This window comes from Aminobacterium sp. UBA4834 (assembly GCF_002400205.1).
Taxonomy (GTDB): Bacteria; Synergistota; Synergistia; order Synergistales; family Aminobacteriaceae; genus Aminobacterium; species Aminobacterium mobile.
In genome coordinates, this window is sequence record NZ_DHFC01000007.1 from 157,355 (window position 1) to 199,583 (window position 42,229).

Below are 42,229 nucleotides of genomic sequence, written 5' to 3' on the forward strand. Positions count from 1 at the left end.
CAGCTACAACAGGAGTCCCAGCAAGAAGCCCCGTAAGAGCAGCTCCTTCTGGAGAGAGCTTTCCCACTATATCTGACGAAGCTACTAAACGTTCAGGCTGCTTGGATACAGGAACCCCTAAGATAGAACACATTTCGTCAGACCAACCTCTTTTCCCGAGGTCGAAAATACCACCGATATTTCCAGCTGATGAATAATCGATAGCTACTTCCCCAGTGAGTTTATATATAACCCAAGCGTTGGGAGGCAAAAAAACAGCCGTTTTTTGCCATACATCTGACCAATTGTCACGTACCCACATCATCTTAGTAAAACCGTAATAGGAATCCACTGTATTGCCCGTGATCTCGTAGAGGCGCTCCAAATGTACGTGTTCTTTAACCCATTCCACCTGACGAGAGGCGCGTCGGTCCATCCAAATAAGGCAAGGCGCCAGAGGATTCATTTGACTATCGACAGGGATACCGGAACCACCATAAAGCCCACTAATAGCCATACCTACAATGTCTGCAAGAGGAACCCTTCCTACAAAGAGAAGATCACGAAGAACTTTACATGTGGCATCAAGCCAAATTTCCCCGTCCTGCTGCGCCCATAAAGGCTTCGGTTGGTCCACTCCATACTCGGCATGACTGGAAGCCACTATTTGCCCCTTTTCGCTTAGAAGAATGGCTTTCGTCCCTGACGTCCCTATATCAAGACCTATTAAATACCCCATGGAAATGCCCCCTTCTTCTCTACGCTTTAGCTTGTGGTTTTGAAAATTTATCTTTTAAAACGCTTAAAGAGATAACAAATATAAGGATTCCTCCCCACAAAGCTATAGCTAAGTGAGCACTCATGCCCAACAAATTTAATCCGCTGGATATAACCTGTAAAACCACGAGAGCTATCACAAGCCCCGCAACTTTCCCAAAACCTCCATCTGGATTGATACCTCCAAGGACAGAAGCCAATACTGTTACAAGGAGATAGGAGCTACCGTATCCCGCTCGAGCCGAATTAAAACGGGAAATCATTATAAGAGCTGCAATGCCACACAATATACCTGAAAGGATATAAACCTTTACAAGGACTTTTTTTACTTCTATTCCAGAAAAATCTGTAGCTTTAATATTTGAACCTATCATATACACACCCACGCCAAAAGGTGTTTTCTCGAGAAATATAGACACGACTATCGCACAAAAGGCAAAGATAAAAAGAGGAACAGGAATACCTGCGATAGTTCCATTTCCAATGAAAAGAATCGGAGCGGGGAACCCAGAAATAACAGATCCTTTGGTGATCAAAACGCTTAGTCCCTCTACGACAGTCATGGTCCCTAATGTGGCCAAAATAGCAGATACCCCTATATAAGAGACAACAAATCCATTAATAGCTCCTACTATAAAGGACACGAAAAGAGCCGCACTAAAAGCAAGCAAAATAACGAAGACCATACCACTGGCAGATATACCTTCATGGAGCATAGAGGTGAGTATATACGCTGCCGATATTCCCGCTACATTCGCCGTAGCAATAATAGATAAGTTAATACCGCCACTCACCATAGTTATCATCATGGCTATAGCAAGAATGCCTAATTCCGGGAGCTGAAAGGCCATAGACTGAAGATTTGCCATACTAAAAAATTGGCCATGAAGAACTAGAGAAAAGCCACTTACCAGCACGATGAGAAGCAAAAGTAAATTACGAAGTAAAGGATCACGCTTCCACATCAATATCCGCTCCCTTCCGCTCCTTGTTTTTGCTGTTCCAAGCGGTAACACTAACACTGATTAGAATCACAAAACCGATGACAATTTGATGCCAATAGGATGAAACCCCCAGGAGCGTCAATCCATTGGAAAGCACCGCAATTAAAGCTACACCCAGAAAGGTCCCTAGCAAAGACCCTGCACCACCTGCTAAATTAGCTCCCCCCAGAACAACAGCTGCCAGAACTTCCAGCTCTCGCCCCACAATAGAGTTCGGTGCTACTGTTTGAACTACCTGAGCCTGGATAATAGCAGCCCAGGCCGCTACCAAACCCATATAACAATAAACAAAAACATGGATACCTAATATATTGAACCCCATGCGTTTGGCAGCCTCCTGATGACCGCCCATAGCGTAAATTCCACGTCCTAAAACAGTTTTATTTAATAGAAATGCAGTAAAAGCAAAGGCTACTATAAGAGCCACTATTGGCATGGAAAGGCTATAAATATTCCCCGAACTACTTTGAAATCTGAAGAGTTCCCACCCATTCACAAACCACTCAGGAAAATCATACAGCCATTTACCCTTAGTAATAAAAATAAGCAATCCATAAAAAATATTAAGGGTAGAAATAGTGATAATAATGGCCGAAACCTTTAAATAGTGAACAAGCAGACCGTTAATCGCTCCCAAAGTTATACCAATGGCTCCAGCCATGGCAAAAGCAGTAAACCAGCTTCCACCATGTTTGATAATATACATAGCCACCACATATTGGGCCACTGTAGCTGTCGCCGTAAAAGAGATATCGATACCACCCGATATAAGGACAACAAGCAGACCGGTAGCCATAATGCCTACAAAAGAATAGCTCACGAGCAAATCAAACAGATTCTCGAGAGAAAAGAAATCTTCAGTAGCTACAGAAAGGAATGCCCCCATAAGAAACAACACTACGAGCAAATAAAATTCTCCACGTTTCATAAAGTTCAGTAGTTTAGTATTCATTGATCTTCTGGGTCAACTCCTTTTCTGTAATTTGAGCGGGAAAGCATTCTCCAACAATATGTCCTTTTCTCATGACCAAAACACGATGGCAATTATAAAGAACCTCCGGAACTTCATCTGATATTATAATGATCCCCATTCCCTGCAAGGCTAAATCTTTCACAACCTGATACAACCCATTCTTAGCAGCTATATCCACACCTACGGTAGGAGAGTCAAGAATTAGAATTCTGGGAGACGTAGCCAGCCACTTTGATAAAACTACCTTCTGCTGGTTGCCGCCAGACAAGGTTTTCACAGCTATGTCAGGAGTCGAGACCTTAATATTCAATTCGTTAACCCATTTTTTAAAACACGATGCTTTTTTCTCCCGGTCAATGAGATTTCCCTTCCCGAGAATCTGATCCATAATCGTTAAAATCATATTATTATCTGCCGGCTGATCAAGAATAAGCCCCAAAGAAAGCCTATCTTCCGACACATACCCTATGCCAGCTGCAATAGCATCTCTTTTATTAGATAGAGAAACCGGCCTCCCATCAAGACGAATCTCTCCGCTATCTGGAGGATTAGCCCCAAAAAGCGAGAGAGCCAATTCGGTGCGCCCGGATCCTAAAAGACCTGTAATCCCCAGAATCTCCCCTTCATGAAGAGAAAAAGAGATATCTTTATAGTTCTTTTCCTTGCAGAGGTTTTCTACCTCTAAAATAACCTCTTCCTTATTATATGGAGAGCAATTCACCTCATATTTAAACTGCTGACCTGTCATTAAAAACGCCAGTTTATGATCATCTAATTCTGAGGCTTCATAGACCCCGACTTTCTCTCCATCTCGAAGAACTGTCACTCGTTGGGCTATCTCCATAATTTCGTCGAGCCGGTGGCTTACAAATAATATCGTGATTTTTCGAGATTGAAGATCCCGAACTACCCGAAAGAGAGCATCAACTTCATTCCGCGTAAGGGAAGCTGTCGGTTCATCCATAATGACAAGCCTCGCCTCATTGGCTATAGCCCGACAAATAGCCACTAACTGTCGATCTGCTATGGAGAGCTCTCCTACCGTTTTCTCTAATGGAAGAGAGATTCCTATTTTATTCATCGCCGCTTCAGAACGCTGTATCAAATTCTTCCGGTCTACAAACATGCGGCCTTTCTCTAAATATTGGCCAATACCAATATTCTCCGCTACAGATAAATTAGGAAAAAGAGACAGGTCTTGATAAATAACCTGGATCCCCTTATTTATAGACTCCAAAGGAGTTAAATGGGAAAGAATCTCCCCATTAATATGAATTTCCGCTCCTTCTTCCGCCTGATATACCCCAGATATAATTTTAATAAGAGTGCTCTTACCTGACCCATTCCCTCCCACAAGGCAATGGATCTCCCCCTTACATAAATCGAAATCCACACCTTTTAAGGCCTGAACTCCGCCAAAATTTTTACGAATATTTTTCAGCTCAAGGAATTTTTCTAGCTCCATCAACACCCATCAGTCCCCACTTACAAGATAAAGGTGCGGGTCGAACAAAGGCCCGCACCTTGTCTTTTATTATTCAGGCTAAAAACCGAGAGATTCGGCGTTCTCTGCCGTAATATCGAGAATTTTATCGAACTTAAGTACTTTGCCCTTCGTCTCTGGATCTTCAAAAAGCTGGATAGCTCCAAGATCTTTTATTTCCATGCCATCGGTAATGGTCTTACCCTGAAGAATTTCTCGAGCTACTGCCACCATAGCATATCCTGCATCTGCTGGATCCCAAAGGTAGCCGTGGGTAATATATCCTTCCTTAAGATATGGAGCAGCATGGCTCGGAATAACTGTTCCAACCACAGCAATCTGGCCTTTCATATCTTTCTTTTTAAGAGCCTGGGCGGCGCCGATGGGGCCAAGGCTTCCAAAACCAACGATACCCTTCAGGTTCGGATAGGTTTTTGTAAGCTCCATGGTCTTTTTGAAAGATTCCTCAACGCTCTCTCCACAAGGGATACGATCGGTAACGAGTTTCATTTCCGGATATTTAGCTTTTACATATTCAAGACCTACATTAGCCCAATAGTTGTGAAGAGGCACAGTCAAGCCACCTACAAAAAGAGCAAATTCTCCTTTGCCTCCCATAGCCTGGGCAAGAGTCTCGAAGTTTTCTTCTCCGAACTTTTTGCTGTCGATAAGCTCGATATCATAGTCGGCACCCTTCTGTTTGTCCGACTCGTGAGTTAAAACAATGATGCCTTTGGATCTGGCTTTCTCGAAGACAGGTTCAAGAGCCTTCGCATCATTGGGCACCACACAAATAGCGTCTACACCCTTGGCGATAAGGTCTTCTATAATTTTTACCTGCTGTGCCGGATCTGCATCGGAAGGTCCCTGCTGATAGGCCTTTACATCATCAAACTCTGCGTCAGCTTTTTTCACGCCTTCTTCCAAGCGGTTGAACCAAGGAATTCCATTAATTTTAACCACTACTGCAATTTCGTGCTCTTTAGCCAAAGCACAGCCTGTAAATACTAGAGCTAGGGCTAGGGCTAGGGCTAAAGCCATGATTCGTGTTACTCTTTTCATGCTATCCACACTCCTTTAGATTTTATGTAATTACTTGTTAAAGGGGGAAGTTCCCTTCCACCTCACAGCCTTTCCATAAAAACATTCAAAGCTTCTACCCAAAAAGACATGTTCCGAGGTTTATAAACTTTTAGATTCAAAGAATTTCGGACTATACGCCGTCCCTCTTCTAGACCGGATATTAGCCCTTGTGCCTTCAGCTGAGCTAGCATATTTCCCAGCGCAGTCGCTTCTATTGGTCCAGCTACAACAGTTTTACCAGAAGCATTCGCCGTAAATTGGCAAAGGAGTTCTGCCTGAGACCCTCCCCCCACAATATGCACTACATCTATAGCTGTCCCTAACGTTTTTTCTATGCCTTGGAGCACATAAGCATGGTTTAAAGCAAGACTTTCATATATGGAACGCGCCATTTCGGCCACGCCCTCTGGAGCATCCTCTCCCCTATCTAGAAAGAACCCCCTAATTTCATCTGGCATATTAAGTGGATTCATAAAGCGGGGATCGTCAGGATAAAAAATATGCTGTAACGGCTCCGCCATCTCCGCTGCTTCATGGATTTCACTATAGGAAAGCTCCTTCCCTTCCTCCTCCCAAATACGACGACACTCTTGAATAAGCCACAAGCCGCAAAGAATTTTATGGTAAAAAATCTTATTTCCCACGCTACACTCATTGGTAAAATTAGCATTCAAAGAGTGAGAACTTCGCTCTGGACTATCAAGCTCTCGCCCTAAAAGTGACCAGGTCCCGGCACTGATCACAGCCGAAGCAGACGTTTCCGTGGGTGCAGCAGAAAGAGCTGAAGCCGTATCATGTCCGCCAACTGCCACCACTGTCACCTCATTGCCCAATCCGGTTTCAGCTTGTACATAGGGAGATAGCGGCCCAATAATGGTTCCTGGAGATATTAAAGGGCACAAGAAATGGTGCGGAATCTCCAAGCACTCTAAAAGCCCTCGATCCCACGACCGCGTCGCTGGATCAAGAAACTGAGAGGTAGACGCTATTGTAATCTCGTTAAAATATTGGCCTGTAAGAAAATATGTAAATAAATCTGGAGGGAATAAGAGTTTTTCTGCCTGATTTAAAAGCCAAGGTCGGCTTTTCTTTTCGGCAAAAAGCTGCACAAGAGAGTTAAACTGAATGAACATAATACCTGTACGAGAATAAATTTCTTCCCGCGCAACATTTTGAAAAATTTCACTGTAAAGCCCTTCTGTCCTCGGATCTCGATAGTGATGTACTGGCGCCATAAGTTGTCCTGTTTTATCAACAAAAGCACAATCGACGCCCCAAGTATCTATACCTACAGTAAAGGGGGCTCCTTGCGCTAACTGTCCCGCATTTCTTAGAGCTACCAACATTTCATCATATATTCTTAAGATATCCCAATACCAAGAACCGTTGAGTCGAATAGGGCCATTAGGAAAAGAATGGATCACTTCAAAAGAGAGCTGGCCATCTTTGTAAGTTCCCCATAAAGCCCTTCCCGTCGAACTGCCGAGGTCAAAAGCAAGAAGGTGCGTCATATCCCCTTGTATCATTGGTCTATTGTTGTCCATACCCTGCAAACTTGCGAACGACCTCAGCCATTTCCTCATCTGGAAGAATCACTGGCTCTCCAATACACTTCGTTCGATAATAAATCTCAGACACCAACTCTATCTCCTCTGCAGTACCAAAAGCTCCGGGAAGAGTTGCGCCTACTGCAAGCAATCCGTGATTGGCCATAAGAACCGCATTATATTGTCCTATGGACTCTGCCACGTTATGAGCAAGTTCTGGAGTTCCATAGGTGGCATAAGACGCTAAAGGAACTTTATTTCCTGAAAATCCAATGAGATAATGAACAGCAGGAAGTTCCCATCTTAAACAAGCGATAGTTGTAGCAAAAACAGAGTGGGTATGCACAACGGCACAAACATCGCTCCTTTTATGATATAAAGCTAGATGCATAGCAGTTTCACTGGAAGGTTTTTTTACACCCTCTATAATATTCCCTTCAATATCCATCACCAAAACATCTTCTGGTTCCATCTCGAAGTAATCGATCCCGGTCGGGGTAATGGCTACTTCTCCACGGACTCTATCAAAAATACTAATATTGCCTCCTGTTCCTGTTGTCAACCTAGAAGTAACCATTTTTTGACAATATTCCACTATCGCTTCTCGTTCAGAACGAAGTCGCATTTTATATCCTCCCATCATTTCACTCTATAAACTATAAAAGAAGTGTCACATAATCGTACACTAAAGATAGCCATAATATGCGACTATTGCAATGGCAAGACCAACGATTCCCGTATCTTATCAGCTGAGATATAGCCAAAATAATGGTCCTAAATGCGGAAATCGCATTTTTTAGAGGAAAGCATTGATGTTTGTGAAAAAAGGAAGGTATTAACATGTCATTTCTTTATATTCCATTTTTAGAGCTATTAGAAGGTAATAATATCCTTTTTTCTGAGCATTTTCTATGGCTATTTCCATATTTTGCGGGGTTGCCCGACGAATTAGCCTTTGGAAAGACATGACATCCCTGCCATCAAGAGTTTTCCCATACTTCAGCCATGCATTCAGCAGGTCTCCGTGGTTATCTATAACGTCAAGAAGAGATTGAGACTGAAGTAAAATCTGGGTAAGGCTTTTTTCTTGAGGTTCTTTAAGAGGCAAACTGCCAGAAGAAGTAAGCCCTTCCTCAATAGGCACTACGAGACGATATAAGGCTTGGAAACACTTCCGAGGAACAACATCTATACAAAAAGGTGGAGTTTGGACATGCAAGTGGCCAAAGTACCACCTCCGAAAAGAGAGACGAGAAACAATTGTATTGAGATAAATAGCTACAGGATCCCTGGGCACATGAGCAAGTTTCAGCTTTGCGCCGATATATTTCTTATGGCAAAGCTCTATTAATACTAGATTTGGGGCCATATGGGTAAAAACATAATCAACTTTCCATTGAACCTGATCTAAAGACTGCCACCCCCTCGCCATCTCTTCCTCTGAGGGAATTTCTCGTTCCCACCATGAAATACCAGGTCTCCGCATATTTTTATCGAGACTTAAAGCCCCTCCGAAGCAAAAACAGCGAAATCCCTCTATAGTGTATATATATCCTCGTTTTAGATGGAATATATTGTCAGATACAACTCCAACGGAATTTCCAAAACGTTCTATTTCTGGAAGATGATCAAGACGTGTAAAGTTTTCGTGATTTCCATCAATAAATAAGGTATTCCATGGCATGGAAGAAAGCCAGGTAAGCCACTTTTGTTCTCGTTCCGTAAGGCAAGGATCGAATAAAAGGCCAAAATCACCCATAATTACAAGGTGATCTTCTGGGGTGAGATATTTCCCCACTGTATAATAAAAAGGCAATAGTTCATCTATCTCCACTGTTCCATGTTTATCGCCTGTTACATAAATAGACATGAGCCCTCCCTTAAGAATAGCGTAGATAAATAATATCATAAATAGTTAAACAAATTGTTTTCGCATTTCATTGCTTTAGCTCGATAAAGAACAGCTTCTTGAAAAAGATGCCTTTAGAGAGGATCATTCAATTAAAAAAGGTGGATGCCCCTTACGGGACACCCACCTTTATCCTTCAAGTTGTATTAAAGGGAACTCCTACAGAGGTCTAACGTTGCTAGCCTGTGGACCTTTCTGACCAGACTCAACATCGAAAGAAACCTTCTGCCCTTCGTCAAGAGTCTTAAAGCCATCAACCTGAATAGCACTAAAATGGACAAAATAATCTTTCCCATCTTCGCCGGTGATAAAACCATAGCCCTTGCTGCCGTTAAACCATTTTACTGTTCCTTGTGTCAAAATGTTGCCTCCTAAAAATGTTATTGTGCTGCTGTTATTTTGCAACTTAGTAAGTTTACAGGAGAAAATGATAATAGTCAAGAAAGTTTTTGAAATTTGTACGGACAAATCTCGTTAAGTTTCTATTTCGCTTTGCTACTCCTTTAAACCGAACGAAAGAAATGACAGCACACACTGATAATTCCCTGTTATTCATATCTCAGAGCATCTATAGGATTGAGCAAAGAGGCTTTGTAGGCTGGATAAAAACCAAAAAAAATACCCACACATCCAGAGAACCCAAAAGAAAGAATTATAGAAAGCACTGAAATATCAGTAGTCCATCCCAAGACTCTCGAAAAAAACTCAGCCCCTGCAACTCCCAGAACAATACCAACAACGCCTCCCAAAAGAGAGAGGATAAGAGCTTCCATAAGAAATTGAAGTCTAATATCCGCCTTTTTAGCTCCTATAGCCATCCGGATACCGATCTCCCGCGTTCGTTCCGTCACTGATACGAGCATAATATTCATAATGCCAATACCACCTACTAAGAGAGAAACTCCCGCTACAGCTGTAAGAAGCAGACTCATTACTCGAGTAGCACTCTTAGCGTTTTCCACCATTTGCGCTAAATTCCGAACCGTAAAATCGCTGTCTTCTCCCGGTTTAATGCGATGACGCTGCGCCAGAAGGCTTTCAATTTGCTCTTGCGCTCTATCTAAATGATATTCCGAAAGTGCTTTTACGGAAATTGAGGAAGTCATCCCCATCTTAGGGGGACTGATCATTCTTCTTTGAACTGTTGTAATAGGAACCAATATAATATCGTCTTCGTCACGCCCCATAGGACTTTCCCCAATCTTCGCCAAAACACCAATTACCATTACAGGTACACCTTTTAAACGTATTACTTTCCCCAAAGGATCTTCGCTGCCAAACAAATTTTCGACAATTGTTTCTCCGATAATACACACCTTCGTAGCACTTCGAATATCCTGTTCCACAAAGGTCCTGCCTGAAACCAAAGAAAGATCCCGCACAAAAAGGTAATCGGCCGTAGTTCCCGTAACCTGCCCAGGATAGTTTTCGTTACCATAAACAGCCTGAAGCGTGCCCCCGTAAGTAGGTGCGGAATAGGCAACTGCGCTACATTCTTCGCGGATAGCCTCCGCATCTTCCACTGTCAGTGTATATGCCGAATAACTTCGCACTCCACCTACTGACCTATCTGTACTGGGTCGCACTATAATCATGTTACTGCCAAGGCTAGAAAATCTGTCAGCTATCTCGCGGTTAGCGCCAGATCCTATAGCAAACATAATAATAACCGCCATAACCCCAATAACGATTCCCAACATGGTCAATGCCGATCTCGTTTTATTGGCACGAAGAGATCGAAAAGATATTTTTATAGTCTCATACAGACTTAACATGCAATCCTCACTTCTTCGTCTCTTATCATAATCCCATCTTTAAAAGTTATAATCCGCGTCCCGAAACGAGCCATATCCAATTCGTGAGTTACCTGAATAATCGTTTTGCCCGTCTCTTTATTCAACCGGACGAAAAGATCCATAACATCTTCGCCTGTTCTACTATCAAGATTGCCCGTGGGTTCGTCAGCAAGAATAAGAGGGGCATCATTAACTAATGCTCTCGCAATGGCGACTCGTTGCTGCTGGCCGCCAGAAAGCTGTTGAGGTTGATGACCGGCTCTTTCTTCTAACCCTACAATTTGGAGGGCATGGAGAGCCTGTTTGTGCCGAGCCTTCGCTGGTATGCCTCTGTATAGCATAGGAAGCTCTACATTCTCAAGCGCAGTCATTCGAGGCAGAAGGTTAAATCCCTGAAAAACAAAACCAATCGTGTTTTTACGAATTTCAGCCAATTGATCTTTATCTAAAGAGCTTACGTCAGTACCATTAAGAAAATAATGTCCTTCCGTTGGGATATCGAGACATCCTAAAATATTCATTAAAGTGGATTTCCCCGACCCCGAAGCTCCCATAATCGAAAGAAACTCTCCTTTTCTTACAGAAAAAGTCACGCCTCTCAAAGCCCAGACTTCCACTTCTCCCATGACATAAGATTTATGAATATTATCGACGCGGACCAGGCACAAAGGGAGACCCCCTTCCAGTCGTAGTCTCCTTGCCGAATACAACTCCCGTAACAATTTTCATACCTTCCTTTACTTCTCCTGAAATCTCGGTATCCATACCGTCTGAGATCCCTATAGTTATAGGAACTGGCTGGAAAGCTTTCCCATCATAGAGCCAAAGGTTTTTAGTGTAAGAATGAGGAGAAGAGGGTGCAGATGTATTGTGTACCTCTCCGTTAAAAACTCCCAATTCTGAATTTGGTTTAAAGCGGAGGGCAGCGTTAGAGATCTTCAATACACCAGACTTCTTAATTGTCTCTATTATCACGTTAGCTGTCATGCCAGGCATAAGTTTGAGTTCTGGATTCTGCACTTTAATAATGACCGTATATGTTACGATATTTCCTTCGGTGTTAGGAGCTAAACGAATTTCCTCCACGAAACCGTGGAACGTTACATCAGCATAAGCATCCACCGTAAACTGCACGCCTTGTCCTGCCTGAATTAAGCCAATGTCTGCTTCGTCTATATCTGCTTCTACCTTCATCTGTGTCAGGTCTTCCGCTATAGTAAAAAGAGTTGGAGCAGATTGGGTGGCATTCACTGTCTGCCCCACTTCCACTGCTCTGTCTATAACCACTCCGTTAATAGGAGACGCTATTTTCGCGTATCCCAAGCTAATTTTTTTGTGTTTTAAGCTCGCTTTAGTTTGCTCTACATTAGCTTGCGCCGCTTTTAGTTGAGCTATTGCTGTATCATATTCCGTCTGTGCTTCGTCGAGTTCGCTCTCCGCAATAAGATTTCGGGAAAAAAGTTCTTTTTTCCTATCCCTACTCTTTTTCGTATCTTTCACTGAAGTTTCTGCTTTCAAGACATTGGCCTGAGCTGCTAAAACGTCAGCCTCTGCTGACTCAACATTAGCCTGTAACAAAGACGGATCAATTTCAGCGATAAGCTGACCTTTTTTCACTGAAGAGTTAAAATCCACGTAGATAGCCTTAATAGTGCCCGTCACCTGCGTTCCTACATTCACCGTATTAACAGCCTCCACTCTGCCAGTAGCAGAAACAGTCTTCACAATTTCGCCTCTCACTATAGGTACAGTCTCTACAGTAAAAATTGGGGACGTACCTCTGCGAAAGAAAAAATAACTACCGATAAGAGCCATCACCACAAAAAAGGCCGCGAACTTTTTCATTCTAAAGAACCTCCAACTGCTTTTTCCAGGGCAGTCCAAGCTCGCCAATGATCATAAAGAGCTGCCCAATACTCCTTTCTAGCTTCCTTATATTTTTCAGTCGCGTCAGCCACTTCAATAGGAGATCCTACTCCTACTCTATATCTATTTTGAGCAATATCCAGGTTTTCCTCTGATTGAGACACCACTTTTTCTGCCACCTTCAAAACATCGAAAGAATCTGTGAATTCTAAATAAGATTGCTCTACCTCTTTCTGAACGTCAGAACGAAGAGATTCAACTTCTGATTCTGCTATCTCCAGCTCCACCTTTGCTTGTTTTATTTTTTCTGTCTGCAAGCCTCCGTCATAAAGGGGAAACTGCACGGTCATTCCCATAGACCAATTGTCATCCTCTGTAAAAGAGCTGCCGCCAACAGTATATTTCCCCGACGCTTTCAATTCAGGAGAGTTTTCTTTCGCCGCTAAACGAATATTTTGATATGCTGCCATACTATCCGTTTTTTTTGCCTGTAATTCTGGCCGGGACGAAAAAGCTCTTTTCTGTATTTCTTCTAGATTCAGAGACACCTCTTGCGTCGACACTATATCTTGCAGGGAATAATCTATAGGAGTAGTAATTCCCATGGCATTATCCAAAGCTGTTTTCGCCTTCTTAACGGCTGTCTTCGCTGTAATAACACCTAACTGAGCCTTACTCAAATCTACATCAGCAGTTGTAACATCATACTTAGAAACAGATCCGACTGAATAAAATCCCTGGGCCTGGTCTAAAAGCAACTGGTAAAGTCTCAATGTTTCCTCTGCTACCTCGACATTTTTTTGTGCTTCAAGAAGATCAAAATACGACTTTTTTACGTTATATACAATCAAAAGTTCCGTTTCCTTCAGAGTATAAAAAGCACTCTCTTTCTGAAGCGAAGAAACTTCTATTTCCACATCTGTCTTACCACCATCTGAAATAAGTTGTGATGCCCCAGCGCTACTCGAATAAATTTCTCTATCTCTGGTAGAAGAACTATCTTGCCGAGTATATCCAGTAGCAATATCTACTTGAGGCTTCAATTTTGATTTGACCTGGCCTATTCGACTATCAGCAACATATACTTTTCCTTGCGCACTTTTAAGATCGGGGTGGTGAGCAAGGGCCATAGTTACACACTTATTAAGATCCCAAATCTCCGCTACTGGTATTGCCTCTATTCCTTGAGCGAGACTTGCCCAACATAAAAATAGAAAAACAGAAGAAAAACAAAGACGTTTCTTCATCACTCTTCTCCTTCTAAATATATTTCCTGAAAGAACCCCTTTTGCAAAGCAAAAAAAGATAGAGAACGTTACAAACAGGTTATCTGGAATCACAAACACTATAATTTATACACGGAAAAAGAATCTTATGTATCAGGAAATATATGGAGATTTGAATAATATATTCAAAAGGGTCTCCCACAGAAATGGAGACCTTTTTTTCATTTAAGAACGAATCATCACTAATGCCATTTTGAAAGCTTCTACCGCTTTCAAAGCATGAGGAACATTGGCGGGCATAATAAGCCACTCCCCTTGAGCTACAAGTTGAGATACACCTCCAAGACTAATCTCTGCCTTCCCATTAAGGATTTGAACCAAAGCATCGTAAGGAGCTGTATGCTCACTCAGAGCCTGCCCTTTATCAAAAGCAAAAAGAGTTACAGTGCCGGTAGGATGATCAATAAGTGTACGGCTTACCACTGAGCCAACTTGAACTTCTACCATTTTTTCAGCCTCAAATTTTGTTCCCTTCTCGAATATTTTCTGACTCATCACTATCGCTCCTTTATGTATAAATTCGTTTATTTACACGGTTATTATGCTAGCATAAACCCTACTAAATTACTAATGATTATTTTGGGTCTTTTACAACTCTCCTTACGTTTTTCTCAGCCTCTCCTCAAAAAAGAAATGCCTCTTTAATTACTTATAAAAAATATCTTTATCCCAAATCCTCTATATAAACTAGAAACAAGATATGAAAAGATATAATCTTTTCAGGATAACAATGAATATTCAATAAAAATAGCTCTTAACTATTTGTAATCAACAGAGTTACCCTAAATCTCCATTTTGCAAATACGAATTGTGTGCTATGCTGATTATTGAAAATATTTAATAAAAACCCTCGCTGGCGCCAGTACTTTTGAGAGGAAAAGGAGGCAGAGAAAAATGAAGATTCAGGTCATTGGGCGAATATGCCCAGATTGTGACAAGGTTTTCGAGATGACCAAACAGACTCTGACTACCCTTAATATTGTTAATGACATTGAGCGCGTAACAGAGACAAGGGAGATCATCAAACATTTTGGGATGGTGCATATCCCAGCCGTAGCTGTAGATGGGAAAGTACTTTTTTCTGGAGAGATTCCTAACGAGGAAAAAATGAAAAAGCTCTTCTCTCGATACAGAAACTGAATTAATAGAAACAAATAAACTTACCGTAACACCCCTTACGGAAAAAGTTTCGAAAGAGATGCCCTAGGGCATCTCTTTTTTTAATGAAGGCGAAAGATGCTCTTTTAGTTTTCTCTTATTTTTTAAAGTTTGTCAAAAAAGCCGTTATCATAATAGACAGAGAATAGGATATTATAAAAAATAGCTCTCAAGAAGAGGGCCTCAAAATATTAAAAGAGTAGGGAAGGAGTTTTTATAGTGTTTTCTACCTTCTTAATTCTTTCTGTTCTTCTTGGCATCTTAGTTCCTGTTCGTCGCGCTAGTGCCTGTAGCGGTCTTATATTAGGGAAAGATGTTTCCCCTACAGGGAAAGTTCTTGTTGCTCATAATGAAGACGATAGTGATCGTCTTTTAGTGCGACATGCCCTTGTCCCCCCAAGAGACCACAAGCCTGGAACAACTTTTACATGCGAAGAGGAATCTGCCCATATCCCACAAATACCCCATACTTTTGGTTTTTTCTGGAGTGAAGTCCGAGGTGAACGTGGCCTTTCAAATGCAGATATATTCTATAACGACCACGGTGTTGGTATTTTTAGTGACAGCTGTCGACATATACGATCTGATCATGAGCCCGATTGCATAGCTGGCGGGATTGGATATGGCCTCCGCCGCGCTTTAGCTGAACAAGCTTACAGTGCTGACCATGGCGTAATATTGGCCATGAAGCTATTAGAACAATATGGATACCGAGATTCAGGTAGATGCTATATTATTGCCGATGCTAACGAAGCATGGATGATACAAGTAGTTCATGGCCAACACTATTGTGCCGTACAAATACGAGACGATGAAGCCGCTTTCATCCCTAACCATTACACCATCCGTAAAGGCGATCTAAATAATAGAAAGTTTTATTGCTCAAAAGATCTTCTGAATTACGCCTCACAAAAAGGCTGGGTATCGCCCCATGTGTTAGAAGAAAAAGATTTTGATTTTGCGAAAGCGTTCCAAAACCCTAAACGGTGGCGTCATAAGTTCAATACATTTCGTCAACGTCATGCTCTTTCGATTCTCACTGGCAGGGAATGGGGGGTCAATGAAGAGCTCCCAATGACAGTGCACCCAGGTAAAAAAATAGAATTTGATAAAATCAAGGCTATTTTCCGTAGCCACTATGAAGGTACAGCTGATGATTTACGTATGGATTTTTCAGGCTTTTCTCCTCACTATACTCCCTTACGGCGGATCTGCACTGGAACAACAGTAGAAGGGATTATAGCCGCCTTTCATGAATATCCAGAGCTCACTTGTCTTTGGATTGCCCCCGGCCGTCCTTGTTCTCACCCTTATATTCCATTACATGGCGGCATTCTCTCTTTACCAGAAGGACTTTCCCCCATAAAAAGACCTATTCCTGCTCTGGAAGAGCATTGTCAACCGGATATGTCTCTCCTTGATATAGACTCAAAAAAATGGTGGAATATTACTCAACAACAAATAATTACAGACTTGCTTTATAAAGATATCCATCCCTCTTTACAAAATTGGATCTCTTTTTATGAAGATTCTCTTATGAAACAAGAGGAAGAAATACGCCAGAAAGCTGAAACTTTGATGCTCTCTGGAGAAAAAGAGGAGGCCAGAACGCTTCTTACCGCATGGGGGGAAACTATTTCGCGACAAACAGCAGAAAAGCTGGAAAAGTTTTTCGCCCCCTTTGCTCCCATCTCACTGCTAACAAGCGCCACAAATATATTTAAGGGAGATAGATCTACCGAGCTTGTTGTCCGTTTCAACTTAAAAGGTCGACACCCCGTAGAGAAATCAATTCTTATGGGACAGGGGGGGCTCAACCATACTTTATGGGCAACGCCTATAGACCAAAGTCTTCTGGAAGAGAATGGTCTCTGGACTCTTCGTTTCCGAGTCCGAGAGCTTACAGAAAAAGCACTTCCATGCCGCTCTGATTTTTGGCTTGCCGGACATGATATTGAGGGTAAAACCTTTATAGCCCGTACTATTATGCAAGTGTATCCACAGCGAGAAGATAACACGTTCCTCTATAACGGTAAATAACAAGCACCAGTTTTTACACAACTCGGGGACATAGCAAGGAGAGAATAAAATGGATTACATTTTAAAGCTCCGTTCTTTTTTAAAACCATATAAGAAACAATCTTTTATAGCTCTTCTTCTACTCGTATCTCTTGTTGTAATGGATCTTTTTATTCCTCGACTTATACAAAGAATCATTGATTACGGCATAACAGCTCGCAATCGTCAAATTGTAATTCATACGGCCTTGTTAATGGTCAGTCTCTCTGTTTTAGGTGCCTTCACCGCCATTGGGAACAACTTTTTTTCCATACAAGTTGGAGAAGGTGTAGCTCGAGATCTACGAGAACATCTCTTTTTCAAGATCCAAAACTATTCTTTCAGCGACCTCGACAAGCAAAAGACAGGAGAAATTATGGTGCGCCTTACCAGCGATGTAAACACAATAAAAGGTCTTGTACAAATGTCTTTACGTATAGGGACACGAGCACCGCTGCTCATGATTGGCAGTCTCATCCTTATGTTTAAAACAAGTCAAAAGCTGGCCTTCACCATTCTGCCCCTTCTTCTGCTTACATCAGGAGTTCTATTTTTTTTCATACTTAAAATAGAACCCCTTTTTCAATCTATACAACAAAAGCTAGACCGACTTAATACTGTTTTACAAGAAAACATCAGCGGAATACGGTTAGTCAAAGCTTTTGTGCGAGCTCATTCAGAAAGTCAACGATTTGAGGTCTGCAATGAAGCACTCTTCGATCAATCCGTTAAAGTTATGATGCTCATGTCTTACATGGCACCCATACTAACGCTTCTCGTAAACATCGGCATAGTAATAGTACTGTGGACTGGAGGGTTTCAGGCAGCTCAAGGAAATATAACCACAGGACAAATAGTGGCTTTCACGAATTACCTTCTCACTACCATGACCCCTCTTGTAATGATGACAATGCTATCGAATGTTTGGGCAAGCGGAATTATTTCAGCTCAGCGTATACAAGAAATCATGGAAACATCACCAGACACACGCAAGCGATTAGAAAAAATAGCACTGCCCCCTACAATTCAGGGGCATATTGTTTTTGAAGATGTTTCTTTCAGCTATAATAGCGACAACTCTAGGGAGTCAACCTTAAAAGGAATCAATTTTGAAGCTCTTCCAGGAGAAACAGTGGCTATTCTTGGCGCTACTGGATCTGGTAAATCCACTCTCGTCAACTTAATTCCAAGATTTTATGACGTTACTGTCGGTCGAATTTTAATTGATGGACTTGATATACAGACTATTCAACATAGCTCGTTGCTCGCCCATATAGGCATTGTTCCTCAAGAAATTATTCTCTTTTCAGGAACTGTACGAGATAACATCTGTTACGGCTCGCCCCATGCTACTGATGAAGAGATAATTACTGCTGCCCACATAGCTCAAGTCCATGACTTTATTATGGGTCTCCCCCAAGGATACAATTCTTATATTGAGCAACGTGGCATGAACTTGTCTGGCGGCCAAAAACAACGTATCGCCATTGCTCGAGCCATTCTTCCTCGTCCTCAAATTCTAATCCTCGATGACAGCACCAGTGCAGTGGATATAGAAACTGAAACGAAAATACAGAACGCTATTAAAGTTTTTGCTGCAAAACAAACCATCTTTATAGTGGCTCAGCGCATCTCTACCGTATTAAATGCCGATAAAATAATAGTTTTAGATAACGGACATATAGTAGCAGAGGGGCCTCATAACAAATTGATACAGACAAACTCTATCTATCAAGAAATTTACATATCACAGCTTGGCGAAAAAAGTGGACAAGAAAGACAGGTATAATAAAGATGGCGCGTGAAAAGGATTCCCGCACTACTGGGAGAAATCAGATTCGAACGTACATGCTCCCTAGAGGAAGGCGGAATATCGGCAACATAGAAAAAGCTAAAAATCCGCACAATACACTACTTCGACTTTTTTTCTATTTCAACCGTTATAGAATCTCTGTAATATTTGTATGCACTCTTATAGTTCTTTACTCTATTTTAGGCCTCCTTGCCCCCTACCTTATGGGAGTTGCCATAGACCTCTACATTTCCCTTAAAACTACGAAAGGTTTAGTTAACATCGCTTCACTCATGCTCATCGTTTATGTATTAAATAACATATTTCAAGCTATTGCCAATAGAGTCACGAGCAATATTTCTCAAAAAGCTCTCAAACAAATGCGTAAGGATCTTTTTCAACATCTTCAATCTCTGCCTCTCAGTTTTTTTGACCAAACCCCTGCAGGAGACTTAATGAGTCGCCTCACAAATGACATTGATGCTATTAGCCAAGCCATATCTTTAAATATAACATCTCTGCTTGCCAGCATGTTATCAATGGCAGGCATTTTAATAGCCATGTTTATATTAGACACCAAATTAGCCTTGGCCTCCTTATTCGTGGTACCACTTATGTTTGGGTTCTCAGAATTTGTAGCTCGCTACACTCGAAAAGGATACCAACTGTTACAAAAAGACTTGGGTACTCTTAACAGCGTGATGGAAGAATCTATTAGCGGAGCTAAAGTAATCAAGGCTTTTCGCAAAGAAGGAGCCGTAACAGAAACGTTTCTACTCCATAACCAAAGGGTATATACGGCAGGAATTTACGCTAACACCTATGCCCTTTTATTGATGCCCCTAACAGGCGTGCTCGGAAATTTTTTTGTCATCATCCTTGTGAGCTTAGGGAGTTGGCTGGCATTAAAGGGACTTGCTACTGTAGGTTTGATCGCTACGTTCATCAATTATGGGCAAAACTTTATTCAGCCACTTCGCCAGGTATCGAACTTATACAATACTTTTCAGGCAGCTTTAGCTGGCGCAGAGAGAGTTTTCGAAATTATAGATATGGAACCAGAAGGTGAAGACAACGTTTGTACTGTTCCTGGGCAACCACTTCGTGGACATGTATGTTTCGACCACGTTTCTTTTGAGTATAAACCTGGGATACCAATCATTAAAAATCTTTCTTTTGAAACAAAAGCAGGAGAAACCGTAGCATTAGTAGGACCTACAGGAGCCGGAAAAACCACTATCACTAATCTCATCACTCGTTTTTATGAAATTAAAGAAGGGCGAATTACCATCGATAAGGTAGATATCCGCACTATACCCAAATCTTGCTTGCGGCAACAACTCGGCCTCGTACTACAAGAAACCTTTTTATTTTCCGATTCCGTTATGGGAAATATCCGTTTCGGGCGCTTAGACGCAACTGACGAAGAAGTAATAACTGCCGCAAAAATGGCTGAAGCAGATCATTTCATTGGCCTCTTGCCACAAGAATATCACACACTACTATCAGAACGAGGAAGCAACCTTAGCCAAGGACAACGTCAACTTCTCTCTATCGCTCGTGCTATCCTCGCCAATCCAAGAATTTTAATATTAGACGAAGCGACAAGCAACGTAGACACACGTACTGAAATTCGGATTCAAAACGCTCTTCTACATCTTATGGAAGGACGGACCAGTTTCGTAATCGCTCACCGTTTAAGTACAATCCGCAATGCTGACCAGGTTCTTGTAATAAACAAAGGAGAACTTGTTGAAAAAGGAACCCATGAAGAGTTATTACAACGTCAAGGATTTTATTACCATTTATATATAAGTCAGTTTAAAGGACACCTCATATGATGACGTAATATCGCTCTATTTTTTCAAAATACGCTTTAAGGAAATTTTCAGAAGGTTAGCTAAAAATTCCCAGTCTTCTTCAGAAATCTCTTCAACATTTTTTGCAAGGCTGCGTAAGTGGAGAACTATATCTGGATCATATGATGCCATGATTTTTAACAATACCTCAAAGTCCATAGCACTCTGTTTTTTCTCTTGATAAACACCTGAATCATTATCTAGACGAGCCATATAGATACCATATTTTTTTATAATTAAAGTTTTATCTTCTATAGATCCTCTACTTTCCTCTCTTTCTAAATACTCTAAGGTTTGCGGAGAAATGCCTAGAATACCTGCCGCTTCATACAAACTTAGCTCTAGATATTGCCGCATAGCCCGCAACATAAAACTATTCTCTTTTTCATAGCCATCAGCGCAATCTGTTTCACCCAAAAGATAAGAGGAAGTTGTTTGCAAAGCCTTTGCCACAGCAAATACCATCTCTGCGTTTGGGGAACGTTCTCCTCGTTCCCATCGAGAAATTGTTAGCTTCGTGACTCCAATAATCTCCGCTAACTCCTGCTGAGTTAAGCCTCTTTTGCGTCGAACTACTTTTATCCTGTGCCCGATCATCCCTATCTCCTCTTTAATAAAAAAGCCCTTATGGACTACTGTATCCATTGGAATAGATAACTCAATAATCTCTTTGGCTATAAAAATTATCATTTAAGATATTTATCGTTCTTTATTTTTTTAAAAAAAGGAAAACCCCTTGTGCATATCCAATTTGTCGTTTAATATTAATAAAAGTTGATACTTTAATATTTTTATCTATTTCTGGATATCTTTTCAGTATTTTGTTTACTTCCTCCAAGAACCGACCCCGTTAGCGACCATGGACTGGAGAGTTTTGTTTCATCGATCAACGCCTCCTCCTCTTTTCCTAAGCACACTCTCGCTGATATAAAAATTCAGGGGTCGTGAAAAAACAATACGTTATAGTAGAGAGCTTGTGCCAAACGCACAAACCTTTCTTTATAGATAAAGTGAGGCTCATTATGCAAAGAGAATTTTACGTTGAAGAGCATAGTATCCTTCTAGATGAAGACAAAAAAACATTCGCTACCAACGTTCTTCTTTCCGATAAAATAGGGAGCCCTTCTCTTACAAAATCTTTTCATAAAGAAAACTGTTCTATTCTTTCTTTGTTAGAAAACAACATCCCTGAAGCCGTGTGGGAAACGGTGGAAAATTACGGGTCTTGGGAAGGCGCCGTAATAGACGATGGAACACTCCATCGATACTGGATTTCTATTCAACAACTTATAAGCAAAAACAAGCGAAAATTATACCTTGTCAGAGCAGGAATTGAAAAGGGAGGAACGCCTCACATTACAAAGGGGGAAACGTATCCTAACTTGCCATACCAAATTTCTGACCGTACAACGCTTATGTTTCTTTTAAAACAACGCATTAAGAAAAAACTTTCGAGCGACACTTTTGCTCTTATTATTGTTAATTTTGATCGTTTCAGAACTCTTAAAGATGGGAATGGTTCTTTTAGCGGGAAACAGGTTCTTATCCAAACTATCCGATTACTTTTTGCCTTGTTGACTGAAGAAGATTTTTTCTTTAAAACGAGAAATAATGAATTCGCCCTTTTTGTTCCTCTAAAAAAACCTGAACGCCTTTCTTCCCTTATAAAAGGAATTAAAAAGATTTTCTCCCAACCTATAATTGTAGATAATGAAACATTTGAAATCTCAACCCATATAGGAGCAAGCCTTTTTCCCCAGAATGCAGCTTCAGCGGAACAACTTATGCGTTGCGCAGACATGGCGCTTCATCAAGCTAGGCAAAATAAAATTTCAAACGATGTCATCTTTTATAATAACAACATTGAGGAAGAAGTTAAAAAAGTTTTAAGACTCGAAAAAGACCTCTACAGAGCTTTAGAACGGAAAGAGCTTTTTTTGCAATACCAGCCACAAATAGATATAAAAACATCTAACGTTATTGGCGTAGAGGCTCTTCTTCGTTGGCATCGTGGCTACAAAGAAGTTATTTTTCCTAACGATTTTATTCCCATGGCTGAGACTTCCCTTGTTATGATAGATATTGGGAGGTGGGTACTCCAAGAAGCTTTTGTACAGGCCCAAAAATGGATAAAACAAGGTATCCAATTAAACATATCAGTAAATATCTCTCCTGTTCAAATTTATCAAGATCGACACTTAAAAGAAGAGATAGAAAAATTACTTAGAGTTACAAGTATCCCAGCTTCAATGCTTACACTGGAAATAACAGAAAAAACCCTGCGAGATCGTCATGGCCTTTTTGAGAAGGTCATGGGAGAAATTCGTTCCCATGGGGTAAAAATCTACTTAGATGATTTCGGGAAAGGTTATTCGTCTATAGATTTTGTAAAAAGCTTTCCCTTCGATGGAATAAAAATTGATCGAGAGATCATAACAAATGCCCCTCGCTCTGCGAGAGAAAAAAACTTTGCTAATTCTTTCATTCGCATGGCCCATAGCTTAGTTCAACATATTGTTATAGAAGGCGTTGAGACAAACGAGCAAATTAACAGCCTGGACTTAGGTCTCTCCAACCTAAGTATCCAAGGGTACTACTACAGTCCCCCACTCGACGCCGAAAAGATAGCTCCCTTCATTCTAACAAAAAGAAACAGCCTCCATCTGGAGGCTGTTGGTAGATCGTCGATTCAACGATATGATCCGAAAGACATAGGCCCCGTGTAACAAAAGCGCTCACTTAACAAGAAACGAACCTTGTCTGTACATAAATCCCATGCCTCCGGCTCCTTGTTCAGCAGACTTACCATTTCGTTAAGAAGTCCATCTATTATTGCGTCGGTGGCCTTCGGATCTCTAGACGTACTTTCTATCTTAGCAACAAGTTCCTGTGCTTTTGACATAATCTACCCCACCTCCTTCTCCAAGAATTCACAAAGGAGATTATAGCACTCTCTCTCACTATTCGGATCTTCTATTGAGAAATAAAAGAAACAATTCGAAGTAACAAAGGAACCGCTAAAACAGTCAACACCCCACAAAGGCCTGTAGCCAGACTACTAAATGCCCCTTCTATCTCCCCCATTTCAAAAGCACGGCTCGTTCCTACAGCGTGAGAGCTGGTACCTATAGCCAATCCTCGTGCAATCGGATGATGTATACAAGCTATTTTGCACAAAATAGGAGCAATAATAGCTCCTGAAACTCCTGCACCAATTATTGCAAGAACTGTAATAGGGACCACTCCTTCTATAATAAGGGCTATCTCTATACCAATTGGTGCTGTTACAGATTTTGGAACCATGGATAGGAAAAAATCCTCTCCAAAATTGAAAAGACCACAGAGCGACCACACACTTATAAAAGCCGTCAGAATCCCTACACCTATAGAGATTAGAATAGATAAAAGGTTTTCTTTTAGTCGCGAAAATTCCCGATATATCGGAACCGCCAACAAAACAGTCACAGGTCCTAAGAACATGGATATAACATCGCCGCCACTGCGATAATCCTCATAACTATAATCTGTCATTGCTATGATAAGCCCAATGGTCACTGCTGAAAAAATGACTGGCATCAGAACAACCAATCTCGTCTTTTTGCGAACCCAGCCCCCAAGAACATACGTTCCCACCGTAAGAACTATAGCAAAAAGAGGGGTACGAAATATATCAAGAAAGGTTTCCATTCGATCTTCTCTCTTTCCTTCGCAACAGATACTGTGCGGTAACTCCTGTAGCTGCCATTACAAGGCACGTTGAGACAACAACAATAAATATAAATTGAGGGGCGACATGCATAATTTTGTCTTTGCTTGTAATCACTCCTAAAATAACCGGTACAAAGAAAAAAGCCAGATTGCCTAAACAAAAATCAGCTAACTCTCTTAAGGATTCTATAGAAATAATGTTACTGCATAAAAGCACTAATAAGAGCATCATTCCTATGACACTCCCAGGGATAGGGAGCTTTGTAAAAAATTGCAGTGCCTGTCCTATAAAAAATATGACAAGAACGATCAAAAGCTGTTGAAGCAATTTCAAAAAAACTACCTCCTTTAAAAAGGACAACCCTTTTACATTGTAGAGAGGGAACGTAGCACCGGAGGGCTGGATCAGATGTTCCACACCACAAACCTTTTATTTTGTGGAGAGGGAATTCTATTCCTCCTACAAAAAAATTTTAGCTACATATTTTCATCAGGTATGTTTTGCAAATCTTCCATCCATGGAGTTTCTTCGCTGTCGCTAGGAGCTCGATAGTCTCCTCGTGGTGACAGAGAACCTCCTGACCCTACCTTGGGAGAATTTGGAACGCATGACCGCTTATATTGGCTCGTTTTATAAAAACGATGAATAAAAATCTCTAGCCAATATTTGATTTCAGACAAAGTATATTGGTGCCTTTTCTCTAATGAAATATCAGGCCACTCTCCTAGTGTAACATCATGCCATGCACACCAAGAAAGAAACGCTACTTTAGAAGGGAGAAAACCATAACGTGTTATGTAGAATATATTAAAATCTTGAAGCTCATAGGGACCAATAACCGCTTCCGTCCTTTGACCAGGTTGATCCCCTTTTTGTCCTGGAATAAGTTCAGGGCTTATCTCCGTATTCAAAATATCTTCAAGAAAAACAGAAACATCCGCGCCTAAAAGCTTTCTAGATGCAACCCAGTGAATAATATATTGAATTAAAGTTTTAGGCAGGCTTGCATTTACGTTATAGTGAGACATGTGATCTCCCACCCCGTACGTACACCATCCGAGGGCTAGCTCACTCAAATCCCCAGTTCCCACTACCATTCCGCGGTGACAATTTGCAAGCCTAAAGAGAATCGAAGTTCTCTGCCCGGCTTGAACATTCTCAAAAGTTACGTCGTACAGATTTTCTCCCGCAGCATACGGGTGACCAATATCCTTTAACATCTGAAGACAACTCGGACGTATATCGATCGTCCCAATCTGCACTCCAAGAGAATTCATAAGATTATAAGCATTCTTCAAGGTTTTTTCAGACGTCGCAAAGCCTGGCAAAGTATACGCTTTCACATTTTCTCTCGATAGTCCTAGCATGTCCACCGTCTTTGCACATATCAAGAGAGCATGAGTCGAATCAAGCCCTCCCGATACCCCAATTACAAGATTTGTAAGCCCTGCAGCTTTCATCCTCTTAGCAAGCCCCTGAGCCTGAATATTAAAAATCTCATAACAACGTTTATCTCGAAGCTCCACATCCATAGGAACATAAGGGAATCGGGGAATCGTACGAACAGGAGTAATTTTTCCTGAAGGAACTTTCAGTGAAAATTTAATTCTTCTAAAAGGTTCACTATTTCCCCCCTTCATCGTCCTCTTCTCCACAAAACTTGTCATGATCATTCGATCTTTAGCAAGACGGCCAAGATCCACATCTGCCATTACAACTTGGGGATCCCAAGAAAATCGCTTCGATTCTGCCATAAGCTCCCCATTTTCATAGATCATGGCATGTCCATCCCAAGCGAGATCTGTAGTGGATTCCCCTGGCCCCGACGCTGTGTATATATAGGCAGAAATACACCGAGCCGATTGGTTGGACGCTAGGGAGCGACGATATTCTTCTTTACCAATAGTAACGTTAGAAGCTGACAAATTGGCGATAATAGTAGCACCATTCAAGGCAGCATAGCTAGAGGGAGGAATAGGTGTCCACAGATCTTCGCATATTTCACAGAAAAGCCTAAAGTCTGGAATATTTACCGCTTCAAATATCAGGTCCGTCCCTATGGGAACATTCCTCTGTCCTAAAATATCTATGGAATTTACTAAAAGTTCACTCGCTTGACGAAAATGGCGCAGCTCATAGAACTCTCGATAGTTTGGCAAAAAGCTCTTGACAGCAATGCCAAGGATTACCCCTTTAAGTATGACTACAGCACAATTGAAAAGCCCATTCACAACTTTAAGAGGTGCGCCTACAATCACAATCATGTCCATTGAAGCAGTGGCCTCAAGGACCATACCAAGGCTGGACAACGCTGATTTTTGCAATGCATCCTGAAAAAACAGGTCTTCATTCGTATAACTGGACAATCCCAACTCTGGGAAAGCAGCTAAAATCGCGTGTTGGTCATAAGCTTTCCGAGCCAAATCTATAGTCTTGCCCCCATTGTATTCAGGGTCACTTACCTTTAGTTCGGGAATACACGCAGCAACACGTACAAAATTATGATTGTATAAGTTAAAAAAGTCCTTTCTCTCCTCCACAGCTTCCCTCCTTAACTTTTCGTCGTGCTTTAATATAGCAAAAAATAGAAATCCAAGGCCTTCTTGTAAATTATACAGTCTCTGTCAGTTAAAATAACTCTCTTCCCCTAATAAAAAGTGATATTTCCCATCATCAGATCTGAATATTTCACAACGTTTCTCAAGGTAAACTATCGGAAACTCTCGTAATTCCTGCAGGGGTATTTGATCTCTCCCGTTAAGACTTTATAAAAAGACACGGTATCCGCCGATCATTTTTCATACCCTCTTAATAAAAGGAAGAACTACCTTTTGGGCGACTTCTCCTTTACAAAAACTCAGCAGCGCTTTTATGAGAGCATAAAAACTAAAAAATTAATATATACAAAATATATACAAAAATAAAAAAACAAAGACTAGTTTGTCTCAAGGGAATAATGTATCTTAGAGCCATCATATGGAAAGAGAGGCTTAGTTAAAATGAAGACACCTCGAGAAAACCAGCAATCTATTTCTGACAACTATGTGAAAGGGACATTTTTTGCTCTCTTGTCCGCTTTTTTATTTGGTTTTATCCCTATCCTCGCTATATATGCCTATAAAGAAGGGGTTAATGTAATAACATTTCATTTTATTCGGTTCACTCTTGCTTCCATTGCTCTTTTCGCCTTGCTCTTCCGCAAAAAAGGTTACCAATGCTTTTTATTGGGGAAAAAAGACTTCCTGCATATGTTTGTACTTGGAGGCATTCTCTTTACTCTTACTAGTTTTAGCTATTTTTCAAGCTTTCAATATATACCAGCGTCCATGGCTACTCTCATTTTTTATTCATACCCTGCTGTCGTTGCCATCGTAACAGTATACATAAATAGGGAACCTATTACTCAAATGCTCCTCGCCTCCATTATTTTGTCATCGGCAGGCCTTTTTTTTCTTACAGGGGACATCATCTATTCAATTAGTATAAAAGGAGTGTTTTTAGCTGGAGTCGCTTCTTTTTCTTACACCTCATATATTCTTTACGGGAACTCTCTTATGAAAAATATCTCATACCAGATTATTGTCGCCTATGTCTGTTCCTTTTCTGCTTTGTCTTTTCTAATAGCTGGCGTAACTACTCATAATCTGTTGCTTTCTCATACTCCATCTGTGTGGCTTATTTTCTGTTTCATTTCTTTTGTTTCCGTTTCTGGTTTCCTCTCTTTTTTCCTTGGTGTAAAACTAACGACTCCCGCAATCGCTGCCATTCTTAGCATGACAGAACCACTTGTAACCGTTATCCTCTCTATTGTCTTTTTTCGAGAACATCTGAGCTTTTCGCAATATTTTGGTGGAATTTTAGTACTGACAGGATCTCTTATAGCGTTGCTGAAAGGGCAATAGGTACTTAAAAACAAGAATAATTGCTTTATACTAAAGCCCCTTTCTCAGCCGTTGCGATCTCAATTTCATCTTTAGCCCTTTTCTTCTGCCCTAACTCTTCATACACACAGGCTCGTTCATATCGAATGGTTGAAAGCAAATCTGTCGGTCTATCTTTCTTTCGACGTAACGCCGCAGTCAACACATCGCGCGCAGCAGAGAAATAGCCGAGTTTTCTAAGAGCTTTGCCCCTATACAACAACAAAGCGCTATGAAGAGCTGTTTCGTTATTTATACCCTCACTGATCTCTATCACTTCTTTAAGAGCAACTGCCTCTTCAGGGATATTTTTCGATATTTCTATAAGCAGCTCCGCTAAAGAAAGGCGAAGAGACACATCGTGGGGACTTTCTGCCATAAGCTCTCTAAGTATAACAACAGCTTCGTCATACTCCTCCACTTGCTGCAGGGCTTCTACTAAAGCAAGGGAAACTCCCTTTTCATCTGGCCATATTTCCACGTTTACTTCTTCGGAAAGAGGTAAGTGAAGCGACATGCAGACACCTAATTTCTTAAAAAGGGAACCTAGAGAATTCTTTTGTTCCTTCGCTTGACGAAAAGCAACAACCGCCTGCTGAGGATTATTCCCGCTAAGGCTTATAAGCCCAGCCATAAAGGCTGAATCTGCTATATTTAGAGATTGGCAAAAGCAAATTAAAGCTTTGTCTTCGTTAGACTCTAAATACGCCCTCAAGCCATCTATAAAGTTTTCTTCTGATTGCGACAGGAAAAATCTTCTAAAAAAGCCAGGAGAGAGTTTCTTTTTTATAATTTCCTCCCGCGTCGCAATAGAACGCGAACCTGATTCTTTTAAGCTTGAACCTTTTTTCCAGGAGCTCATAGTCGTGTAATAAAGACCCGTCCCAGGAATACCTACTGTCTTCCTTACTCCGCGAGGACCTACCGTTACCTTCGCACCTCTCGCCCCTACAGAAACAGAAGCTCCCGATTTACTCAAATTAATGGAAATACCAGGAGCAACTCTAAAGCGTCTCGTAAAACGAAACCCCATGCCATTCCCTCCCTTGATATGGCTAACCTATCATAGCAACTCTTCGTATTCAACCTAAAAAAGCTACTCTCCACATAAGCGTCGCTATAACGTAAAATACATAAGACCGCTTCTAAATGTCCATCTTTTTTATAACCGAAAGCTAAAAAATTATACTAGGGGAAACTCTGGATACTTTTAATTTAGTGAATGAGTCTCAGGGGGCAGTGCTGTGATTATAAGTGCCAGTAGACGTACAGACATACCAGCTTTTTATGCCACGTGGTTCATAACTCGCTTGAAAGAGGGATTCGTTTATGTGCAAAACCCTATGAACCTCAAACAAATCAGCAACATTCCACTCAATAAAGAAGTCGTCGATTGTATTGTTTTTTGGACAAAAAACGCAATTCCTCTGATAAGCCATCTCGACGCTATAAATCGCATGGGGTTCAGATATTATTTTCTCTTCACCCTCAATCCTTATGATAACAGCATCGAAAAAAGAGTAGGCGACAAAAAAGAAATTATAAAAGGATTTAAAAAGTTAAGCGATACAATCGGGAAAGAAAGGGTTATCTGGCGCTATGACCCTGTTATCATCAATAACAACCTTTCCATTGAATATCATCTTCGCTCATTTTACAAACTGAGCAAGCTGCTTTCTGGCTATACGTCCAAATGTATTTTTAGTTACGTAGATCTATATGCCAAAATAAAACGAAGAGCACAAGAAATAGTAGGAGAGATCGGCATTCAAAATATGCATAAAATTGCTTACGGTTTCTCTGAAATTGCAAAAGAATGGAATATTTCGCTTGAGACATGTTCCGAAAAAATCCCCTTGAGTCAGTATGGCATACAACATGCTTCATGCATTGATAAGAGAACTATAGAAAAAATTACAGGATACCCTCTCAAAGGGACAAACGACAAAAATCAGCGCCCCGAATGTGGGTGCATGGAAAGCATCGATATAGGAGCATACAATAGCTGCTCTCACGGCTGCCTCTATTGTTATGCCAACACAAGCGATGAGACTGTTTACAAAAACATACAACTTCACACCCCTTCTTCTCCCCTGCTCATAGGAACACCACGTGCAAAAAACAAAATAACAGACAGGGCAGTAAAGTTATTGAAAGAAACGCAAATTTTGTTATTGTAACAAAGCTGGTTAAAGACGGTGCACTCCTGCCGCAATAAAAGAAAATCCAGCCTTAGTAAGAGCTTCGGCAGTGCTATTTACAGCCTTATGTTTCAAAAGATAATTACGAGAAAGGGCGTCCCAATCTCCAGAAGCCTCTATTTCCTTTTTATCTCTAAAATAATCAAGGATATCCGAGGGATGGGCAAGTTGCTGCTCATCCTCTGGATTTCCACCTTCATGTTTCGCTGAAATATTAGGTATCGTTTTTACGAGTTCTAACAAGTCATCTCTTCGGTTATAAGGCTGCTGAACAATACTCTTCCATGTTTCCGTAATATGATGTTCTATACGGACTTGGTTTTCTAGTTTAAGCTCCTTGCGAATAGCTGCTGCTTGGGCAAGATGTTCGGCATCAATAGAGTTAGACAGATTAAATCCAGCCAGAGGCGTAGATCCATCCTCCCGTGCAAAAAGCCGAGCAGCAAGCAATGTCCATAAAACGGCATACGGATTATCGTTCCCCATAAAAACTGAGATTTTAAACTTAATATTCACCCCTAAGCGATAAAGAAGGTACCCCAAAAAAACCGTCCCTGGATTAATATTAAGAACTTCATCAACACCGTAATTTACATAGTAATAAAGGAATTCATCAATCCACCGTAAGGGATGGCTGTTAGGTTGCCCGATTCCACCAAAATATCCCGTAATAGTGCTCGGGCCTCCAAGGTGGATGTTAGAACCATCCGTCCCTTTCGTATCAAGAGTTTCTACGCAACTTGCACCTAAAATTTTTATAGCAGCCCGCACTGCGGGCAAATCTTCGTTTTCAGCTTCTTGTTCCTTCATTTTTCTCACGCGAATAAACCGTCCAGGAAGAACTTCCCCTTTTTCAATAGCCTGCTTAACTTCTGCTACGAGCCACGGAAAATATTGGAGGGCACTGATCTCTAAAGTTGGGGCCTTTGTTTCGTCATAGTCCCATATCGGGCGATCTGGGGCAACTCGGGAACGATATTCTGAAAGAGAAATAAAACTTCCGCTATCTTTGGCATTCTGAAGCCATTCCAAATCTTTTATGTAGGGAGATCTTATTCGCTCTAGCTTTTTCATATGGTTTTCTACTTTCCCCGCTTCATGCGCTTTTTTGTTGATTTCGTCTACTGTTCCATACTTTGCAACTACCCTGCTCAAGTCAGACACGGCATCGTTTCGAGGGTCGGAAAGGAAATTATTAATATCATCTACCACGCAAGGAGCAATACTCAAAAACTGATAGGCCATTTCGAAATTCCTCCTCACATATAAAATAATTTTACTTCCCACAGATCCTTCTTACCGCCCAAACACTGTATCTTAATAAACCGTAAACATAATAATAAAACAAAAAGATTACATTTGGGAATACCTCTGTCTTACAAAAAATATTCCTCCTATTGACACTCCGTAATTTTGAGGACATCCTTCCAGCGCTGGGAATACATCGCAGTCTTGACATCAATTATGAACTTGACATTGAAATGGAAGTTGTTGTGGCCGGCGCAGGCATTTTCCCTAACATCTTATCCCAAATAGATTCTCACACAATTGACGAACAAAAGAAAATACATAACAATGATAGTTCTAAAGGATGTAAAAGTTAAAGAACTCACAGATTGAGGAGAAATTAAATGCAATGAAAACATTCATTGGGAACAAAAAAATTGGACTCGCCCTTGGAGGTGGGGCTGTTCTTGGTGCTGCCCATATAGGAGTATTAAAAGCATTTGAAGAATGTAACATCCCCGTAAGTTATATAGCTGGAACAAGTATTGGAGCGTTCATCTCCGCTTTTTTTGCTTTTGGCAAGAGATGGGAAGAAATTAGGGAAATTGCAAGAGGTTTGAATTGGCTTGATATCTCAGGAATATCCCTATCACAATTTGGATTGCTTTCAAATAAAAAACTAGGTCAACTCATTATTGAAAATCTTGGGAACGTTACTTTCGACGAGGCTCATATTCCCGTAGCTATGGTAGCAGCAGACATTACAAGTGGAGAAAAAGTTGTGCTTAAAAAAGGGGATGTGGCAACTGCCGTAACGGCAAGTACATGCATTCCAGGTGTTTTCGTGCCTGTGGAGATAAATAATCAACTTCTTGTGGATGGCGGGATAGTTGAAAATGTCCCTATAACTCCACTAAAAGAGATGGGAGCTGATTTGATTATTGGTGTCGATCTTAACGCTAAACACGGAGAAAAAAGACCTGAGAATATTATTGAAGTGTTACTGAGATCTTTCGATATTGCATTGAAAACAGCCACAAAGTTACAGACTGAAGAAGCCGATATCCTCATTAAACCAGATCTTTTTGCTTTCAATATGATCGATACAGGACAAACAGAAGCCCTTATTGAAAAGGGATATTTTGAAGCACGTAAAACATTAGAAAACATAATCTAGGAAGTGCTGCGAAAACGATATCTAGAGAGGTCTCATGATATGGCCAAATACAGTATGCTTAATAAGGCAGATGTTTCTCTTGATGTAATAATTTTATTCATTATCGGGATGATAATGTTGATTACTGGTACATTGCTTTTCCCAGTATCTGCGGGAATACTCCCTTACTATGAAAATGGCTTGTATGGATTGCTGCTGTTCATTTTTGCTTTACAGATGATCACCCTTGGGAAAACACCTTTTCGAGAAATGCGCCAATCAAAGCTTTTACTTATTATCGGCGTAGTAATTGCATCAATAGGTATTGTCACATGCTTTATTCCTGATATCTTCAACCCAATTCCCCGCATACTGTTGTCCCTCTGCTTTGGCCCGGGGGGGATTTTGCTTCTTATACAAATGGTCTTTTCCAAAGAAAAACTCCGATCATGGTTACAATATGGAAGAAGTTTCCACCACCTCATTTTCGGGTGCGGAGCAGTGTATCTATTATCCATGTTGATTGGAATGCTTATTTGGGATCACAGCCTATTTTCAACGTCTATAACAGCCGTAACCATTCTGATTTATGGGGTAGCAATTGTCTATCTTGCAGAAACTCTTCGACGAATATATCGCATGTATCCAGAAGCAGAAAAATCACGTGAGGGGGATATAGATCTTTCTTCAGATAAAGCTATGATTTTAGTGACAGCTATTTTTATGCAGCTTCTTGGAATACTGCTGATTCCGGTAAATTGGGGGTTGCTTCCTTTTTCCGGAAGTGCACAACTTGGACTTCTGATGGTTATTTTTGCAGTACAAATGCTAGCATTCGGAAATACACCAATCGGGCCATTCTTCCGTTCATGGCTCATGATTTTATTCGGCTTTATATTTGCTGCACTCGGAATTATATCCTGCATTATTCCTGAAATTTTAGTCTCGCCATTAACAGTGCTCATCGGAGCCCTTAACATAATTGGTGGCATCACAACATTAGGGAAAACATGTCTTCCCCTCTTCAAAAAAGGAAGGAATCCACATCTCCCTACGCCTCGAATTCTGGTGAAACTTTATGTAACTCAACTAGCGATGAATCTAGTGGCTATTCTTTTTGGTGTATCGATGTTTGTTTCCCACCTGATTCCAGGACAAATTATTGGCGTGATCCTTACTGCAAATGGATGCATCCTTTTATATTTATTACATATATTGTCTCTTATCGATAAGATAAGGGCAGAGGGTACCAACTAACCACCCTAAAAATAAGTCCCCTTTGTACGATAGTTTTCACGACGCTCACGTGCCAGTTTGCGAATGGTCTTGTCAAATTCTTCTCTGTTCCCCCTATAAAGAGCATCTACATCGCGCATAATTTGAGGGAAAATAATTACAAGAGACTTATTCTCCATTTCCTCAAAAATATAGTCAACTGCATCATCTACACTGATAGAATCTGGGGGCGGTGTTAATTCCCCAAATATTGGCGTACGAACATTGCCAGGACAAAATACACTAAATTGCAGACCATCAGCTTCCAGCTCATATTGTAGGCTCTCGGTCATAGAGATAACGGCGCTTTTACTTGCAGCATATACCGCTTGATAAGGGACAGGAATTCGCCCTGTTATGGACCCCGCGTTTATAATGTGTCCGAACCCCTGCTCTCGCATAAGAGGTATCGCAGCATATGTTCCGTAAACAACACCCATTAAATTTAAGTCAATAATAAATCTCCAAATATCGAAGGTTATCTTCTCTGTAGGAAGTGTCATCCCCATTCCTGCATTGTTGAATACGAAATCAAGGTGTCCATCAAAGGCTTTTGCTGCGCTAATAAGTTTCGTAACATGCTCGAGATTTGTAACATCTACAAGTTGAGGAAAAACTTTTCCTTGATATGCGAGACCCAACCGTCTAGATTCCCTTTCAAGATTTGTCTCGTTTACATCCCCCATAAAGACTGCCATAGCGCCCCTTGCAAGCAAATGCTCTGCTATTCCCAAGCCTATGCCAGAAGCAGCTCCTGTTACCACTGCTACTTTATTTTCAAAATATCCACTCATATCACACCCCATTTATCCTCTACGGCAAAATTCTTGAATCGCCAACGTTGAGCCTAGCAGTACCTTTTGCCATTGCCACGCTAACATGTTTTAATATTGGCAAATCTGCAAGAGTACTGATAATCTTGAACTGTAGCGGATGCTGCTCCTGAGTGAGTTTTGTCCATTGAATTCCGCCTTCACACGCCCAAACCCGCTTCGCCATCATCTCTTGTGGATAAAGAGTTGCGTGACTCAACGTAGCGCCACCTTTGCCAAGATTGGGCAAATAACGCCATCCAAAGTAATTTGTTTTGTAATCTTTGTTTATTTCATTAACATCCTTTTCGCAAAGTTCGCTTTTTCTTAGAAAATCAACCTTGAGGAAATTATTATTTTCATAGCTTGCACTCGTGTACCAATGGCTACCAACATGATGTTCGGCAGAAATATCAGCAAAAACTTTAGGCATACCGTCCTCTTCGCGCCCCCCAATAATGGCGCAGGCGTGATTTTCCCAAATTACAAACACATATTCACCAACAAGCCCTTCTGAATTACCCAAATATCGAACAGGTGCTGTAACTTGTATGAGGCGATATTCCCCACCTGCCATCCAATCTACATCACGACAGTTTGCAAATTGAACACTTACCAAAGGCTGTCGAAGCTCAAAGTCCTCCGGAATAAGTTGTAGTAAAGCCTCTTGTTCTGTTTCATACTTCACACTGATACTCGTCATATCTCCATACTCTGTTCTCACCGGATAAAAAGGATATCCTCCAAAATGTACCGGCATTTTGTAAACATAATCATCATTAAACCTGAATTTGCCTCTCAAAACACCACCTCCATGCATAACAGTTTAAATTATTATATAATATTTATTTTCGTTGAACAATATAATAATAACGTTCCTAATTTGCTTTTGCACCATGTTAAAATTTAAAAACTATTTTTACTCTCATCTTTTCGTTATACTGAGAGATATCTATACTTATAATGAAAGAGTATGGTAGAGAAAAAAGAGGGTGACATTATGAGATGTACGTTGCTGTCATTGCTCGTTGGATCGATTATATTTTTCATGGCAACACAAACGTATGCCGCAACCATAAAAAGAGAGGAAAAGAGCGATGATGAGTGGGAAGCCATCCTCACGCCGGAACAATACGCTATCACCAGAAAAAAGGGGACAGAACCTCCTTTCTCAGGAGCATATTGGAACTCACACGAAAAAGGAACGTATGTTTGTGCTTGTTGTGGAGCTTGGCTTTTTTCTTCAGAAGAAAAATTTGATTCGGGCTCAGGTTGGCCAAGCTTCTGGGCAACCGTAAAAGATGCTCCTATAACAGCAAGACAAGATTTCTCTTTCGGAAAGGAACGAACAGAAGTTCTTTGCGCCCGCTGTGACGCTCACTTAGGACATCTTTTTCCAGACGGGCCTGAACCTACTGGAATGCGATATTGCATAAACTCAGCTGCTTTGAAATTTATTCCTGAAGAATAAAGAAGGCACACGTAGCCTGAAAAAATTGAGTCTATTAGGCAATAGTTACATTTGATGGCAAACATCAAGCCGTAGTTTAAGATTATGGGCAATGTGGATAACTTTGAGATATTCAGCATGAGTTGGGCAACGGTTTATCTCTTGAAAAGTATCGGACGATACCTCTCCCGCGGGATGATACTGAGACATTACATTAACATAGGTATAGGGAGAAACTTTCTCTGCAAGGAAACGGAGAATAGCCTCACTGCCAGCAACTTCTCCAGGCATAACTAAATGGCGCACAAGGAGACCTCGTTTCGCCAAACCATGTTCGTCGAGCTTCAAATCTCCCACTTGGCGATTCATTTCCATAATTGCCTCGCACGCAACTTCTGGATAATCAGCAGCCGTGAGATAACGAAAAGCCTGAGCGGCGCTCCATATTTTGAAGTCTGGCATATAAATATCAATGATCCCTTCAAGAAGTCGCAGGCTATAGAGTGAATCATAGGCTGAAGTATTGTAAACGATTGGCAGGCGAAGCCCTTTTTCAGCAGCAATTGACACCGCTGCAATAATCTGTGGAACCACATGAGATGGAGTTACTACATTTATATTGTGGCAGTCAGCAAGTTGCAACTCTAACATAAAGGCAGCAAGCTGTTCTGGAGTAATTTCAACACCATTTCCCAAATGAGATATTTCATAGTTCTGACAAAAAACACAATTTAAATTGCAGAAAGCAAAAAAAATCGTGCCACTCCCATTTTGCCCACGTAAACAATCCTCTTCTCCAAAATGTGCAAAGTGGCTTGAAACTCGTGCAAGTAGTCCTGTTTTACATATTCCTGTCTCGCCTGCCAGACGGTTCGCTTCACAACAACGGGGACAAAGGGTACAACTTTCGAGATCAGCTAGAGCCCGTTCCGCTCGTCGCTTTAATTCTCCACTATACAAAAGAGAAAGATATGCTGGCTCAAAATCTCGGCTCAAGAGAGTGAATCGATCGACACTATAATCCATAGACTCTTCCCCCTCAACAATATTCCGCAGAATGTTCTTCGAAGGGCTTTATCTTTACCTTTGGCAAACTTCTACCATTTTAGCCACAATAAAAAAAGGACTTCAAACACATCAAAGCATTGAAGTCCCTTACTCTTTCTTATATGGTGCCGGAGGGGAGACTCGAACTCCCACAGACCCAAGGCCCGATTGTTAGTGTATATTACTATTAAATAAAAAACGCCCCCAACTGGGAGGGCGCGAGGTCGTTTATCTCTAAGATGAAATAAACGGAGCCTTTCGGGCAAAAGCCCTTACTGTAAACAGTCTGGCAATCACCGCTTAGATACACTTATTTTATTAAACAATATAAATTTGTTTTTGTCAATTTAATATAAAGGGAGGAAGAAACTTGCTTATACAAACAAAAACAATTTTAGGTCTAGATGTAGGGACAAATTCAATAGGCTGGGCTCTCCTGGAAACTCAAGGAGAAAAGCTTCTTTCTATAACAGATACCGGCGTTCGTATTTTCCCAGAAGGAGTTGCAAAAGATAACAAAGGAAAAGAAACTCCACTTAACCAAGAAAGGCGTCTCGCAAGAAACATGAGAAGACTTACACAAAGAAAAGCCGGACGCATGAAGCATCTTTTACTGACATTGCAGGAAAACAATCTTCTTCCCCACGGAAATCTCTTTGATTTAGAAGGCTCTCTAGCCATTTTAATGAGAGAGGATCCCTATCTCTTACGAAAAAAAGCATTATATGAACCATTAGAACTTCATTTTTTGGGGAGAGTCATCTACCATCTTGCACAACACCGAGGTTTTCTTTCAAATCGGAAAAACACTTCTAAAGATGAAGAAGAAAAAGGTGCGATGAAAACTAGTTTTTTACAAACGGAAGAAACAATGGAGGAAATGCATGCTTTAACTTACGGAGAGTTTTTAGCAAATGTAAATCCACACGAACAACGCAGACGGGGCCAATATATTTTAAGACAATGGATAGAAAATGAATATGAAGAAATTTGGTCCCGCCAATGCATATATTATCCGGAAATTTTAACACCCAAACTTAGAGAACATATAAAAAGGATCATTTTTTATCAACGCCCGCTTAAGCCTGTTAATCATCTTATTGGAAATTGCCAACTTGAATCCCACCGGAAAAGAGCTCCCATGGCTTTCCCTGAAGCGCAAATTCTCCGTATGTTACAAATAGTAAATGATACGTTAATACAATATAAAGGGCAAACAAGGGAACTAACAGAACAAGAGCGCTCTATACTTATAGAGAAACTCCTTCTAAAAAACTTAAAATTTAATGATGCGCGCAAACTTCTAAAATTACCTAAGGGCAGTTCTTTTAACATGGAAAATGGGACTCAAAAATATTTTCTTGGGGTTTCTACTGTTCCCAAATTTATAAAAATTTTTGGAGATAAATGGGACACTTTAAGTTCTCAAGATAGATCCCAAATTTTTGAAGACTGGTGGAGTTATACCAATGAAGAAGCCCTTATTAGAAGAATGCAAAAGAAATGGGAGCTTCCTTTAGAAAAAGCCCAAAATTTTGCCAGTCTAGAACTAGAAAGTGGATATTCTGCGTTTTCTAGAAAAGCTTTATCTAAGTTAATACCTCTTCTTAAAAAAGGATTCTCTCTACAAACATCCATTACAAAAGTTTACGGAGGGAAAGGTTATCAAATCGGTACTAATAAACTTTTGCCTGCAGAAAATATAAGGAATCCTATTGTTCAACGTGCACTTTCTGAGATACGGAAAGTCGTAAATAATTTAATCAAGGAATATGGAAAACCAGAAATAATTCGTATAGAACTTGCTCGAGATCTCAAACAAAACACAGCGCAGCGACAAGAAATTTTTAAAAAACAAGAACAAAGAAGAAAACAGAGAGAGAAAATAGCTCATAAAATTACTCAAGAAATTGGAATTGAGAACCCATCGGGCCGATATATAGAAAAAGCATTGCTTCATGAGGAATGCAAAGGCATTTGTCCATATACTGGCAAGAGTATTAGCTATAATGATCTTTTGGGTGCTCATCCGCTTTTTGACATAGAACATATTATCCCTTTTAGCCGTTGCCTTGACAATTCTTTTAATAACAAAACTCTTTGTTTCGTAGATGAGAATAGAAATAAAAAAAAGGATCACACACCTTGGGAAATTTATAGTCATGATGTGGAAAAGTGGCAAGAAATTATTCAGAGAGTGGAAAAGTTTGGCAACTTTGAGAAATTAAGACGTTTCAAATTAAAAGATGTGTTTAATGGCGGAGATGACTCTGCCTGGGAAGAATTCACAAGTCAGCAACTAAACGATACACGATACATAACTCGTTTTGCTACTCGTTATTTAAACCAACTTTACGACTCCGATGGGAAAAAACATGTACAACCTATAAAATCAGGGAAAATCACTGCTTTTCTTAGAAATGCATGGGGACTTAACAATATATTAGGTAATGGGATAAAAAACAGAAACGACCATAGACATCATGCTATAGATGCTATCGTAATAGGACTTACATCTACTTCTGCCATAAAAAGCCTCTCTATAGCATCCCAAAAGAGCTTTCGTCCTGGAAGTTTTAATCCAGATAGTTTTCCTCAACCTTGCAACAATTTTCTTAATAAAACAAAAAAATCTATTGATAAAATCATTGTTTCTCATAGAGGTTCTTACAAGATTAATGGCACGTTACATAAAGAAAAAATGTACGGTTTTATAAAATCAAACACAAAGGATAAAACTGTAAATGCTGTAATTCGTAAACCCATAGAAGACCTTTCTACAAATGAAGTCGAAAAAATAGTTGACCCTGTAGTGAAAAAAGCCGTAGAAGAAAGGTTGAAAGAATTAGCCTGCAAAGAACCAAAGAAAGCTTTTGCCGCCAAAGAAAACCATCCTTTTCTTCTTTCTAAAGACGGTAGCCAAACACTTATACATAAAGTAAGAGTGTTCCAAAACGTTAACCCCAAAACAATTGGTCAAGAAAAAAATAAGCGAAACGTTTTAACATCGAATAACCATCATCTTGAATTATATCTATCTAAAAACAATAGTGGAAAAGAAACATTCCAAGGGAAAGTTGCGACTAATCTAGAGATGGTACAATCTTTAGCAAAACTAAAAAAGTATAATTCCCGTCAATCTCTTTATCCGTTCCACGATGAAAAGGGAAATCCTCTCGCTATGGTTCTATTCAAAGGAGATATGGTAAAAGTTACTTTGAATGGGAAAGATGTTATATGTGTAATTCTATCAATATCAAACGGAGATATTGAAATGAGACTTCATAATGATGCAAGAATTAACAGTGACAGGAAACATGAACGCATTCGTTTTCGATCATATACTACTCTCTATAATGCTAATATAAAAAAACTTACTGTATCACCAGCAGGTTTTATTCGTGAATAACTGTCTAATAGATATCAGCGAGGCTTCCGGTTATTTACATACCAAAAATCGACAACTTATAATTCAGTTCAAAGATGAATCACCACCTGCTTCTGTACCTATTGAAGACATTACAGCTCTAGTTATCTCTTCTCCGGATACAATATATAGCCACCAACTTCTATCGGCTTTGAGTGAAAGCGGCGTTTGCCTTATTGTTTGTGGTAGGAATCGCCTTCCAAATGGGATTCTTTTGCCAATACAAGGTCATTCCACACAAACGGAACGTTTAAAAGCACAAGCTGAAGCTAAATTGCCGCTAAAGAAACAACTTTGGAAAAGTATTGTACAAGCTAAAATAACAAATCAGGCTCATCTACTTAAAAAGTTACGTGGAGATGATTTCGGACTTCTCTATCTCTCTAACAAGGTGCGCTCTGGAGATCCTGATAACAAAGAAGGACAAGCAGCAAAAATTTATTGGAGTAATCTGTTTAACACCTTTAGCTTTACCAGAGGAAGAAATGAACCCCCGCCAAATAATTACCTTAACTATGGCTACGCAGTTCTTCGTGCTATTGTTGCGAGAGCTATATGCACATCTGGACTTCATCCTTCGTTAGGTATACACCATCATAATCGCTATAATTTTTTCTGCCTTGCTGACGATATTATGGAACCGTTTAGGCCTATTGTAGACGAAGAAGTTGTACAATTAGTTCGTAAAAACAAAATCGAATTATCTCTGAATAGCGAGCATAAAAAACAGCTTCTCCAAGCTCTAACAAAATCTTTTGTCTTTAATGGAGAAACAAGAACTCTTTTTGATATTATTTCCCGCATAACATCAAATCTAGCCCAAATCTTTCTTGCCGGGAAAGGCACATTTTGTTTCCCTAACATTATTTCAAAAAGAAAATGACGAGAAAAAAACAGGAGGAGGCGAAACTCTCGCCATATAGAAGTATGTGGGTTATTGCAATGTTTGATCTACCAGTGGGTACTAGAGAAAATAAAAAATCATATTCCACCTTTCGCAAAAAACTTCTTAATGAAGGTTTTATGATGCTTCAATTTTCTGTTTACGCTCGATTTTGTTCAAATTCTGATTCCGCTTCAACTTACCGTTCTAGAATACAAAAAGTTTTACCTCCAAATGGGCAAGTAAGGCTTATTTATCTCACAGACCATCAATTCGGACGAATGGAAGTTTATAACGGGAAAAAACGCACTGCTCCAGAAGGAAGACCTAAACAAATTATGCTCTTTTAAAAGGGTAAAAAAACAGCTAACCTCGATGAAAACTAAGGTTAGCTGGCTCATAGTGTACCTAAGCGGTGGTTACCAGTCAATTACAGCCAATGAGGATGGACAGCCTCAGGTTTTAGAGTGTACCTAAGCGGTGGTTACCAGTCAATTACAGCACTATTGGCGAAGACCCAAATGTTCATATAGTGTACCTAAGCGGTGGTTA

Annotated in this window: 37 protein-coding genes; 13 read left to right on the forward strand and 24 right to left on the reverse strand. The window is 40.5% G+C overall.

The genetic code is table 11. The features are described 5' to 3' along the window. From B3L97_RS03565 to B3L97_RS03630, 14 genes are all read right to left on the reverse strand, one after another. The coding region (locus B3L97_RS03565) for an FGGY family carbohydrate kinase (protein ID WP_286934055.1) at positions 1-718 on the reverse strand (718 nt) is incomplete at its 3' end. Between the two features lie 19 nt (positions 719-737). After that, positions 738-1,721 carry an ABC transporter permease gene (locus tag B3L97_RS03570; protein WP_024822718.1) on the reverse strand — a complete coding sequence of 328 codons (984 nt, stop codon included), beginning with the start codon at positions 1,719-1,721 and terminating at the stop codon, positions 738-740. Then, positions 1,708-2,658 (reverse strand): ABC transporter permease, encoded by a 951-nt coding sequence (locus B3L97_RS03575; RefSeq protein WP_286934198.1) that lies wholly within the window; start codon positions 2,656-2,658, stop codon positions 1,708-1,710. Before B3L97_RS03575 ends, B3L97_RS03570 begins: the two co-directional genes overlap by 14 nt. Before the next feature lie 43 nt (positions 2,659-2,701). Further along, on the reverse strand, positions 2,702-4,198 hold the full coding sequence (locus tag B3L97_RS03580) for a sugar ABC transporter ATP-binding protein (RefSeq protein WP_286934200.1): 1,497 nt from the start codon (positions 4,196-4,198) through the stop codon (positions 2,702-2,704). Positions 4,199-4,276: 78 nt separating this feature from the next. Further along, positions 4,277-5,278: an autoinducer 2 ABC transporter substrate-binding protein gene (locus tag B3L97_RS03585; protein ID WP_286934059.1), complete on the reverse strand. Its 1,002-nt coding sequence runs from the start codon at positions 5,276-5,278 to the stop codon at positions 4,277-4,279. A 62-nt stretch (positions 5,279-5,340) separates the two neighbouring features. Continuing rightward, positions 5,341-6,810 carry a rhamnulokinase gene (locus B3L97_RS03590; RefSeq protein WP_286934070.1) on the reverse strand — a complete coding sequence of 490 codons (1,470 nt, stop codon included), beginning with the start codon at positions 6,808-6,810 and terminating at the stop codon, positions 5,341-5,343. A 19-nt stretch (positions 6,811-6,829) separates the two neighbouring features. Continuing rightward, positions 6,830-7,471 carry an L-fuculose-phosphate aldolase gene (locus B3L97_RS03595; protein ID WP_024822723.1) on the reverse strand — a complete coding sequence of 214 codons (642 nt, stop codon included), beginning with the start codon at positions 7,469-7,471 and terminating at the stop codon, positions 6,830-6,832. 210 nt (positions 7,472-7,681) lie between these two features. Further along, positions 7,682-8,716, reverse strand: coding sequence for a metallophosphoesterase (locus B3L97_RS03600; RefSeq protein WP_286934074.1), 1,035 nt, complete (start codon positions 8,714-8,716; stop codon positions 7,682-7,684). 198 nt (positions 8,717-8,914) lie between these two features. Continuing rightward, a complete protein-coding gene (locus B3L97_RS03605) occupies positions 8,915-9,118 on the reverse strand; it encodes a cold-shock protein (RefSeq protein WP_034327014.1) in 204 nt (67 codons plus the stop codon). Positions 9,119-9,303: 185 nt separating this feature from the next. Next, positions 9,304-10,530, reverse strand: coding sequence for an ABC transporter permease (locus tag B3L97_RS03610; RefSeq protein ID WP_286846020.1), 1,227 nt, complete (start codon positions 10,528-10,530; stop codon positions 9,304-9,306). Then, the gene (locus B3L97_RS03615) at positions 10,524-11,219 is read right to left on the reverse strand and encodes an ABC transporter ATP-binding protein (RefSeq protein ID WP_274532068.1); all 696 of its coding nucleotides are present in this window, start codon (positions 11,217-11,219) and stop codon (positions 10,524-10,526) included. The genes B3L97_RS03610 and B3L97_RS03615 overlap by 7 nt, the downstream gene beginning before the upstream one ends. Beyond that, a complete protein-coding gene (locus B3L97_RS03620) occupies positions 11,197-12,396 on the reverse strand; it encodes an efflux RND transporter periplasmic adaptor subunit (RefSeq protein ID WP_286846024.1) in 1,200 nt (399 codons plus the stop codon). The genes B3L97_RS03615 and B3L97_RS03620 overlap by 23 nt, the downstream gene beginning before the upstream one ends. Further along, the gene (locus B3L97_RS03625; protein ID WP_024822729.1) at positions 12,393-13,664 is read right to left on the reverse strand and encodes a TolC family protein; all 1,272 of its coding nucleotides are present in this window, start codon (positions 13,662-13,664) and stop codon (positions 12,393-12,395) included. Before B3L97_RS03625 ends, B3L97_RS03620 begins: the two co-directional genes overlap by 4 nt. A gap of 204 nt (positions 13,665-13,868) precedes the next feature. Continuing rightward, positions 13,869-14,198: a cupin domain-containing protein gene (locus B3L97_RS03630; RefSeq protein ID WP_024822730.1), complete on the reverse strand. Its 330-nt coding sequence runs from the start codon at positions 14,196-14,198 to the stop codon at positions 13,869-13,871. Between the two features lie 399 nt (positions 14,199-14,597). On the opposite strand from B3L97_RS03630, the gene B3L97_RS03635 reads away from it, so the two are divergent. From B3L97_RS03635 to B3L97_RS03650, 4 genes are all read left to right on the forward strand, one after another. Next, positions 14,598-14,843 carry a thioredoxin family protein gene (locus B3L97_RS03635; protein ID WP_024822731.1) on the forward strand — a complete coding sequence of 82 codons (246 nt, stop codon included), beginning with the start codon at positions 14,598-14,600 and terminating at the stop codon, positions 14,841-14,843. Between the two features lie 237 nt (positions 14,844-15,080). Next, positions 15,081-16,901, forward strand: coding sequence for a C69 family dipeptidase (locus tag B3L97_RS03640; RefSeq protein ID WP_286934081.1), 1,821 nt, complete (start codon positions 15,081-15,083; stop codon positions 16,899-16,901). A 49-nt stretch (positions 16,902-16,950) separates the two neighbouring features. Next, the gene (locus B3L97_RS03645; protein WP_286934083.1) at positions 16,951-18,708 is read left to right on the forward strand and encodes an ABC transporter ATP-binding protein; all 1,758 of its coding nucleotides are present in this window, start codon (positions 16,951-16,953) and stop codon (positions 18,706-18,708) included. Between the two features lie 5 nt (positions 18,709-18,713). Then, positions 18,714-20,552: an ABC transporter ATP-binding protein gene (locus tag B3L97_RS03650; protein ID WP_286934085.1), complete on the forward strand. Its 1,839-nt coding sequence runs from the start codon at positions 18,714-18,716 to the stop codon at positions 20,550-20,552. A gap of 15 nt (positions 20,553-20,567) precedes the next feature. Here the strand turns inward: B3L97_RS03650 and B3L97_RS03655 are convergent, their stop codons facing one another. Then, the gene (locus B3L97_RS03655; RefSeq protein WP_286846035.1) at positions 20,568-21,260 is read right to left on the reverse strand and encodes a helix-turn-helix domain-containing protein; all 693 of its coding nucleotides are present in this window, start codon (positions 21,258-21,260) and stop codon (positions 20,568-20,570) included. Between the two features lie 332 nt (positions 21,261-21,592). On the opposite strand from B3L97_RS03655, the gene B3L97_RS03660 reads away from it, so the two are divergent. Next, positions 21,593-23,296 carry a putative bifunctional diguanylate cyclase/phosphodiesterase gene (locus B3L97_RS03660; protein WP_286934090.1) on the forward strand — a complete coding sequence of 568 codons (1,704 nt, stop codon included), beginning with the start codon at positions 21,593-21,595 and terminating at the stop codon, positions 23,294-23,296. On the opposite strand, the gene B3L97_RS03665 is transcribed toward B3L97_RS03660, so the two are convergent. From B3L97_RS03665 to B3L97_RS03680, 4 genes are all read right to left on the reverse strand, one after another. Further along, positions 23,260-23,472, reverse strand: a complete 213-nt coding sequence (locus B3L97_RS03665) for a hypothetical protein (protein ID WP_286934091.1) — start codon at positions 23,470-23,472, stop codon at positions 23,260-23,262. The genes B3L97_RS03660 and B3L97_RS03665 overlap by 37 nt on opposite strands. A gap of 71 nt (positions 23,473-23,543) precedes the next feature. Continuing rightward, entirely contained in the window at positions 23,544-24,257 is a 714-nt protein-coding gene (locus B3L97_RS03670; RefSeq protein ID WP_024822738.1) for an LrgB family protein, read from the reverse strand. Further along, positions 24,241-24,612: a CidA/LrgA family protein gene (locus B3L97_RS03675; RefSeq protein ID WP_286846041.1), complete on the reverse strand. Its 372-nt coding sequence runs from the start codon at positions 24,610-24,612 to the stop codon at positions 24,241-24,243. The genes B3L97_RS03670 and B3L97_RS03675 overlap by 17 nt, the downstream gene beginning before the upstream one ends. Positions 24,613-24,755: 143 nt before the next feature. After that, positions 24,756-26,819: an NAD(+) synthase gene (locus B3L97_RS03680; RefSeq protein WP_024822740.1), complete on the reverse strand. Its 2,064-nt coding sequence runs from the start codon at positions 26,817-26,819 to the stop codon at positions 24,756-24,758. Between the two features lie 459 nt (positions 26,820-27,278). Between B3L97_RS03680 and B3L97_RS03685 the strand changes: the two genes are divergently transcribed. Next, entirely contained in the window at positions 27,279-28,181 is a 903-nt protein-coding gene (locus tag B3L97_RS03685) for a DMT family transporter (RefSeq protein ID WP_024822741.1), read from the forward strand. Between the two features lie 25 nt (positions 28,182-28,206). Here the strand turns inward: B3L97_RS03685 and B3L97_RS03690 are convergent, their stop codons facing one another. Further along, a complete protein-coding gene (locus B3L97_RS03690) occupies positions 28,207-29,232 on the reverse strand; it encodes a DUF4236 domain-containing protein (RefSeq protein ID WP_286934095.1) in 1,026 nt (341 codons plus the stop codon). A 211-nt stretch (positions 29,233-29,443) separates the two neighbouring features. Here B3L97_RS03690 and B3L97_RS03695 point away from each other — a divergent pair, with 211 nt between their 5' ends. Then, on the forward strand, positions 29,444-30,379 hold the full coding sequence (locus tag B3L97_RS03695) for a DUF1848 domain-containing protein (RefSeq protein ID WP_286934097.1): 936 nt from the start codon (positions 29,444-29,446) through the stop codon (positions 30,377-30,379). A 9-nt stretch (positions 30,380-30,388) separates the two neighbouring features. Here B3L97_RS03695 and B3L97_RS03700 read toward each other — a convergent pair whose 3' ends face one another. Further along, positions 30,389-31,645 (reverse strand): hypothetical protein, encoded by a 1,257-nt coding sequence (locus B3L97_RS03700; RefSeq protein ID WP_024822744.1) that lies wholly within the window; start codon positions 31,643-31,645, stop codon positions 30,389-30,391. A gap of 391 nt (positions 31,646-32,036) precedes the next feature. On the opposite strand from B3L97_RS03700, the gene B3L97_RS03705 reads away from it, so the two are divergent. Together B3L97_RS03705 and B3L97_RS03710 are read left to right on the forward strand one after the other, a co-directional pair. Next, on the forward strand, positions 32,037-32,804 hold the full coding sequence (locus B3L97_RS03705; RefSeq protein ID WP_286934102.1) for a patatin-like phospholipase family protein: 768 nt from the start codon (positions 32,037-32,039) through the stop codon (positions 32,802-32,804). A 39-nt stretch (positions 32,805-32,843) separates the two neighbouring features. Further along, positions 32,844-34,040, forward strand: a complete 1,197-nt coding sequence (locus tag B3L97_RS03710) for a hypothetical protein (RefSeq protein ID WP_286934108.1) — start codon at positions 32,844-32,846, stop codon at positions 34,038-34,040. 5 nt (positions 34,041-34,045) lie between these two features. On the opposite strand, the gene B3L97_RS03715 is transcribed toward B3L97_RS03710, so the two are convergent. Together B3L97_RS03715 and B3L97_RS03720 are read right to left on the reverse strand one after the other, a co-directional pair. Beyond that, a complete protein-coding gene (locus tag B3L97_RS03715) occupies positions 34,046-34,852 on the reverse strand; it encodes an SDR family NAD(P)-dependent oxidoreductase (RefSeq protein WP_286846051.1) in 807 nt (268 codons plus the stop codon). Positions 34,853-34,871: 19 nt separating this feature from the next. After that, positions 34,872-35,672, reverse strand: a complete 801-nt coding sequence (locus tag B3L97_RS03720) for an acetoacetate decarboxylase family protein (RefSeq protein ID WP_024822748.1) — start codon at positions 35,670-35,672, stop codon at positions 34,872-34,874. A gap of 246 nt (positions 35,673-35,918) precedes the next feature. Between B3L97_RS03720 and msrB the strand changes: the two genes are divergently transcribed. Further along, positions 35,919-36,341, forward strand: a complete 423-nt coding sequence (gene msrB / locus B3L97_RS03725) for a peptide-methionine (R)-S-oxide reductase MsrB (RefSeq protein WP_414630716.1) — start codon at positions 35,919-35,921, stop codon at positions 36,339-36,341. Positions 36,342-36,386: 45 nt separating this feature from the next. Here the strand turns inward: msrB and B3L97_RS03730 are convergent, their stop codons facing one another. Further along, positions 36,387-37,346, reverse strand: a complete 960-nt coding sequence (locus tag B3L97_RS03730; protein ID WP_286934114.1) for a radical SAM protein — start codon at positions 37,344-37,346, stop codon at positions 36,387-36,389. Positions 37,347-37,737: 391 nt separating this feature from the next. Here B3L97_RS03730 and cas9 point away from each other — a divergent pair, with 391 nt between their 5' ends. Genes cas9 through cas2 form a run of 3 tightly spaced genes read left to right on the forward strand, consistent with a single transcriptional unit; the run spans position 37,738 to position 42,027 of the window. Continuing rightward, positions 37,738-40,776: a type II CRISPR RNA-guided endonuclease Cas9 gene (gene cas9 / locus B3L97_RS03735; RefSeq protein ID WP_286934132.1), complete on the forward strand. Its 3,039-nt coding sequence runs from the start codon at positions 37,738-37,740 to the stop codon at positions 40,774-40,776. After that, complete coding sequence (cas1, locus tag B3L97_RS03740; RefSeq protein WP_286934148.1) at positions 40,769-41,677, forward strand: type II CRISPR-associated endonuclease Cas1; 909 nt, start codon at positions 40,769-40,771, stop codon at positions 41,675-41,677. The genes cas9 and cas1 overlap by 8 nt, the downstream gene beginning before the upstream one ends. Positions 41,678-41,721: 44 nt before the next feature. Beyond that, positions 41,722-42,027, forward strand: a complete 306-nt coding sequence (gene cas2, locus B3L97_RS03745) for a CRISPR-associated endonuclease Cas2 (protein WP_286934202.1) — start codon at positions 41,722-41,724, stop codon at positions 42,025-42,027. Positions 42,028-42,229 lie beyond the last annotated feature (202 nt).

Bases quoted from the DNA above. Each gene is read 5' to 3' on its own strand.
- B3L97_RS03590 (WP_286934070.1), bottom strand. From the start codon at position 6,810: ATGACGCACCTTCTTGCTTTTGACCTCGGCAGTTCGACGGGAAGGGCT.
- B3L97_RS03635 (WP_024822731.1), top strand. From the start codon at position 14,598: ATGAAGATTCAGGTCATTGGGCGAATATGCCCAGATTGTGACAAGGTT.
- B3L97_RS03690 (WP_286934095.1), bottom strand. From the start codon at position 29,232: ATGGGGTTTCGTTTTACGAGACGCTTTAGAGTTGCTCCTGGTATTTCC.
- B3L97_RS03685 (WP_024822741.1), top strand. From the start codon at position 27,279: ATGAAGACACCTCGAGAAAACCAGCAATCTATTTCTGACAACTATGTG.
- B3L97_RS03570 (WP_024822718.1), bottom strand. From the start codon at position 1,721: ATGTGGAAGCGTGATCCTTTACTTCGTAATTTACTTTTGCTTCTCATC.
- B3L97_RS03700 (WP_024822744.1), bottom strand. From the start codon at position 31,645: ATGGCCTATCAGTTTTTGAGTATTGCTCCTTGCGTGGTAGATGATATT.
- B3L97_RS03645 (WP_286934083.1), top strand. From the start codon at position 16,951: ATGGATTACATTTTAAAGCTCCGTTCTTTTTTAAAACCATATAAGAAA.
- B3L97_RS03610 (WP_286846020.1), bottom strand. From the start codon at position 10,530: ATGTTAAGTCTGTATGAGACTATAAAAATATCTTTTCGATCTCTTCGT.
- B3L97_RS03585 (WP_286934059.1), bottom strand. From the start codon at position 5,278: ATGAAAAGAGTAACACGAATCATGGCTTTAGCCCTAGCCCTAGCCCTA.
- B3L97_RS03730 (WP_286934114.1), bottom strand. From the start codon at position 37,346: ATGGATTATAGTGTCGATCGATTCACTCTCTTGAGCCGAGATTTTGAG.
- B3L97_RS03655 (WP_286846035.1), bottom strand. From the start codon at position 21,260: ATGATAATTTTTATAGCCAAAGAGATTATTGAGTTATCTATTCCAATG.
- B3L97_RS03710 (WP_286934108.1), top strand. From the start codon at position 32,844: ATGGCCAAATACAGTATGCTTAATAAGGCAGATGTTTCTCTTGATGTA.
- cas2 (WP_286934202.1), top strand. From the start codon at position 41,722: ATGTGGGTTATTGCAATGTTTGATCTACCAGTGGGTACTAGAGAAAAT.
- B3L97_RS03665 (WP_286934091.1), bottom strand. From the start codon at position 23,472: ATGTCAAAAGCACAGGAACTTGTTGCTAAGATAGAAAGTACGTCTAGA.
- B3L97_RS03670 (WP_024822738.1), bottom strand. From the start codon at position 24,257: ATGGAAACCTTTCTTGATATATTTCGTACCCCTCTTTTTGCTATAGTT.
- B3L97_RS03580 (WP_286934200.1), bottom strand. From the start codon at position 4,198: ATGGAGCTAGAAAAATTCCTTGAGCTGAAAAATATTCGTAAAAATTTT.
- B3L97_RS03630 (WP_024822730.1), bottom strand. From the start codon at position 14,198: ATGAGTCAGAAAATATTCGAGAAGGGAACAAAATTTGAGGCTGAAAAA.
- B3L97_RS03705 (WP_286934102.1), top strand. From the start codon at position 32,037: ATGAAAACATTCATTGGGAACAAAAAAATTGGACTCGCCCTTGGAGGT.
- B3L97_RS03650 (WP_286934085.1), top strand. From the start codon at position 18,714: ATGGCGCGTGAAAAGGATTCCCGCACTACTGGGAGAAATCAGATTCGA.
- B3L97_RS03715 (WP_286846051.1), bottom strand. From the start codon at position 34,852: ATGAGTGGATATTTTGAAAATAAAGTAGCAGTGGTAACAGGAGCTGCT.
- B3L97_RS03595 (WP_024822723.1), bottom strand. From the start codon at position 7,471: ATGCGACTTCGTTCTGAACGAGAAGCGATAGTGGAATATTGTCAAAAA.
- B3L97_RS03625 (WP_024822729.1), bottom strand. From the start codon at position 13,664: ATGAAGAAACGTCTTTGTTTTTCTTCTGTTTTTCTATTTTTATGTTGG.
- msrB (WP_414630716.1), top strand. From the start codon at position 35,919: ATGGCAACACAAACGTATGCCGCAACCATAAAAAGAGAGGAAAAGAGC.
- B3L97_RS03600 (WP_286934074.1), bottom strand. From the start codon at position 8,716: ATGTCTATTTATGTAACAGGCGATAAACATGGAACAGTGGAGATAGAT.
- B3L97_RS03620 (WP_286846024.1), bottom strand. From the start codon at position 12,396: ATGAAAAAGTTCGCGGCCTTTTTTGTGGTGATGGCTCTTATCGGTAGT.
- B3L97_RS03660 (WP_286934090.1), top strand. From the start codon at position 21,593: ATGCAAAGAGAATTTTACGTTGAAGAGCATAGTATCCTTCTAGATGAA.